48 protein-coding genes (2 of these 48 cut by a window edge) are annotated in these 57,671 nt (G+C 62.8%); 15 read left to right on the top strand and 33 right to left on the bottom strand.

The features are described from left to right. The 3 genes in view from Q0799_RS02065 to Q0799_RS02075 are tightly spaced (each overlapping or abutting the next) and all read left to right on the top strand, a layout consistent with a single transcriptional unit that may run on beyond the window. A protein-coding gene (locus Q0799_RS02065) for a two-component system response regulator (protein ID WP_298393764.1) crosses the window boundary here: on the top strand, positions 1-381 show its final stretch. 702 nt of this gene lie to the left of the window's left edge; only the last 381 of its 1,083 coding nucleotides appear in the window; the start codon falls outside the window, past its left edge; it ends in the stop codon at positions 379-381. Then, positions 378-2,738 carry a PAS domain-containing hybrid sensor histidine kinase/response regulator gene (locus Q0799_RS02070; RefSeq protein ID WP_298393669.1) on the top strand — a complete coding sequence of 787 codons (2,361 nt, stop codon included), beginning with the start codon at positions 378-380 and terminating at the stop codon, positions 2,736-2,738. Before Q0799_RS02065 ends, Q0799_RS02070 begins: the two co-directional genes overlap by 4 nt. Next, the gene (locus Q0799_RS02075) at positions 2,735-5,752 is read left to right on the top strand and encodes a CBS domain-containing protein (protein WP_298393671.1); all 3,018 of its coding nucleotides are present in this window, start codon (positions 2,735-2,737) and stop codon (positions 5,750-5,752) included. Before Q0799_RS02070 ends, Q0799_RS02075 begins: the two co-directional genes overlap by 4 nt. Here Q0799_RS02075 and Q0799_RS02080 read toward each other — a convergent pair whose 3' ends face one another. The 5 genes from Q0799_RS02080 to Q0799_RS02100 all read right to left on the bottom strand — a co-directional run bounded on the left by Q0799_RS02080 (position 5,753) and on the right by Q0799_RS02100 (position 17,018). Beyond that, positions 5,753-6,973 carry a TIGR03862 family flavoprotein gene (locus Q0799_RS02080; RefSeq protein WP_298393673.1) on the bottom strand — a complete coding sequence of 407 codons (1,221 nt, stop codon included), beginning with the start codon at positions 6,971-6,973 and terminating at the stop codon, positions 5,753-5,755. It abuts the gene before it with no gap. Next, a complete protein-coding gene (locus Q0799_RS02085; protein WP_298393675.1) occupies positions 6,973-7,914 on the bottom strand; it encodes a transglutaminase family protein in 942 nt (313 codons plus the stop codon). Before Q0799_RS02085 ends, Q0799_RS02080 begins: the two co-directional genes overlap by 1 nt. Before the next feature lie 2 nt (positions 7,915-7,916). Beyond that, positions 7,917-10,439, bottom strand: a complete 2,523-nt coding sequence (locus Q0799_RS02090; protein ID WP_298393677.1) for a circularly permuted type 2 ATP-grasp protein — start codon at positions 10,437-10,439, stop codon at positions 7,917-7,919. A gap of 69 nt (positions 10,440-10,508) precedes the next feature. Then, a complete protein-coding gene (locus Q0799_RS02095) occupies positions 10,509-13,865 on the bottom strand; it encodes a DUF2126 domain-containing protein (RefSeq protein WP_298393679.1) in 3,357 nt (1,118 codons plus the stop codon). Between the two features lie 171 nt (positions 13,866-14,036). Then, complete coding sequence (locus Q0799_RS02100; RefSeq protein WP_298393681.1) at positions 14,037-17,018, bottom strand: CHASE domain-containing protein; 2,982 nt, start codon at positions 17,016-17,018, stop codon at positions 14,037-14,039. 245 nt (positions 17,019-17,263) lie between these two features. On the opposite strand from Q0799_RS02100, the gene Q0799_RS02105 reads away from it, so the two are divergent. From Q0799_RS02105 to Q0799_RS02115, 3 genes are all read left to right on the top strand, one after another. Beyond that, a complete protein-coding gene (locus tag Q0799_RS02105; protein WP_298393683.1) occupies positions 17,264-20,644 on the top strand; it encodes an ATP-binding protein in 3,381 nt (1,126 codons plus the stop codon). Beyond that, positions 20,631-21,557, top strand: coding sequence for a response regulator transcription factor (locus tag Q0799_RS02110; RefSeq protein ID WP_298393685.1), 927 nt, complete (start codon positions 20,631-20,633; stop codon positions 21,555-21,557). The genes Q0799_RS02105 and Q0799_RS02110 overlap by 14 nt, the downstream gene beginning before the upstream one ends. Before the next feature lie 96 nt (positions 21,558-21,653). Continuing rightward, a complete protein-coding gene (locus Q0799_RS02115; protein WP_028994692.1) occupies positions 21,654-21,956 on the top strand; it encodes a DUF3579 domain-containing protein in 303 nt (100 codons plus the stop codon). Positions 21,957-22,021: 65 nt separating this feature from the next. Here Q0799_RS02115 and rpsT read toward each other — a convergent pair whose 3' ends face one another. From rpsT to Q0799_RS02170, 12 genes are all read right to left on the bottom strand, one after another. Beyond that, positions 22,022-22,297 carry a 30S ribosomal protein S20 gene (gene rpsT, locus Q0799_RS02120; RefSeq protein WP_028994691.1) on the bottom strand — a complete coding sequence of 92 codons (276 nt, stop codon included), beginning with the start codon at positions 22,295-22,297 and terminating at the stop codon, positions 22,022-22,024. A gap of 109 nt (positions 22,298-22,406) precedes the next feature. Next, complete coding sequence (locus Q0799_RS02125) at positions 22,407-22,793, bottom strand: type IV pilin protein (RefSeq protein ID WP_298393690.1); 387 nt, start codon at positions 22,791-22,793, stop codon at positions 22,407-22,409. 20 nt (positions 22,794-22,813) lie between these two features. Continuing rightward, positions 22,814-23,317: a PilX N-terminal domain-containing pilus assembly protein gene (locus tag Q0799_RS15165; RefSeq protein ID WP_366940761.1), complete on the bottom strand. Its 504-nt coding sequence runs from the start codon at positions 23,315-23,317 to the stop codon at positions 22,814-22,816. A 10-nt stretch (positions 23,318-23,327) separates the two neighbouring features. Further along, positions 23,328-24,128 carry a PilW family protein gene (locus Q0799_RS02130; RefSeq protein ID WP_298393692.1) on the bottom strand — a complete coding sequence of 267 codons (801 nt, stop codon included), beginning with the start codon at positions 24,126-24,128 and terminating at the stop codon, positions 23,328-23,330. Beyond that, positions 24,125-24,649, bottom strand: a complete 525-nt coding sequence (gene pilV, locus Q0799_RS02135) for a type IV pilus modification protein PilV (RefSeq protein WP_298393694.1) — start codon at positions 24,647-24,649, stop codon at positions 24,125-24,127. The genes Q0799_RS02130 and pilV overlap by 4 nt, the downstream gene beginning before the upstream one ends. 11 nt (positions 24,650-24,660) lie before the next feature. Then, the gene (locus Q0799_RS02140) at positions 24,661-25,164 is read right to left on the bottom strand and encodes a GspH/FimT family pseudopilin (RefSeq protein WP_298393696.1); all 504 of its coding nucleotides are present in this window, start codon (positions 25,162-25,164) and stop codon (positions 24,661-24,663) included. Between the two features lie 9 nt (positions 25,165-25,173). After that, positions 25,174-28,494, bottom strand: coding sequence for a PilC/PilY family type IV pilus protein (locus Q0799_RS02145; protein ID WP_298393698.1), 3,321 nt, complete (start codon positions 28,492-28,494; stop codon positions 25,174-25,176). Between the two features lie 107 nt (positions 28,495-28,601). Then, the gene (gene ispH, locus Q0799_RS02150) at positions 28,602-29,522 is read right to left on the bottom strand and encodes a 4-hydroxy-3-methylbut-2-enyl diphosphate reductase (protein WP_298393700.1); all 921 of its coding nucleotides are present in this window, start codon (positions 29,520-29,522) and stop codon (positions 28,602-28,604) included. After that, positions 29,522-29,953, bottom strand: coding sequence for an FKBP-type peptidyl-prolyl cis-trans isomerase (locus tag Q0799_RS02155; protein ID WP_028994685.1), 432 nt, complete (start codon positions 29,951-29,953; stop codon positions 29,522-29,524). The genes ispH and Q0799_RS02155 overlap by 1 nt, the downstream gene beginning before the upstream one ends. Next, complete coding sequence (gene lspA, locus Q0799_RS02160; RefSeq protein WP_298393703.1) at positions 29,950-30,429, bottom strand: signal peptidase II; 480 nt, start codon at positions 30,427-30,429, stop codon at positions 29,950-29,952. Before lspA ends, Q0799_RS02155 begins: the two co-directional genes overlap by 4 nt. Continuing rightward, complete coding sequence (gene ileS, locus Q0799_RS02165; RefSeq protein WP_298393705.1) at positions 30,422-33,235, bottom strand: isoleucine--tRNA ligase; 2,814 nt, start codon at positions 33,233-33,235, stop codon at positions 30,422-30,424. Before ileS ends, lspA begins: the two co-directional genes overlap by 8 nt. Positions 33,236-33,244: 9 nt before the next feature. Continuing rightward, complete coding sequence (locus Q0799_RS02170) at positions 33,245-34,165, bottom strand: bifunctional riboflavin kinase/FAD synthetase (protein ID WP_298393707.1); 921 nt, start codon at positions 34,163-34,165, stop codon at positions 33,245-33,247. A gap of 129 nt (positions 34,166-34,294) precedes the next feature. Between Q0799_RS02170 and Q0799_RS02175 the strand changes: the two genes are divergently transcribed. Beyond that, positions 34,295-35,338, top strand: a complete 1,044-nt coding sequence (locus Q0799_RS02175; protein ID WP_298393709.1) for a GGDEF domain-containing protein — start codon at positions 34,295-34,297, stop codon at positions 35,336-35,338. A gap of 16 nt (positions 35,339-35,354) precedes the next feature. On the opposite strand, the gene Q0799_RS02180 is transcribed toward Q0799_RS02175, so the two are convergent. Both Q0799_RS02180 and tsaE read right to left on the bottom strand, forming a co-directional pair. Continuing rightward, entirely contained in the window at positions 35,355-36,662 is a 1,308-nt protein-coding gene (locus Q0799_RS02180; RefSeq protein ID WP_298393711.1) for an N-acetylmuramoyl-L-alanine amidase, read from the bottom strand. Continuing rightward, a complete protein-coding gene (gene tsaE / locus Q0799_RS02185; RefSeq protein WP_298393713.1) occupies positions 36,596-37,111 on the bottom strand; it encodes a tRNA (adenosine(37)-N6)-threonylcarbamoyltransferase complex ATPase subunit type 1 TsaE in 516 nt (171 codons plus the stop codon). Before tsaE ends, Q0799_RS02180 begins: the two co-directional genes overlap by 67 nt. Between tsaE and queG the strand changes: the two genes are divergently transcribed. After that, positions 37,106-38,152, top strand: a complete 1,047-nt coding sequence (queG, locus tag Q0799_RS02190; protein ID WP_298393714.1) for a tRNA epoxyqueuosine(34) reductase QueG — start codon at positions 37,106-37,108, stop codon at positions 38,150-38,152. The two genes, tsaE and queG, sit on opposite strands and share 6 nt — an antisense overlap. A gap of 3 nt (positions 38,153-38,155) precedes the next feature. Here queG and Q0799_RS02195 read toward each other — a convergent pair whose 3' ends face one another. From Q0799_RS02195 to Q0799_RS02215, 5 genes are all read right to left on the bottom strand, one after another. Beyond that, complete coding sequence (locus tag Q0799_RS02195; protein ID WP_298393716.1) at positions 38,156-41,497, bottom strand: EAL domain-containing protein; 3,342 nt, start codon at positions 41,495-41,497, stop codon at positions 38,156-38,158. Between the two features lie 150 nt (positions 41,498-41,647). After that, complete coding sequence (locus Q0799_RS02200; protein WP_298393718.1) at positions 41,648-42,487, bottom strand: sulfurtransferase; 840 nt, start codon at positions 42,485-42,487, stop codon at positions 41,648-41,650. Further along, on the bottom strand, positions 42,484-42,834 hold the full coding sequence (locus Q0799_RS02205; protein WP_298393720.1) for an STAS/SEC14 domain-containing protein: 351 nt from the start codon (positions 42,832-42,834) through the stop codon (positions 42,484-42,486). The genes Q0799_RS02200 and Q0799_RS02205 overlap by 4 nt, the downstream gene beginning before the upstream one ends. Before the next feature lie 31 nt (positions 42,835-42,865). Then, positions 42,866-43,717 carry a DMT family transporter gene (locus Q0799_RS02210; protein WP_298393722.1) on the bottom strand — a complete coding sequence of 284 codons (852 nt, stop codon included), beginning with the start codon at positions 43,715-43,717 and terminating at the stop codon, positions 42,866-42,868. 75 nt (positions 43,718-43,792) lie between these two features. After that, positions 43,793-44,929, bottom strand: a complete 1,137-nt coding sequence (locus Q0799_RS02215; protein ID WP_298393724.1) for an aromatic ring-hydroxylating dioxygenase subunit alpha — start codon at positions 44,927-44,929, stop codon at positions 43,793-43,795. A 102-nt stretch (positions 44,930-45,031) separates the two neighbouring features. Here Q0799_RS02215 and xseB point away from each other — a divergent pair, with 102 nt between their 5' ends. From xseB to folE2, 4 genes are read left to right on the top strand one after another with little or no spacing between them, the layout of a single operon-like run. Continuing rightward, positions 45,032-45,271 carry an exodeoxyribonuclease VII small subunit gene (gene xseB / locus Q0799_RS02220; protein ID WP_028994676.1) on the top strand — a complete coding sequence of 80 codons (240 nt, stop codon included), beginning with the start codon at positions 45,032-45,034 and terminating at the stop codon, positions 45,269-45,271. Between the two features lie 20 nt (positions 45,272-45,291). Further along, a complete protein-coding gene (locus Q0799_RS02225) occupies positions 45,292-46,152 on the top strand; it encodes a farnesyl diphosphate synthase (RefSeq protein WP_298393766.1) in 861 nt (286 codons plus the stop codon). Positions 46,153-46,154: 2 nt separating this feature from the next. Then, positions 46,155-48,029 (top strand): 1-deoxy-D-xylulose-5-phosphate synthase, encoded by a 1,875-nt coding sequence (gene dxs, locus Q0799_RS02230; protein ID WP_298393727.1) that lies wholly within the window; start codon positions 46,155-46,157, stop codon positions 48,027-48,029. After that, entirely contained in the window at positions 48,026-48,820 is a 795-nt protein-coding gene (folE2, locus tag Q0799_RS02235) for a GTP cyclohydrolase FolE2 (RefSeq protein WP_298393729.1), read from the top strand. Before dxs ends, folE2 begins: the two co-directional genes overlap by 4 nt. Before the next feature lie 124 nt (positions 48,821-48,944). Here folE2 and rplS read toward each other — a convergent pair whose 3' ends face one another. From rplS to rpsP, 4 genes are read right to left on the bottom strand one after another with little or no spacing between them, the layout of a single operon-like run. After that, a complete protein-coding gene (gene rplS, locus Q0799_RS02240) occupies positions 48,945-49,316 on the bottom strand; it encodes a 50S ribosomal protein L19 (protein WP_298393730.1) in 372 nt (123 codons plus the stop codon). Positions 49,317-49,338: 22 nt separating this feature from the next. Beyond that, positions 49,339-50,103, bottom strand: coding sequence for a tRNA (guanosine(37)-N1)-methyltransferase TrmD (gene trmD, locus Q0799_RS02245; protein WP_211226394.1), 765 nt, complete (start codon positions 50,101-50,103; stop codon positions 49,339-49,341). Further along, positions 50,100-50,612: a ribosome maturation factor RimM gene (gene rimM, locus Q0799_RS02250; protein WP_298393735.1), complete on the bottom strand. Its 513-nt coding sequence runs from the start codon at positions 50,610-50,612 to the stop codon at positions 50,100-50,102. Before rimM ends, trmD begins: the two co-directional genes overlap by 4 nt. A 12-nt stretch (positions 50,613-50,624) precedes the next feature. Beyond that, the gene (gene rpsP / locus Q0799_RS02255) at positions 50,625-50,879 is read right to left on the bottom strand and encodes a 30S ribosomal protein S16 (protein ID WP_028994670.1); all 255 of its coding nucleotides are present in this window, start codon (positions 50,877-50,879) and stop codon (positions 50,625-50,627) included. 148 nt (positions 50,880-51,027) lie between these two features. On the opposite strand from rpsP, the gene Q0799_RS02260 reads away from it, so the two are divergent. From Q0799_RS02260 to Q0799_RS02270, 3 genes are read left to right on the top strand one after another with little or no spacing between them, the layout of a single operon-like run. Beyond that, on the top strand, positions 51,028-52,539 hold the full coding sequence (locus Q0799_RS02260; protein ID WP_298393737.1) for a hypothetical protein: 1,512 nt from the start codon (positions 51,028-51,030) through the stop codon (positions 52,537-52,539). Positions 52,540-52,567: 28 nt separating this feature from the next. Continuing rightward, a complete protein-coding gene (gene wrbA, locus Q0799_RS02265) occupies positions 52,568-53,164 on the top strand; it encodes an NAD(P)H:quinone oxidoreductase (protein WP_298393739.1) in 597 nt (198 codons plus the stop codon). Next, the gene (locus tag Q0799_RS02270) at positions 53,161-53,526 is read left to right on the top strand and encodes a DUF2069 domain-containing protein (protein WP_298393741.1); all 366 of its coding nucleotides are present in this window, start codon (positions 53,161-53,163) and stop codon (positions 53,524-53,526) included. Before wrbA ends, Q0799_RS02270 begins: the two co-directional genes overlap by 4 nt. Before the next feature lie 27 nt (positions 53,527-53,553). Here the strand turns inward: Q0799_RS02270 and Q0799_RS02275 are convergent, their stop codons facing one another. The 5 genes from Q0799_RS02275 to ilvB form a co-directional block, all read right to left on the bottom strand. Beyond that, positions 53,554-55,098, bottom strand: a complete 1,545-nt coding sequence (locus Q0799_RS02275; protein WP_298393743.1) for a 2-isopropylmalate synthase — start codon at positions 55,096-55,098, stop codon at positions 53,554-53,556. Between the two features lie 16 nt (positions 55,099-55,114). After that, a complete protein-coding gene (gene pssA, locus Q0799_RS02280) occupies positions 55,115-55,867 on the bottom strand; it encodes a CDP-diacylglycerol--serine O-phosphatidyltransferase (protein ID WP_298393768.1) in 753 nt (250 codons plus the stop codon). Between the two features lie 180 nt (positions 55,868-56,047). Continuing rightward, on the bottom strand, positions 56,048-57,064 hold the full coding sequence (gene ilvC, locus Q0799_RS02285) for a ketol-acid reductoisomerase (protein WP_298393745.1): 1,017 nt from the start codon (positions 57,062-57,064) through the stop codon (positions 56,048-56,050). A gap of 25 nt (positions 57,065-57,089) precedes the next feature. Further along, positions 57,090-57,581, bottom strand: a complete 492-nt coding sequence (ilvN, locus tag Q0799_RS02290; RefSeq protein WP_028994663.1) for an acetolactate synthase small subunit — start codon at positions 57,579-57,581, stop codon at positions 57,090-57,092. Positions 57,582-57,599: 18 nt separating this feature from the next. After that, on the bottom strand, positions 57,600-57,671 hold the final stretch of the coding sequence (gene ilvB, locus Q0799_RS02295) for a biosynthetic-type acetolactate synthase large subunit (protein WP_298393748.1). The gene runs 1,629 nt beyond the window's last position; the window shows 72 of its 1,701 coding nt (coding positions 1,630-1,701); its start codon lies off the right edge, out of view; the stop codon is at positions 57,600-57,602.

The following is a 57,671-nucleotide window of genomic DNA, read 5'->3' on the forward strand; positions in this document are numbered from 1 at the left end:
GAAGAATGGGAAATCATGAAAACCCACGCCGAAATCGGCGCCCAGGCCATCGCCCAGGCCGAAGCCGACTCGGCGCGACCGGTGGAATTCCTGCGCATCGCCCAGGAAATCGCCCGCTGCCATCACGAAAAATGGGATGGCAGCGGCTATCCCGGCGCCCTGGCCGGCGATGAAATCCCCATCTCCGCGCGCCTGATGGCGCTCGCCGACGTCTTCGATGCGCTGATCTGCGCCCGCGTCTACAAGCCGGCAATGCCGATGGAAGAAGCCTACCGGATCATTGTCGCCGGCAGCGGCACTCACTTCGACCCCGATGTGGTCACCGCCTTCGTCAGCGAATTCGAAACCTTCAAACGCATCGCCGCCGCCTACGCCGAATGAGTCCTGTCCAGGCGACACAGGCCACGAAAGACCCCGGATACGCCCGGGCGACCCAGAAGGTGGTCCTGTGGTACATGGCCTTCGGCGCGTGCTGGATATTGTTCAGTGATCTCGCCGTCAACTGGCTGATCGCCGGCGAACAGGAACGCGCACTGGTCAACCTGCTCAAGGGCTGGTTCTACATCGCAATCACCGCCGGCCTGCTCTACTACCTGATGCGCCGCAAGTTCGGCGAACTCGCCGCTGCCCACCAGGCACTGCAGGCAGCCCGCGAAAACGAGCACAACATGTTGCTGGCGCTCAAGGAAGAGAGCGAGACCCTGGCCCGCTATGCCGTGGCCTTCCAGGCCGCACCGGTCGCCGCCTGCATCACTCGCCTGGAAGACGGCCGCCTGGTCGATGTCAACGAGCGCATGCTGCAGGAATACCACTGGACCCGTGAAGACCTCCTCGGCAAGACGACGCTCGAAGCCGGGTTGTGGGGCCAACCGGAAGACCGGGAACGGATGCTCGCCATCCTCGAGCGCGACGGCCACATCATCGACTACGAAAGCATCGGCGTCGGCACCAACGGCCAGCGACGCGACATCAGCCTGTCGGCCGAAATCATCCGCGTCGACGGCAAGCGCTACCTGATCGTCTTCATCACCGACATTTCCCGCCGCCTGGCCGATGCCCGCGCCCTGATCGAGCGCGAGGAAAAACAGCGCCAGGCCAACCGGGAACTGGAACGTTACCGTCTGCACCTCGAAGAGCTGGTCGCCGAACGCACCCGCGAACTGGCCAGCGCCCGCGATGCGGCCGAGGAAGCGAACCGCGCCAAGAGCGCCTTCCTGGCCAACATGAGCCACGAAATTCGCACGCCGATGAACGCCATCATCGGCCTCACCCACCTGGCCACCCGGCAGACCGGCGACCCGGGAATGCTCGATCGCCTGGCCAAGGTCCAGGACGCCGCCCACCACCTGCTGGCGATCATCAACCAGATTCTCGACATCTCGAAAATCGAAGCCGGCAAACTGGTCCTGGCGCCCAGCGATTTCCGCCTGCAGCAGATCATCGACAACACCTCGACCCTGATCGTCGACCGGGTCCGCTCGCGCGGCCTGCAATTCTCCTGCCACATCGATCCGGCGCTGCCCGAGGTACTGCACGGCGACCCCTTGCGGCTCGGGCAGATCCTGCTCAATTTCCTCACCAATGCGGCCAAATTCACCGAGCACGGCAGCATCCGCGTCGAGGTCGACCTGGTCGACCGGGACAACAGCGGCCTGCTGGTCCGCTTCGCGGTCCGCGACACCGGCATCGGCATCACGCCGGAACAGCAGGCGCGCCTGTTCCAGGCCTTCGAACAGGCCGACGACTCGACGACCCGGCGCTATGGCGGCACCGGCCTCGGCCTGGCCATCGCCCGTCACCTGGCTCAGTTGATGGGCGGCGACACCGGGGTGGACAGCACGCCCGGCGTCGGCAGCAACTTCTGGTTCACCGCCCGCCTGCAGCCCGGCCAGGGCGACGCTGGCGACACCGCCGCCAGCGATGCCGGCGCCGCAATCCAGCTCCGCCAGTTCCAGGCATCGCCGCACATCCTGCTGGTCGAGGACAACCCGATCAACCAGGAAGTCGCCCGCGAACTGCTCGAAGATGTCGGTTTCACCATCGACGTCGCCACCAACGGCGCGGAAGCAATCGAACTCTGCCTGGGCAACACCTACGACCTGATCCTGATGGACATGCAGATGCCGGTCATGGACGGTCTCGAAGCGACCCGCAAGCTGCGCGCCGACGGTTGCCTCACGCCGATCCTGGCGATGACCGCCAACGCCTTCGGCGAAGACCGCAAACGTTGTCTGGAAGCCGGCATGAACGACCACATCGCCAAGCCGGTCAACCCCGACAACCTGTACGCCTCGATCGCCAAATGGATGCCGCTGCATGCCGCCCGGCAACCCGTGACACATGCCCCGCCGGCGGACGACGAAAAGGCCGCGCTCGCTGCCCAGCACTGGGTGGACATGGAGCAAGCCATGCGTGCCGTACGCAACCGGATCGACAACTACCGGCGTCTGCTCGACAGCTTCATCGCCGGCCACGGTCACGACGACGAAATCCTCGAAGCCGCACGCCGGGAGAACCGACTGCAGGATGCCCGACAACTGGCCCACAATCTCAAGGGGGTGGCCGGCACGCTCGGCCTCTGGCGCATCCACGCCGCCGCCTGCGCCCTCAACGACGCCCTGCTGCCCGGCAGTCCGGCCGGAGATCCCGAACCATTGTTTGCCGATCTGGTCGACGCCTTGAAGCAGACCTGCGCCGGTATCCAGCACTACCAACAGGAACATCCGAGACACTCATGACCCCGCGTTTTCCCATGACCCTGGCGGACATCATGACGACCGACGTCCGTATCGTCGAACCGTCCACCCCGCTTGCCGAAACTGCCCGGATCATGAGCGAGGCCGGCATTTCCAGCCTGCTGGTCGGCAGCCGGGAAGGCGCCAGCGGCATCGTCACCGAAAGCAACCTGCTGCGCGCCCTGCACTGGCGCCTGCCCGGAAACACGCCGATCAGCGAACTGATGTCCAGCCCGCTGATCACTGCGCCCCCGGGACTTGACCTGCTGGCTGCCCGCAAACTGCTCGACACGCATCGCATCCGCCATCTGGTGGTGCTGGCTGCCGACGGCCGGACGACGGGCATCGTCAGCGAAACCGACTTCCGCCGCCATCTCGGCGCGCTGGCTTTCAGGCACCTGCAAAGCCTGACCAGCGCGATGGACAGGGAGATGCCCCAGCTTCCGCCCGATACGCCGCTGAGCGAAGCGCTGGCCCGCATGCTGACCAATACGACGGACTACGTGCTGTGCTCCGCCAACGGCGTTCCGCAAGGCATCCTGACCGAACGCGACATTCCCCGCCTGCTCAACCGCGGGCAGGCGGCCAGCGACATTGCGCTGGCCGAGGCAATGACCACCCCCTTGCTTAGCGTCGACATCGACAGCTCGGTCAGCGACGCCCTGGCCGCGATGGCCACGCACCGGGTCAGACACATGCTGGTTCTCGACAAGGGCGGCCGGCTCGCCGGCATGGTCAGCCAGCAGCGACTGTTCGAGCAACTGGCCCTGCACGAGATGGAAGCCGCCCTGATCCGTCTCTGCGAGGAACGCGACCGGCAGCGCCTGCAGACCCAGCTCGACTTTGCCCTGGCCGCCGCCGGTGCCGGCGCCTGGGAGTATCGTCCGGGCAACGACCACTTTCACTGCAGCGACAGCCTGTACAACCTGTTCGGCGAGGCCGCGACCACCCAGCCGAAGTCCATGCTCCAATGGCGCGAACGCATCCATCCCGACGACCGGGCCGCCTACGACCGCTCGTTCGCTGCCCTGCTCGACGGCAGCAGTGCCCAGCACCGCCTGGAATACCGGGTTCGCCATGCCGCCAAAGGCTGGTTGTGGGTCGAGGACCGCGGCAGCATCACCGAGCGCAACGGCGACGAGCGGGTGACGATGGCCAGCGGCATCCTTGCCGACATCAGCCAGCGCCGCGCCATGGCCGCCAACGAAGCCAGCCTGCGCCAGTTGTCCCTGGCCATCGAGCAAAGCCCGCACAGCGTGGTCATTGCCAACGCCGAAGGCAACATCGAATACGTGAACCGCGCCTTCGTCACCTGCACCGGCTACCAGCCGGAAGAAGCCATCGGTCGCAATCCGCGTTTCCTGAAATCCGAGCAGACGCCGCCGGAAACGCCGCAGGCCCTGTGGCAATCCTTGCGCGGCGGCGACCTGTGGCGGGGCGAATTCATCAACCGGCGCAAGGACGGCACCCTGTACAACGCCTACGCGATCATTTCCCCGGTTCGCCAGGCCGACGGCCAGGTCACTCATTACCTGGCCATCGAGGAGGACATCACCGAGCGCAAGCGCGACCAGCAGGAACTGGCGCGTTACCGTGCCGAACTCGAAAGCCTGGTCGAACAACGGACCCAGCAACTGCAGCATGCCAAGGAAGAAGCCGAGTCGGCCAGCCGGGCGAAAAGCAGTTTCCTGGCCAACATGAGCCATGAAATCCGCACCCCGATGAACGCCATCCTCGGGCTGACCCACCTGCTCCAGCGCGATCACGACGACGAGCGCCTGGGCCGGATTGCCGACGCTGCCAACCAGCTGATGCAGCTGCTCAACGACATTCTCGATCTGTCGCGCCTGGAATCGGGCACCCAGAAACCGGCGAACGCCGATTTCTCGCTGGCCGACCTGCTGACCGAAACCTGCCAGCCGTTCGCCGAACAGGCGCACAGCAAGGGGCTGGATTTCGTGCACCACCTTGCCCCGGAGGTTCCGGCGCGCCTTTGTGGCGATCCCGGTTACCTGAGGCAGATCCTGCAGCAACTGCTGTCCAACGCCGTCAAGTTCACCGACCAAGGCAGCATCGCCCTGTCGGTCGATGCGCAGGCCAGCGAGTCCCGCTCGATCACGCTGCGTTTCTCGATCCGCGACACCGGCATCGGCATTCCGGCCGATCTCGTGCCGCGCCTGTTCAATCCCTTCGAGCAGGGCGACAGTTCGACCACCCGCCGGCACGGCGGCGTCGGCCTCGGGCTGGTGATCAGCCGCCGCCTGGCCGAAATGATGGACGGCAGGATAGGCGTGAACAGTCACCTGGGCGAAGGCAGCGAATTCTGGTTCTCGGTGACCCTAAAACGCGCCGACCTGGAAGCCGGCAAGACGCTCCCGGCCGGCTCGCCGCCGCCCGCCGCCGACGATGAGGCGGCGCAGCTCGAACAACTCTCGCGCATCCCCGGCCTCGATCTCAAGGCCGGCCTGCACGCCGTGCGCGGCAAACTGTCGACCTATCGCCGTTTGCTGAGCAGCCTGGCCGACAATCACACCGGCGACTTCGCGCGCATGCGCGAATTGCTGGCCCGGGGGGAAAACGAGGAAGCCCGGCGGCTGGCGCATTCGCTCAAGGGCGCGGCGGCGACGCTTGGCGCCAGTGCGGTGTTCCAGAGTGCGGCCGACGTCGACCACGCCATCCGCCAGACACGGCCAAACGATGAAATCCTCCGCCTCATCGCCGACTGCGAGCAGCAGTACCGGCAACTGCACGCTGCGCTCGAACTGGCGCCGCCGTCCGTCCAGCCCAGCCAGCCGAAGTTGAACATGGCCGCCAGCGAAGTGCGCCAGCAATTGGCCAGTCTGACCCGGCAACTCCAGGATTGCGATTTCTCGGCCCAGGCCCGCCTGCAAACCGATGGTGCCGTCCTGCGCCAACTGCTGGGCGAGGACTTTCCCCGCTTCGAGCGGCAGATCGCCGATTTCGACTTTGGCGCCGCAGCCGAGCTGCTGGCGCAGGCCCTGGCCCGACTCGATTGATCAGGCCGGCTGGCGCGACAACCAGGCAACGGCGCCGTTGCCGGCGCGGTAACCGCTGGCCAGGCAGGCGGTCAGCAGATAACCGCCGGTCGGCGCCTCCCAGTCCAGCATTTCGCCGGCCAGGAAAAGCCCGGGGCAGGTCAGCGACATCAGGGCCGCGTCCAGCCCCTCGAAACGGACGCCGCCGGCACTGCTGATCGCCTCGTCGAGCGGTCGGGTAGCCCTGACCGGCAGCGGCAGCGCCTTGATCGCCGCGGCCAGGGCAACGGGATCGCCGAGCACCGGCGGCGGACAGAATTCGTGCAGCAGCCCGGCCTTGACCCCCTCGATACCGGCACAACGGCGCAGATGCTTCGCCAGCGAATCGCGCCCGCGCGGCCGGGCCAGGTCGGACTGCAGGCGCTCCCGGCTGCGCCCCGGTGCCAGGTCGAGCACCAGGTGTGCGGACGCACCGGCATCGAGCGCATCGCGCAGCGGTGCCGACAATGCATAGACCAGCCCGCCCTCGATCCCCTGCTCGGTGATGTTGAATTCGCCTTGCTGACGCAGACCGCCGCATTCGCCGACCACCGGTTTGACCGGATGGCCGGCGAAACGCTGGCGGAAATGTTCGCTCCAGGCCACATCGAAACCGCAATTGGCCGGACGCAGAGGCGCCACCGGAATATCCCGCCCGGCCAGCACCTCGACCCAGCGTCCGTCGGAACCGAGCTTGGCCCAGCTGCCGCCGCCCAGTGCCAGGAGCGTGACGTCGGCGGCGCACATGACCTCACCGGCCGGGGTCAAGAAGCGTAAGTGCCCGGCCGCATCCCAGCCCTGCCAGCGATGCCGGACGTGGAAACGCACGCCCTGCCCGCGCAGACGGTGCAGCCAGGCACGCAGCAGCGGCGCGGCCTTCATTTCCCGGGGAAAAACCCGCCCGGAACTACCGACGAAGGTTTCAATGCCCAGACCGTGAATCCAGTCGCGCACCGCCTGCGGCCCGAAATCGTCGAGCAGCGGCGCGATCTGGGCAGCCCGTGCGCCATAACGGGCAATGAAATCGGGCATGGCTTCGGCATGGGTGATGTTCATGCCGCCGACGCCGGCAATCAGGAATTTCCGCCCCAGCGAGGGCATGGCGTCGAAGACATCGACTTCGATCCCCGGCTGGGCTGCCAGGCGCTCGGCGGCCATCAGGCCGGCCGGCCCGCCGCCGACGATGACGGCCCGCCGGCGCATCAGTCGACGACCCGCAGGGCTTCCGGAATTTCCTCTTCGTCGAGCGGGACCACGGTCACGGCGACTTCCGGCTCGGCACTGCCACCGCCGAGGATGATGCCGCGCAGCGGCGAAATGTCTGAAAAATCACGGCCGATGGCCAGCGTGATGTGCTCGGTATCGGGCAGGAGATTGTTGGTCGGATCGAAATCGACCCAGTTGTCCGCGGTGCCCGGCGCATATACCGACACCCAGGCATGCGAGGCATCGGCACCGATCAGGCGCGGCTTGCCGGGGGGCGGCCGGGTCAGCAGGTAACCGCTGACATAGCGCGCCGACAGGCCGAGGGCGCGCAGGCAGGCAATCATCAGGTGGGCGAAGTCCTGACAGACGCCACGCTTGTTCTCCAGCACCTCGAGTACCGGTGTCGATACCGTCGTTGCCTCCGGGTCGAACTCGAATTCCTCGAAAATCTTTGTCATCAGATTGTGCGCCCCGACCAGCACCGGCGTGCCCGCCGGGAAACAGTCGGCTGCGTATTGCGCCAGTTCATGCTTGACGCGGACGTGCGGGCTCTCGAACAGGAAACGCACGGCTTCGAGATCTTCCGGCTGCGGCGGCTGGGCATCGTAGGCCAGGCGCTCGCGCAGTTCCTCCCAGGGCATCGAGGCCTCAAGCTGGGCGGCGTCGGGCATGTGCGACAGGATCGCAATGTTCATCGTCGACCGGATGCGCAGGCTTTCGTGCGGCGCATGGAAGGAAATCCAGCTTACCGGATTGCCGAAGGCATCCAGGCCGTCGCGGCGCCAGGTCGGCGGCGGCTCGATGTCGATACGCTGTTCATGCACCAGCTGCCAGGGCAGGAAACGCGGCGACAGGTGCAGTTGCTGCTGCGACAGCGAAATCGGGCTGCCATAGTCGTAGCTGGTTTCGTGCAGGACGTGGTAGCGGACCGGTTCCATGCTTACAGCGCCATGGTCTGCCGGCTGATGTCGCCGACGTGGGTGAAGTAGCGCATGCCAAGGCCGTCCGACAGGTAGGCTGCCGCCGCATCGAGGTCGAGCAGCAGCGTGGCCAGCTCCTCGCACGGCGCGCAGCTGCGGCACTGGTTGAACTGCAGGTGCTCCAGCTTGCCCAGGTCGAAGGCACGCAGGCGCTCGACGGCCTGACTCAGGCGCTGGTCGTAATCGGCGCCGAGTTCGCTGGCCATGCGTTCGAGGTAACGGCCGAGCACGTTGGTCTGGAAGCTGACCCCATGCGGATTGCTCTCGTCGAAGACAAGCAGGTCGATGACCGGCAACAGTTCGGCTTGGCGCGAGTAACGCGAGCGGTAGGTAATGATCGAATCGGCCATTTCCAGCAGCCATTCGAGGCAGCCCTGGCCGCGCGCCGATTCCATGCGCAGGAAGTCGGCGACACCGCGTGCCAGGAAGGACAAGCGCTCCAGGCGACGGCCGATGATCAGGAAACGCCAGCCGTCGTCGCGGGTCATGTTGTCCATGGCAAAGCCGTTGAGCGAGGACGAAACCAGCAACACGCTATCGAGGAAGGCAATCGCCTCGGTCAGCGTCGGGTGCTTTTTCTGCGCCCCCTGCTGTTCGCGCAACAGCCGGTTCAGCGACTGCCAGTGGTCGAGCGACAGGCGTTCGCGCACATGCGAGGCCGACCACATCAGGCTGCGGATGTTGCCGGCCAGGCTACCCGGCTGCTCCGGGTCGTAGATGGCTTCGAGCAGCGCGTGCTCGCTGCCCTCGCCGATTTCGTTGTCTTCCTCGGGCGTCGGCAGGACGCCGAGTCGTTCGGCCAGTTCGAGTACCGACGCAACGGCCTGGGTTTTCTCGCCGCCGACATCGACCAGACGCGCCAGGGCCACGCGCAGCAGGCGGGCGCTGTCGTCGAAGCGCTCGGAATAACGGCCGAGCCAGAACAGGTTCTCGACCACGCGCGACGTCAGGTTGGCGCCGGCACGAACCAGATCGCGGACGCCGAACGAGGGCTTGAGCAGCGTGAATTCGCTGACCGGGCCGTTGGTCAGCACCCAGGTGTCCTTCGAGGCGCCGCCGCGCTGCATCGAGATGATGCGCGCGCCGGCCCCCTGGGCGACGCGGGTCAGGCCGCCGGGCATGACCGAATACTCGCCGTCGCCATTGACCGCGGCGTAGGCGCGCAGACCGACCGGCCGGGCGATCAGGCGGCGCTCGTGGGCGCGGCTCCAGGTCGGCGCCTGCGCCAGATTGACCATTTCCTGAGCGACATAGGCATGCGGCCGGGCTTCGATCCGGCGCAGCATTTCCTCGCGCGCCTCGCCCTCCAGTTCATGACCGAATACCGGCTCCATGCGCTGGGTCGGGTAGGCCGGCTTGATCACCAGATCGTCGAAGTTTTCCTTGACGAACTCCAGCGCCGGTTTCTCGCCGCACCACCAGGTCGCCACCGACGGCATGGCCAGCTTTTCGCCGAGCAGTTCGCGACAGATCGCCGGCAGGAAGCCCATCAATGCGCCGGACGCCAGCAAGCCGCTGCCGAGCGCGTTGGCAATCGTCACCCGGCCGGCCCGGGCGACGTTGATCAGGCCGGGGATGCCGAGTGCCGAATCGCCGCGCAGTTCGAGCGGGTCGCAGTAATCGTCGTCCTGACGGCGCAGGATCACATGCACCCGCTTGAGGCCGCGCAGGGTTTTCAGGAACACGGTATCGCCGCGCACCGTCAGATCCTGGCCCTCGACCAGCGGAAAACCGAGGTAACGGGCGAGGTAGGCGTGTTCGAAATAGGTTTCGTTGTACGGCCCCGGCGTCAGCAGCACGATGTGCGGCTGCTCGCCCGGATCGAGCGGCGCCAGCGCGGTCAGGCCTTCCTGCTGGTCGCGGAAGAAATCGGCCAGATGCTGCACGTGCAGGTCGCGGAACATTTCCGGGAAGACGCGCGAGACCACCAGCCGGTTTTCCAGCGCGTAGCCGGCCCCCGACGGCGCTTGCGTACGGTCGGCGATGACCCACCAGCGCCCGTTCGGCGAGCGCGCCAGGTCGACGGCGTAATGATGGAGCCAGACGCCGCCCGGCGGCTGGATGCCCTGGCACGGCCACAGGTAGCCGTGCTGGCCATAGACCAGCGCCGGCGGCAGCAGGCCCTTGGCGAGCAAGGTCTGGGGGCCGTACAAATCGGCCAGGATGGCGTTGAGCAGGGCCGCGCGCTGGGCCACGGCAGCGGAAATCTCGGCCCATTCGTCGGGCGGGATGATCAGCGGCACCGGATCGAGCACCCACGGCCGGTCGGCGCCGTTCGGGTCGGCATAGACGTTGTAGGTGACGCCGTTTTCCAGGATGCGCCGGTCGGCGAAATCCAGCCGCTGGTGCATGTCTTCCGGCGACACCGCGTCCAGGTGGTTGAAGAATCGCCGCCAGTGCGGGCGCACGTCTCCATCCGCCATCAACATTTCGTCGTAGCGGCGGGCACTATGCGGATAGATGGCGAGCAGTGTACGGGCCATGGCAGGAAAAGAAACAGGCCGCTACCGGCCTGTCGTTCGGCTGGCGACGGAAATCCGTCGCCCAACCGGTTAGAAACGGCGCAAGTCTAGCGTAAACGGGTGCTCGGCGCTGACCTGCGGTGCCTTGACCTCGATCCGCCCCGGCGTGTGGCCGAAGCGGAAGAAACGGGCAAGACGACGGCTCTCCGCCTCGAAGGCATTGACCGGGAAGGTGTCGAAACTGCGTCCGCCCGGGTGCGCGACGTGGTACTGGCAACCGCCGAGCGAGCGCTGCATCCAGGTATCGACGATGTCGAACACCAGCGGCGCATGCACGCCGATGGTCGGATGCAGGCAGGACGCCGGCTGCCAGGCCCGATAGCGGACCCCGGCGACGAACTCGCCGTTGCGGCCGGTATCGGTCAGCGGCACCGGCTCGCCGTTGCAGGTCAGGATGTAGCGGTCCGGCGCCATGCCGGTGACCTTGACCTGGACCCGCTCGACCGAGGAATCGACGTAACGGACGGCTCCGCCGGCCGAGCCCTCCTCGCCCATGACGTGCCAGGGTTCGAGCGCGTGGCGCAGTTCGAAGGCGATGCCCTTGACCGCGAAATCGCCGTATTTCGGGAAGCGGAACTCGAAATGCGGGGCGAACCACTCGTGCTTGAACGGATAGCCGGCGGCGCTCATTTCTTCCATCACGTCGCTGAAATCCTGCTCGACGAAATGCGGCAGCATGAACCGGTCGTGCAGTTCGGTGCCCCAGCGGGCCAGGCGTTGCGGGCTGTAGGGTTCGTTCCAGAAGCGGGCAATCAGCGCCCGCAGCAGCAGTTGCTGGGCCAGCGACATGCGTGCGTGCGGCGGCATTTCGAAGGCGCGCAGTTCGAGCAGGCCGAGGCGGCCGGTCGGGCCGTCGGGCGAGTACAGCTTGTCGATGCAGAACTCGGAACGGTGCGTGTTGCCGGTGACATCGGTGAGCAGGTTGCGCAGGATGCGGTCGATCAGCCAGGGCGGCACGTTCTGGCCGGCCGGCGGAATCTGCTTGAAGGCGATTTCCAGCTCGTAGAGGCTGTCGTTGCGCGCTTCGTCCACCCGCGGCGCCTGGCTGGTCGGGCCGATGAACAGGCCGGAGAACAGGTAGGAGAGGCTGGGATGGTTGTGCCAGTAGGCGACCAGGCTCTTCAACAGGTCCGGCCGACGAAGGAAGGGCGAATCGTTGGGCGTCGCCCCGCCGAGCACGAAGTGGTTGCCGCCGCCGGTACCGGTATGGCGCCCGTCGACCATGAATTTTTCTGTGGCCAGGCGGGTGACGTGGGCGGCGTCGTAGAGGTGGGTGGTCTGGTCGACCAGCTGGTCCCAGCTCCGCGCCGGATGGATGTTCACCTCGATCACGCCGGGGTCGGGGGTGACGCGAAAATGGGTCAGGCGCGGGTCGGACGGCGGCTCGTAGCCTTCCATGATCACCGGCAGCTGCATCTCTTCGGCCGTGGCCTCGACGGCGGCGACGATCTCCAGGTAGTCGTCGAGCGTCTGCGTCGGCGGCATGAAGATGTAGAGCTTGCCGTCGCGCGGCTCGGCACACATCGCCAGACGGGTGATCCAGCCGGCGGATTCCTTGAAGCCCGGGCGGGTGTCGGTCGGCTTTTCCCAGGCCCGGCCCTTGCCTTCAGCGGCGAAGCCGGCAGCAGCACTACGTCGATCCTGCATCTGCGGCGTGCGGGCGCCGACCTCGCCGCTGACACGGGCGCGCAGGGCGGCGTAAGAAGCCAGCGGGTCGGTTGCCGTTTCGGCATCCGGAACATTGACGTAGGGATAGTCGCTCTGCGCCGTCCACGGTTGCGAGTCGATCGGCAGGCGGTAGCCCATCGCCGAATCACCGGGGAACAGGTAACAGCGCTCGGCACGCAGGAACCACGGCCCGGTCTGCCACTCGTTGTAGACGTTCTTCATGATCGGCAGCGTATGACCGACCACGTAGGTCATGCCCTGGGTGAACACCTTCATCAGGCGTTCGCGCTCCATGGCATCGTCCACGCGCGAATCGAAGGGGTCGACGTTGCCGGGCAGGCGCCGTTCGCGCCACATGTAGTAATAGACATCCTCGTAGCCGGGGAAGACGTAGTCCGGGGTCACCCCCAGGCGCTTGGCGACGCGCTTGAGGAAATGCCCGGCCTGGTCGGCGGTGACGCCGTAATCCTTGCGCTCGTCGGCGTACAGCGCCGGGTTGTTCCAGATCGGTTCGCCGTCCTTGCGCCAGAAGCAGTTCAGCGACCAGCGCGGCAGTTGCTCGCCGGGGTACCACTTGCCCTGGCCGAAGTGCATCAGGCCGTTCGGGGCGTACTTGTCGCGCAGGCGATGGAACAGCTCGGCGGCGAAGAAACGCTTGGTCGGCCCGAGCGCGGCAGTATTCCATTCGGCACCGTCGGGGTCGTCGACGGCGACGAAGGTCGGCTCGCCACCCTGGGTCAGGCGCACGTCCATGCGCACCAACTCGTCGTCGATGTGATGGCCGAGATTCTCGATCTCCAGCCATTGCTCGTCGGTATACGGCTTGGTCACGCGTGGCGCTTCCCAGATGCGGGTGACGCCCATCGAATGCGAGAACTCGGTTTCGCACTTGTCGATGGCGCCGCTGACCGGTGCCGCCGACGAGGGTTCCGGCGTACACGCCAGCGGAATGTGGCCTTCGCCGGCAAACAGGCCGGAGGTCGGGTCGAGCCCGATCCAGCCGGCGCCCGGCAGGTACACCTCGGTCCAGGCGTGCAGGTCGGTGAAGTCGGCTTCCGGACCCGACGGACCGTCGAGCGATTTGACGTCAGCGGTCAGCTGGATCAGGTAGCCGGACACAAAACGCGCGGCCAGACCAAGATGGCGCAGCAACTGCACCAGCAGCCAGGCCGAGTCGCGGCAGGAGCCGGAGCGCTTTTCCAGGGTTTCCTCCGGCGTCTGCACGCCGGGTTCGAGACGGATCGTATAGCTGATGTCGCGCTGCACCTTGGCATTGAGGGCAACCAGGAAATCGACGCTACGCGTCGCCTCGCGCGGGATGCCGGCCAGGTACTTGTCGAACAGCGGGCCATAATTGACCTTGTAGAGATAAGGCGCCAGTTCGTGGCGTTCCTCGGCGACATAGGCAAAGGGAATTTTCTCGGCGTGCGGTTCGAGGAAGAAGTCGAAGGGATTGATCACCGACATTTCGGCGACCAGGTCGACCTCGACGCGGAATTCGCGGGCCTTTTCCGGGAACACCAGGCGCGCCAGGTAATTGCCCTGCGGGTCCTGCTGCCAGTTGATGAAATGCTTCGCCGGTCCGATCTTCAGCGAATAGGACAGGATGCGCGTGCGCGAATGCGGACAGGGGCGCAGGCGGACGATCTGCGGCCCGAGGTTGATCAGGCGGTCGTAGCTGTAATGGGTGACGTGATTCAGTGCGACATGGATGGACACGGGCTGGCTCCGGATGGATTGTTGACAAGCTCAGAAGCAAGACATGAACCAGCTTGCAAGACATTGATTCTTAAGGCCAGCAATTGTGCGACGCACATGATGAAGGCTTGATGCCGTAATGCGCGCACCTGAACGGTGCATGCATCGTCGCCTGAGCCGGCTGAACCGCGGTCAGCTATCGTCTTTGCCAGCCAGACCGGACGTCCTGTCAAACCATCGCTTGATCATCAGGAACAGGACATCCGGATTGACCGGCTTGGCGATGAAATCGTCCATGCCGACGGCCAGACAACGCTGCCTGTCATCGACGAAGGCATTGGCGGTCATCGCCAGGATCGGCGTTGTCGCATTCAGGGCAAGCTGACGGATCGCCTGCGTCGCCGCCAGGCCGTCCATGACCGGCATCTGGATATCCATCAGGATCAGGTCATAGTGGACCTGAGCGGCCTTTTCGACTGCCTCGCGACCGTCGGAAACGACGTCGACGGCGAGGCCGAGCGATGTCTCCAGCAATTCCCGGGCAACTTCCTGGTTGATCGGATCGTCCTCGACGACGAGGATGCGTCGATCATGATAGCGCTGCCGGATGAGCGCCTCGGCCTCACTGCCGGCAATCGCCATCGACGAGGCGTCGGCGGCCGGCTTGGCGGCCTTGTTGAAGCGCAGCACGAAACTGAAGCGACTGCCGACGCCCGGCGTACTGGCCACCTCGATCGAACCGCCCATCAGTTCGACCAGCCGCTTGCAGATGGCGAGGCCGAGCCCGGTGCCGCCATGGCGACGGGTGGTCGAACTGTCGGCCTGCTCGAAGGGAGAGAAAATGCGCCCCAGCGCCTCGGCCGGAATGCCAATACCGGTGTCCTCGACACTCAGGCGCAGTTTGATGTCATCCGGGGTTTCCGCTTCGACCCCGAGGTCTATCGTCACCCCACCCCGTTCGGTGAACTTCACGGCGTTGGTCACCAGATTCAGCAGCACCTGCTGCAGGCGCAGCGGGTCACCGAGAAGCTCCAGACCGGCCAGACGCGGATCGATCTGGCGCTTGAGGGTCAGATGACGAGCTTCCAGACGGTCGTGGATCAGGCTGTCGATATCGGCAAGCAGGCTGCCGAAACGGAAGGGAACGTTCTCCAGCACGAGGTGCTCGGCATCGATCTTGGACAGGTCGAGGATGTCGTTGACCAGGTGCAGGAGGTGATTGGCCGCGCCGGAAATCTTGCCCAACTTGTCGCACAGCGCCGGATCTTCGTAGCGGCGCAGGAGGATTTCGCTCAGCCCGATGATGGCATTCATCGGCGTGCGCAACTCGTGGCTCATGTTGGCGAGGAAGCTGCTCTTCGCCCGGTTGGCGGCTTCGGCGGCATCCTTGGCGACCCGCAGTTCGTTAGTACGGGCGGCGACGAGGTCTTCCAGATGCAGGCGGTTCTGCTCGAGTTCGGCCTCCACCCGCTTGCGTTCGGAAACATCGAGCAGGACGCCGATGACGGCCGGGCGCCCTTCATGTTCCATGATCCGCCCATAAACCTCGACATCCAGCCGGCTACCGTCCTGGCGCAAGCCGACAAAGGAATAATTGACCGCCTCGACTTCGCCGCTCATCCGCCGCCGCAGGTTTTCGGCGACGGTTTCCCGCGCTTCCGGCGCCACCAGATTGCTGACCGGAACCCGCCCGATCACCTCGTCCGCGCTGGCAAAACCGAACATCTGGGCGAAACGCGGATTGACGTAAGGAAAGTAGCCATCCTGGATGATGTACACCCCGACCAGGGATTGCTCGATCAGGCCGCGGAACTTGCGCTCGGCGGCAAGCAAAGCCTGCTCCGCCTGCCGGCGCCGGGCGATGTCGCGGCACAGACCGAGCACATTGCCGCTGGGCAGGAGGACGGCGCTCATTTCGGCATGGGCGATCGAACCGTCCTTGCGGCGCAATTCGATTTCGCTGAAGCAACGCCCTTCGGCAACAACCCGCTTGAAGAGCTGCTGGTGCGCCTCGTCCAAGCCGCCGATGCCCATGCTCAGGAGTTCCTGCGGCGCGTAGCCGAGCAGTTCGCCGGCCGTCTGATTGACGTACTCGTAACAGCCATCCGGACGGGCAATGAAAACCGCATCCGGCGTGTTGTCGAGGATGCTGCGCAACGACTGCTCGCTGTCCCGCAACCGATGCGCGATCGCTTCGATCCGTCGGTTGTGGCGGGAATTGCCGTAAAGCAGGCCGAAAATCATCAGCGCGAGCAGCAATCCGTAACCCGCGATGCTCTGCGGCAGGCGGCTGGTCGACGCCATGTCGAACTCGGGGCTGCTGCGGAAACGGACAACCCAGCGGTGACCGGCAAGTTCCATCGGCAGGTCGACGACATGACGACCTGCCGCCGACTCGCCTGCCAGCGAATCGTAGAGCAGGTTTTCCGGGGCGACCGCCGTGTCGAACAGGGCAAAATCGACGTCCATCTCGCGGCTCGCCTTGATCTTGCCGAGCAGGTCGCCCGCCCGGAAGGGGCTGAAAACAAAACCGAGCAGCGCACGCCGGCGTTGTTCGACGGTATCGCGCGGCAAATCGGTTCGATAGACCGGCAGATAGATCAGGAAACCCGGTTGCTGCTCCGGCCCCGTCGGTTCCTGCCTGAGAATCAACTTGCCGGTCATCGCCGGCAGCCCGCTGTCGCGGGCACGCTCCATCGCTTCGCGACGCGCGGTATCGGCCAGCATGTCGTAGCCGATTGCCCGCCGGTTGCGTTCGTTCTGCGGCTCAAGGTAGATGACGCTGCTGTATTGCTCGCGCTGGCCGGGCGGCCGGATTTCGTGCGGCAAGATGCCGTCGGCGCGCAAGCGCTCCTCATGGGCAGCCTTCGCCTCGGGAGCAATCACCAGTGCCAGACCCAGCCCCTGCGTGCCATGCAGTTCTCCGCCAAGTTGCAGGCGGGCGACATAGCGCCGCCATTCATCGCGGCTGACCTCGTCGCTGGCTTCGAAAAAGGCGGCCGCCCCGCGCAATATCTGCTCATGCGCCGACATCCGCTGGTGGATGTAATCACGCTCCTTTTCGGCACGGTAGAGAAAGCGTTCGTTGGCGCGGTGGGTCGCGGTTTCGCTGGCCAGATACCAGGCGGCGAGGATCAGCGACAGCAACAGCCCGAGCACGACCCAGGGCAACACATCGGGACTCAGGATACCCCGGCGGCGCGACCCCAGCGGCGATGATGCTCCGGTGCAGGACAAGGGAACGGGCAATTGTGCTCCAATCTCGAAATTGTCGTTTGCGGACAAGACGCCTTGGCGACCGCCACGCTTACGACAAATGTATTTCGTCCTGCGCCAGAATACAAACTAATCCTGCACCAACAAGTCGCCAAGTGCACGAGCGGATTTCCCACGGCACAAAACCTGCTTCAATCTGGTGCATGAATTCCAGCTCCCCCGCCCAACGCATCATCAAGATCCGCCGCGACTACAACACCTGGGTCGCCAACGAGACGCTCGAAGACTACGCGCTGCGTTTCACCCCGCGCAGCTTCCGCAAGTGGTCGGAGCTACGCGTCGCCAACACCGCCTTCGGCGCGGCCTCCTTCTTGGTGCTCGAAGCGGTCGGCGCGACCATGCTGGTCAATGCCGGCTTCATCAACGCCTTCTGGGCGATCCTGGCAACCGGGCTGATCATTTTCCTGATCGGCCTGCCAATCTCGCATACCGCCGCCAAACACGGACTGGACATGGATCTGCTGACGCGCGGCGCCGGTTTCGGCTACATCGGCTCGACCATCACCTCGCTGATCTACGCCTCGTTCACCTTCATCTTCTTCGCCTTAGAAGCGGCGATCATGGCCTACGCGCTGGAACTCGCCTTCGGCCTGCCGCCGGCCTGGGGCTACCTGGTCTGCGCGCTGGTGGTGATCCCCATGGTCACCCACGGGGTCACGGCGATCAGTCGCTTCCAGGCGTGGACGCAACCCGTGTGGATCTTCCTGCTGGTCCTGCCCTATGTCTTCGTGTTGATGGAAGAACCCGACGCCTTCGCCGGGCTGCTCGCCTACGCCGGCGAAAAGGGCAACGGCAGCAGCTTCAACCCGCACCTCTTTGGTGCAGCACTGACCGTCGGCATCGCCATGGTGACCCAGATGGGGGAACAGGTCGATTACCTGCGCTTCATGCCCGAGAAGACCGCCGCCAACCGCGGCCGCTGGTGGTTCGGCGTGATCGTCGGCGGCCCGGGCTGGGTCGTCCCCGGCATCCTCAAGATGCTCGGCGGCGCCCTGCTCGCCTGGCTGGCGCTGCGCAACCTGGTGCCGGCCGACAAGGCGGTCGATCCCAACCAGATGTACCTGATCGGTTTCTCCCACGTCTTCGACAACACCGTGCTGGCCATCGCCGCGACCACGGTTTTCGTCATCGTCTCGCAGCTGAAGATCAACGTCACCAACGCCTACGCCGGCTCGCTGGCCTGGTCCAATTTTTTCGCCCGGCTGACGCACAGCCATCCCGGTCGCGTCGTCTGGGTCGTGTTCAACACGCTGATCGCACTGCTGCTGATGGAGCTCAATGTCTTCCAGGCGCTCGGCCAGGTGCTCGGGCTGTACTCCAACATCGCCATCTCGTGGATGGCGGCGGTGGTCGCCGATCTGGTGATCAACAAGCCGCTCGGCCTGTCGCCCAAGGGCATCGAATTCAAGCGCAGCCACCTGTACGACATCAACCCGGTCGGCGTCGGCGCCATGGCCATCGCCTCGGCGCTGTCGGTGGCCACCTTCACCGGACTGCTCGGCGCCGCCGTCCAGCCCTACGCGCCCTTCGTCGCGCTGGCCGCGGCCTTCGTCGCCGCGCCTCTGATCGCCTGGGCGACCGGCGGCCGCTACTACCTCGCCCGGCCGGCCGCCCGGGCGCAGCCGGGCAGCCAGCAATGCGTGATCTGCGAACGCGCGTACGAAAGCGAGGACATGGCCCACTGCCCGGCCTACCAGGGCGCCATCTGCTCGCTGTGCTGCTCGCTCGATGCCCGCTGCCACGATTTGTGCAAGCCGCAGGCCAGCCTTTCGGCGCAGTGGCACGCCCTGCTCCGCCGCCTGCTGCCGGCGCCGATCCTGCCCTATCTGGAAACCGGCCTCGGCCATTACCTGCTGCTGATGGCCGGCGTCGTGCCGGTGCTGGCGCTGGTCCTCGGCGTGCTGTACACGCATGAGCTGCTGAGTCTCGGCGGCGGCCATCCCGAACTGGCCGCCGCCCTGCAGGACAGCTTCATCAAGACCTTCGCCGCGCTGCTGCTGCTTTCCGGCGTCGGCGCCTGGTGGATGGTGCTGACCCAGGAAAGCCGGCGCGTCGCCCAGGAGGAATCGAACCGCCAGACGCAGTTGCTGCTGCAGGAAATCGAATCGCACCAGCGCACCGACGAGGCGCTGCAGAAGGCCAAGCAGGTGGCCGATGCCGCCAACCAGGCGAAGAGCCGCTACATCACGGCGATCAGCCACGAACTGCGGACGCCCTTGAACAGCATCCTCGGCTACGCGCAGATCCTCGATGCCGACGAGAGCGTGCCGCCGCACCGCCGGCAAGCGGTCAGCGTCATCCGCAAGTCGGGCGACCACCTGCTGTCGGTGATCGAGGGGACACTCGACATCGCCCGCATCGAGGGCGGCAAGCTGACGCTGGAGGTCAAGGCGATGGACTTCCCCGACTTCATGCAGCAGATCGTCGGCATGTTCGAACTGCAGGCGCGCAACAAGGGGCTGAGCTTCAACTACCGGCCGGCCGGCGAACTGCCCGCCGTGGTCCGCGCCGACGAGAAGCGGCTGCGCCAGATCCTGATCAACATCCTCGGCAACGCGGTGAAATTCACCGTGCGCGGCGGCGTCGAGTTCTCGGTCGAATGCCGGCGCGAAATGGCTGTTTTCGAAATCCGTGACAGTGGCCCGGGCATCCCGGCCGCCGACATGGAGCGCATTTTCGAGCCCTTCGTCCGCGGCAGCACGGTGCAGGCCGGCGGCAGCGGCGTCGGCCTGACCATCGCCCGCATGCTGACCGACCTGATGGGCGGCGAGCTGCAGGTGTCGAGCACGCCCGGCGAGGGCACGCTGTTCCGCATCCGACTGTTCCTGCCGCAGGTGCATTCGGCGCAGGCGGCGCGCGAACTGCCCAAGCTCAACCGCATCGGCTACGTCGGCGTGCGCCGGCGCATCCTGGTCGTCGACAACGAGAAGGTCGACCGCGACATGCTGCAGAGCGTGCTCGAACCGCTCGGCTTCATCGTCGAGCAGGCGGCCAGCGGCTACGAGGCGCTGCAGGTCATCCCGCGTTTTGCGCCGCACTTGGTGTTCATGGACCTCGGCATGCCCGGCATCGACGGCTGGGAAACGATCCGCCGCCTCCGCCAGCAGCGCCTGACCGAAGCGCAGATCGCCATCCTCTCGGCCAACGCCTTCGACAAGGGGCTGGACAACGATGTCGGCATCGCCCCCGAGGACTTCATCGTCAAGCCGCTCAAGGTCAATCAACTGCTCGACTGGCTGGGCCGAAAGCTCGACCTCGAATGGGTCACCGCCGACACGCCGCCGCCCGCCCCGGTACCGGCCGAACCGCTGCCGCTGGTCGCCCCGGGCGCCGGGCACGTCAGCGCGCTGGAAGAAGCGATCAACCTCGGCTACCTGCGCGGCATCCTCAACCAGCTCGCCGAGATCGAAAAGCTCGACACCCGCCACGGCGAATTCGTCCGCGTCCTGCGCGAACTGGCGCGCCAGTTCCAGTTCGACGCGATGAAGGAAATCCTGCGAAAATCGGCCCATGAACTCCGTTGACCGCGCCATCTCCGACATCGTCCTGATCGTCGACGACATCCCCGAGAACCTCTCGCTGCTGCACGACGCGCTCGACGAGGCCGGCTACACCGTGCTCGTCGCCACCAACGGCGAATCGGCGCTGCAGCGGGCGCGCCAGAGCCTGCCCGACGTCATCCTGCTCGACGCGCTGATGCCCGGCATCGACGGCTTCGAAGTCGCCCGCCGGCTGAAGGCCGACTTCGCGACGCAACAAATTCCCATCGTCTTCATGACCGGCCTCACCGAAACCGAGCACGTCGTCGCCGCCTTCGCCGCCGGCGGCGCCGACTACGTGACCAAGCCGATCCGCCCGGCCGAAGTCCTGGCGCGCATCGCCGCGCACATGCAGAACGCCCGCCAGATGAAGCAGGCACGCAGCGCGCTCGACGCCTTCGGCCAGGCCACCGTCGCCGTGCGCGCCGCCGACAGCAAGATCGTCTGGCAGACGCCGCTGGCCCGCGACCTGCTCAACGCCTACTTCGCCAACCCGGAAACCGTCGCCCCGGAAGAACTCCTCGCCTGGATTGCCGCCGCCAACGCCGCCCGCCGCGACCAGCGCGAACCGGCGCCGCTGCTCATCGCCGAGGGCAACAAGCGCCTGCTCGCTTCCTTCCACGACCAGACCGGCGACGACGAATGGCTGGTCGTCCTGCGCGAGGAAAACGATGCTTCCGCCGTCGAATCCCTGATCGCCGCCTTCCGCCTCACCCAGCGCGAAGCCGAAGTGCTCTACTGGGTGGTCCAGGGCAAGACCAGCAAGGACATCGGCGACATCCTCGGCAGCAGCCCGCGCACCGTCAACAAACACCTGGAGCACATTTACGAAAAACTCGGAGTGGAAACGCGGACGGCGGCAGCCAACCTGGCATTGGGGAAAATGCGCGGCCAATAAGCCCGAACAGACACGCGGCGATGATGGTAAGACCAAGCGCTTCTGCTAGAATGCAGCGAAACGCAAGGTCGCATACCCATAAGCGCAGAGTACATAATGACAACACAAGAATCGACCACATTCATCATTGTCGGCGTCACCAAGGAAGGAAAGAAATTCCGCCCCAGCGACTGGGCCGAACGCCTCTGTGGCGTGATGTCCGCTTTTGGCGCGGAACGCAAGATGAAGTACTCCCCCTATGTCGGCCCCGGCGATTTCAACGGCGACAAGGCGGTCTTCGTCGATGGCAGGCTGGGCGAAGTCGAACCGATGGCCTACCGTTTCATGCTCAATTTCGCCCAGGACAACGACCTGCAGATCATTGACGGCGTCTGCTCGCTGGAAGACAAGAAAAAGTAACTACCCGGCAATACGGACAAAAAAAAGGCGCCAGACGGCGCCAATTTTTATGGAGTGCTGTGCGTTCAGGCAGCAGCAACACCCAGCGCCTTGATCTGCGAAGACAGGCGGCTCTTGGTACGGGAAGCGGCGTTCTTATGAACGATCTTCTTGTCGGCGATGCGGTCGATCACTGCGACGGACTGCTGGAAAACCAGCTGTGCGGCGGCTTTGTCGCCGGCGACGATCGCCTTGCGCACACGCTTGATCGCGGTGCGCAGGGTCGAACGCAGGCTTGCGTTGTGGGCGCGCTGCTTGTCAGCTTGACGTGCGCGCTTGCGGGCTTGTGCGCTGTTGGCCATGAATAAATCCAGATGGGTGATGAAATAAGCCGAAGATTATAACGCACCATCAGCCAATTGCAACACAAAAATCATTGTTTTCAGGGGGAAGTGCAGCTTTGCGCAGCCATCACCACTTAGAAGTGGGAGTTCTTGCCCCTGTGCTATTGAGCGTCATATTGCCATCGGCTGCTTGAGCCCCGCTTGGCGTCGCTGTGATGGTGTACACATTTCCAACAACCGCACAACTGAGAGCGTACAACTGAGGATTTGCCGGCGCTGTACCTCCGCAAGTTCCACCACCAGCGGTGGTCGCATAACGACCACTTGCCGTATAAAACCGTTCAAGAACATGTGAATACTCAACCATCGCCCGCTGAGCATCCGTTCGCCTAGCCTTGGTAATATAGCTATTGTAAGCAGGCAAGGCAACAGACATCAGAATACCGATAATGGCTACCACCACCATCAACTCAACAAGGCTGAAACCTTGATTGGAAAAGCACTTATTTCTCATGTCGATTACCCGAATATTCTTCACACTGGACATAACCAGACCACAGTCTGCAACAAAACCACACCTCCCGCCATACCAACGCCCCGCCCCATAACGCTGTAAGGGCGACAATCAGAACGAGAGACACCCGATGCAGGGCTAGCCAACGCGCTAGGGGAAAGCTGCAGAATCTCATATTCAGCGCCCCCCTGCTGTCCTGAGGATAGCAGTGCTGTGATTTTATTTGCTCCCGACCAAGCACCAGCACTACCAAAATTCGTTTGAGTTGTGGATGCTGTCACTGCCCCACTGGAAGCAAACGAACACCCGCCAAGGCATATATCTGCATTTTCCATCAATCTTGTCTTACCTTGGGACAAGGCTTGCTCGGCTGCCTGAAACGCCATTGTGCGATCCATATAGGCACCAGCTGCTCGCTCCACTGAGGTGGTAGTCTTTACCGATCCCACGACAATCGCCGTCAAAATCACCAACACTATCATCGAGAAAACTAGTGCGAACCCTCTTTGCCGATTCATTTCCATAGTGGTTACCTCAGAAATTCCTCAGCAATGCCGTAGTCCGGAATGTACGGTAAAGCCTTTGATCGGTGGCTGAATTAGCAATTAAGGCTCCAGCGCAATTTGTCACAGCTGGCTTATTGCTCAAAGAAGCTTCGGTATTTTCCGAACGCAAAACCAGGCAGATCTGTAGCGCAACAACTTGGTCTACCGAAACACCGGACGGTAGACTCGCAACATATCTATCTGCCACACAGTCCCTAACACCACCGCCACAACTTACCTCCTGCAATGTAGGGTTCGGCCCTTCATCGATTCCATACAAAACTTGAAAATCGACAACTTCACTGCCCATACCCCCATTTGCCGCAAAAGGCCCAACCCAATCCACCGTATTGTTATTGTTTGTTGGCGCAGGACAAGTCGCAGCACTACCAGACGACCGGCACTGAAGACAAGCGCCATTCAAAGATATGACAATGGATTGATTCCCAGAGTTCGCTAAAGCCCCCGCACATCCAATCATACTGCTTCCATCAGCCTTGAACCCCACAGTGAAGGATGATGAAGAGGTTGCCGCAAAATGCGGATTACCCAAACCTCGCGCCTCCCCTGGATTATCCCGGTACCCAGCCTGAGCCGCCATCCGCTGCAGCATCTGGATGGCAAACCGCCCATCCTCGGTTAGCCTGTTCTGCATCTGCAACAATCGATTGGACTGACTCGAACTCAGGTAGAGGGTACCCCCAGCCCCAAGAGCCACTAAAGCTATCAGCATCGACACCATGAGTTCGATCAGAGTGAAGCCCGCCTGCCGGTTATCACCAAAAATCATTCGATCACCGCCACATAACTAAAATCAGGACTGGTGGAATTACGATTGTCAGCCCAGGTAATGGTCAATGAATAGCGAAACATTGCCGCACCAGGCGTGCCAGCGACGTTAGAAGCAGGCTCCGACAGAAGGGTGAAGCGCCCCTCTGGAAGCTGTGCACGCAACGCCGCATTCCATTCATTCATTTCAGCTTGCACTCTGTAAGTCTGCCGCCCAGAGGCTTGAGCAGAACAAGTAACACTAGTCTTGTCTGAACTCTGGGAGCAATTTGCAAAATTTGGCGGAAGAAGCGAATTGGCATGCAAACCTCCTCCCTCAACAACCATAAACGGCGATCGATTAGCCCGAATGCGGTCAGCAAGATCATGAGCAAGATCTGCGGCCACACTACGATACTGAGCACTTTGAGCCATCGATAAAGCTCGCGCCTGCAGAGCACCCAGCCCCAGCAAACCAGTACCGAGAACTGCAACAGCTACCATCACCTCCACCAAGGACATGCCATTCTGATACTGTCTCATGCTCCCTCCCATTAAGTACAAGTAACCGAAGCGTTCACACGCTTGGCCACTCTTCCAGAAAGAGCTACACCGATCTGTTGCTGCCGACGCCCCTGAGCACAAATGGTCATGGTGACCGCAGCGGTGCTACTCCCCAAAGTACCAGTAAAGCGAACCTCGGTTACGGCCGAATTTATCGTTATGCCCGCCGGAATAGAAAGTCTGCGGAAAACCGTCGTGCCATCCATCACTAGAATGCCGTTAGACCAGTCATTAGCACTAGCTGAACAAGCCGTTGCGGTATCTGGGGTCGTTGCTGGACATAGACGAAAATCTCTGCGTTCCTTAATTGCTTCCATGCGAGCCAAACCAAGCAACCCGAGAATCTGATCCGCTTGAGCCGACATACGGGCATCCCGATTAAGTTCAAGCATACTGGGCACGCCAACGAGAAGGATGATCGCAAGCACTGCGCTCGCGACCATGACTTCCACCAGAGAAAATCCTTGCATTCGCAACTGGCCGGAAAATTTCATTTTTTTTCCTTACTTAATTTCCCGCCAAAGCGTGGTTTCCGCTCTAACCCCGGACGAAGCGGGCAAACCAGTATCCTGAGTACAGCCTGCCTGACCTTGAACACAGTGGATGACCTGCCCTTTGCCACTTTGCTCAGGACGAGCGATCGGATTCCCTGTAACGGTACCATCCGCTCCATTCCCGGTATAAACAGCCATTGAGTTAGCTTCCTGCATAGCGATTGTTGAACCTGAATCACCCAGTCCCGTATCACTCGTTCCTGGCACCACAGTTCTCGCTGATTCAGAAACGTAACTTAATTCAGTGGGAATCCCATCCGTCGCATAACCACTAACAAAGGCCCGCCCACCAGAAAAAGCAAGTTTATCTTCCTCGGTTGAGGCGCCATCAAGTTTGATATCGATGAAACTATACTCACGACCTGTGCTACTGGCAGTAACAGAGCCCGTGAGAGGATTAAGCCCCATCACCCACCCCTTGCCACCAGGAACACATTTCTCGTCCGCTTCGGGAACCCCCGTTCCAAAAAGAAGTTTGTCAGTGAGCAGTAAGGGAGAGCTAACCAAACGCTCTGTGCTATCCGGAAAATCGAGATACCAACCCTTCGTCGTATTGGTATCAGATCTCAAATCCAGTGCCTCGGTTGAAATTTTTCGATACGTTCCTGAGCGCATTCCTTGCCCTGAAGCAGTGGCTGTCGCCACGATGGTGCGCTGTAGAAGCTGATTTTTTTGTATCGTTCCAGGTGTAACCGCCATATTGTCGAGAACTGCGTAAAAACTCTGAGTCCTCGTATCGTTACGATCCGAATCCACCAACAGTTTACCTGTACCAAACATCACCAAATTGCCGAGCGATGTTCCATCAGATTTTTTATTCACGCCGAGAACAGCAGGACGTAGCGTAATCGGTTGAGGATTATTGTCCGCATCTTTTGCCACAAAGATCGGAGATGGTGTGTGATTAAACCCAGCGGGAGTACTGGAGGTAAGATCAAATCGCCATAAATTCCCGTTTATATCCCCAGCGTAAACATAATCGAGCACACCATCCTGCCCAAAGTCAACGCCCGCTGGCGCTGACAACCCTTGACTTCCCGTCGGAAGAGTAATCTTTCGAATCAGCGCCCCAGTATCCGCGCGGACGATATACAAAGCTGAACTCTTAGCGTCATTTTTTTGCCCACCCGTTGCAGAATCATCAAAGTCATTGTCGTAACCGTTGGCAAAAATCACCGCTGGCACAGATGTAGTCCCACTCGCACGCACGTTGTAGATCAGAGGAGCACCAAAGGTGTAGCCTAATTCTTTGCCTTGGGTAATAACATCCGTCCACTCCCATTTGACCGCGGTGGTTTGTTTTGCCTGGGTTTCGCTCGTAACGTCAAGGGCAAAATACCCCTGCCCACCCTGTGCGAGCCCACCAACGAGCAAAGTCATCCAACCACCAGAGGTCTTGATATCGGCCTGGCGCAACTGACCATTCACGTGAAATGTGTGCTGTGCTGCCGCGGATTGTCCGTAATCCGCTTCTTTCAGCACCTTCAGACGTGGATAGACCGCAGAGGGGATATAGCCAACAAACTCAGTCATGTTGGCCACACTAAAACCGTGCAGCATGCCATCATTAGCACCGACGAATACCATATGCCGATTGGCATTTGAAGACTTGAAGGTGCCGTATGATGCATCGTTTGAATAACCAGACGGCGCAGAAACGGTGACAGGCTTTCCTCCGATGATGTCACCCAAGAGGCCATTTGGGCGACGCCGGAAACCAGTTATGGTTTCATCACCTCTCAAAAAATTGATGACGTTATTTCTTTCCGTATTGGTACTCCCCAGTGCATTTTTCTGTGCTGTGGAAAGAGAATCCCTGGCCGCGGTATTAAACAACAAAACAGTATTCGAACCAGCAGAAGTTAACGTGTTAGTCAATATAATACGCTGACTAGGCGCAGGAATCACCGCCTTTGGATTAGGCGAGCAGGGCGTCCCTAAAGACGATGAGCCACCCAGACTTGTCGGAAGATTAAAACAACGCAACTCCCCAAACCAACCTTTAGGGTTGAATACCGGCTGAAATACCTTGTTACCCGATGCAAGCACATCACCGCTGGTCGCCACCCCTCCAGCATTCGAAGTCATGTCGCCAATGCTGGCAATTGCGCTGTTCAGGGAAGTCGCCAATTGCTCCTCATTCGAAGCATTGTAGTATTTCCCCCCACCGACCAATGCCGCAGAGGGGAGCACTTCATTAGCCACGGCAAAACCAACTGTGTAAGTAATAATGTTTTGCAGTGAAAACATCGAATCATCAAAGCTCTTGCCATCTAGATCGGTACCACCCACACGAAAATCTGCACGATTCGAATACATTGCGACATCGCGTAAAGCGCTAGGCCGGTTACTGTTATCCCCAAAAACACGGGCACTCCCATTAGACTCAAAAGTCGATGGGCAAGTTACGTTATAACCATCATCGGCAGTTGCACTAGACGAAGTGCATACAGAAAATGAACGATTCACAGCCCCACCCGTACTATTACGAGCAGTGTAGGAAATAGAACTAATCGCAGGATTATTATCCCCACCGGCTCTCCCCGTCCCGGGAAGATTCTGATCATCAGTTGCATCACCGTCAGTAATAACAATTGCAAAATTCTTTTGACAGCGATACTGTATCGGACTGATGTATCGACTAGTAGAATTATTCCAGCCAGGATTGCTGGATCCATAACTCAACCCATAGAGAGACGGCCCGCCTCTATAGTACTGACTAATCTCAAGCAAGCCCTCGGCTAGTGGCGTGGCAGTCCGCCCTCGCAGCACATTGACAGCATCAATCAATGCCTGCCTTTCAGTGGCGATTGATGCGTCTCTAACGGGGCTACGCATGATCGCAGCCTGCCCCCGCTCAGAACCGCCAATGGTTGTAAGATTATCCCGGAAGGAAAAAACCCCGAACCGAAGGTGGCTATTGTTATTAATCAGGTTACGCGCCACCCTTTTTGCGATATTCATCTTTGTATTAGGCGACGACACTTCGCTATCGATCGCTGTTCGATAACCGTTGGTATTATTATCAACGCACGAATTCCAAGCAGTTGTATTCGAATTACAGAGATTCGTCTGCATCCAGTTATTATTTTGATCTTGGAGCATACTGCCCGACGTGTCGATATACAGGACGATATTGGGCGTAACCTGAGTAGACATCGCAGGCGGCAGTGCTGGATAAGGACTAGAGGCAACCGCAGACACTGAAATAGCGGGGAAAGCCATGAGCAAGGCTACCCGGAGAGTCTTGAGACGAAAATTTGCTTGCATCGCTATACTCCAAGAAGTCCTGAGAGTACTTTAGCTTCACAAGATGATAAATTCCCCGCTAAACCGACGAGCGGATTAATGAAACGCACCAACGGTACGTATTCACGTCAAGCAAGTTGCCTCGGCAACGCAAACGACACCCCCTCCTCAACCCCCGCCAGTTGCGCCACTTCGGCGCCAGAGAGTTGGCGGATACGGGCAACGACTTCCTGAACCAGCACCTCGGGCGCGGATGCACCGGCGGTAACGCCGACGCGTTGCTTGCCGGCCAGCCAGGATTCGTCGATTTCGGCAGCACCGTCAATCAGGTAGGACTCGATCCCTCGACCCGCGGCAACTTCCTTCAGGCGGCGTGAGTTGGAACTGTTGGGACTGCCGACGACCAGCACCAGATCACATTGCCCGGCCAGCACCTTGACCGCGTCCTGCCGGTTCTGGGTGGCATAGCAGATATCGTCCTTCTTCGGCCCCTGGATCAGGGGAAATCGCTGTTTCAGGGCATTGATGACGATCTGGGCATCGTCCATCGACAGCGTGGTCTGAGTCACGTAGGAAAGCTGTTCGGGCGATTCGACCGTCAGCTTTGCCACGTCGTCGACGGTTTCGACCAGGTACATGCCGGCTTCGCTCTGGCCCATCGTGCCTTCGACCTCGGGATGCCCCTTATGGCCGATCATGACGACTTCGCGCGTCTGGCCGCGCATCTTGCCGACCTCGACATGGACCTTGGTGACCAGCGGACAGGTGGCGTCGAACACTTTCAGGCCGCGCGCCTCGGCTTCGGCGCGAACCGCTTTCGAAACACCGTGGGCGCTGAAAATCACCGTGCTGCCGGCCGGCGCCTCGTCGAGTTCCTCGATGAACACAGCCCCCTTGGCGCGCAGGTCGTCACAGACGAACTTGTTGTGCACGACCTCGTGGCGGACGTAGATCGGCGCGCCGAATTTTTCCAGCGCACGCTCGACGATGGTGATGGCGCGTTCGACACCGGCGCAGAAGCCGCGGGGATTGGCAAGGATGACCTGCATTACATGATTCCGATGATTTTCACCTCGAAACGGATCGTCTTGCCCGCCATCGGGTGATTGAAGTCGAACAGGGCGCTGGTTTCATCGAGCTCGCGCAGGAAACCAGCGAAGGTCGCGCCGTTGGGCGCGGTGAATTCGACGACGGAATTCTCCTTGAGTTCCATGCCGGCAGGCAGACCGCTACGGGCGATGCGCTCGACCAGGCGTTCGTTATGCACGCCGAAGGCCTGTTCCGGTTCCAGTTCGAACACGTAATGCTCGCCGGCATTCAGGCCAAGCAGCACGCTTTCGAGGTTTTCGGCAAGCTGGCCGCTACCCATCTGCAGCGTCGCCGGGCTCATGTCGAAGGTCGACAGGAATTCCTCACCATCGAGGGCGGTGACGCGGTAATGCAGGGTCAGGTAGCTGTCGGGGCGGACGGTGGTGCTCATGCGTTTTCTTTCTGTTCTTTATGGGTCAGCGAGGCGATGATCAACAGCACCGCGCCAACACTGATCGCCGAATCGGCGACGTTGAACGCCGGCCAGTAGAAACCGGCGGCGTGCCACTGGATGAAATCGACGACGGCGCCGAAACGCACGCGGTCGATGACGTTGCCGAGCGCGCCGCCCATGACCAGGGTCAGCGCCAGCGCCATCAGCTTCTGTTCCGGGTGTTTCTTCAGTTCAAAGGCGATCCAGCCGGAAACGCCGAGCGCCAGGATGGTGAAGAACCAGCGCTGCCAGCCCGGCTGGTCGGCGAGGAAGCTGAATGCCGCGCCCGGGTTGAAGGTCAGCACCCAGTTCCAGAACGGCGCGACGTAGATCACCTCGCCCGGCGCGATGGTCCCGAGCACGACCCACTTGCTGATCTGGTCGAGGACGACGATCAGGCCGGCCAGCGCATACCAGTGCTGCGTCTTAGGCATGCGTGCGCGCCTCGCCGTCGCCGTGCAGGTTGCTGACGCAGCGCCCGCACAGGCCGGGATGCGCCGGATCGGCGCCGACATCCTCGCGCACGTGCCAGCAGCGCTCGCACTTGGCGTGGGCCAGCGGCGTGGCGGTGACGGATTCCTCGGCGGATTCGATCAGCGCAGTGGCCGAGCAGATGAAGATGAACTTCAGGTCGTCGCCGAGCGAAGACAGCGCGGCAAACTTGTCGCCGGCGCAGCGGATTTCGACGGCTGCCTGCAGCGCAGCACCGATCTCGCCGGCTTCGCGGCGGGCCTCCAGTGCCTTGGTCACGTCGTTGCGGACTTCGCGGACGATGGCCCACTTCCCCAGCAATTCGATTTCATTGGCCTGTTCCGGCAGTTGGTGCCACTGCTGGAACATCACCGAGTCGTCGGCGTTGCCGGTCAGCACCGCCCAGACTTCCTCGGCGGTGAAGGCGGTGATCGGTGCCAGCAGACGGACGAAGGCCTGGGTGATGTGCCACAGCGCCGACTGCGCCGAACGGCGGGCGACCGATTTCGGCGCCGTCGTGTACAGGCGGTCCTTGAGGATGTCGAGGTAGAAACCGCCGAGATCTTCCGAGCAGAAACCTTGCAGCGCCTGGACCACGCGGTGGAACTCGAAGCGCTCGTATTCGCCCTGGCAAGTCTCCTGCAACTGGCGGGTCAGCGCCAACGCGTAGCGGTCGATCTCCAGCCACTGGTCGGCCGGCAGCATGTCGGCCGCGGCGTCGAAGTCGGAGACGTTGGCCAGCAGGAAGCGCAGCGTGTTGCGGATGCGGCGATAGCCTTCGACGACGCGCTTGAGGATTTCGTCCGAAATGGTCAGCTCACCGGAATAATCGGTGGAAGCGACCCACAGGCGCAGGATGTCGGCGCCCATCTTGTCCGACACCTGCTGCGGGGCGATGACGTTGCCCTTGGATTTGGACATCTTGTGGCCCTTGCCGTCGACGACGAAGCCATGCGTCAGCAGTGCCTTGTACGGGGCACGGCCGTCGATCGCGGCACCGGTCAGCAGCGAGGAATGGAACCAGCCGCGGTGCTGGTCGGAGCCTTCCAGGTAAAGGTCGGCCGGCCAGCCCAGCTCGCCGTGCGAGCCCCGCATGACGCTCATGTGCGTGGTGCCGGAATCGAACCAGACGTCGAGGATATCGGTGGTCTTGACGTAGTCGGCGGCGTCAGCGCCGAGCAGTTCGGCGGCATCCAGTTGCGTCCACGCTTCGATGCCGCCCTGCTCCACACGCTTCGCCACGGCTTCCATCAGCTCGAGCGTGTTCGGATGCAGTTCGCCGGTCGCCTTGTGGGTGAAGAAGGGCAGCGGTACGCCCCAATTGCGCTGGCGCGAGATGCACCAGTCCGGGCGGTTGGCGATCATCGCGTGCAGGCGGTTCTTGCCCCAGGCGGGATAGAAGGCGGTGTCCTCGACGCCCTGCAGCGCGGCTTCGCGCAGCGTGTGGCCGGCCGGTTCGGTGGCGGCGACGCCCTGGCTATCGACATCCGGCGTATCCATGCGCACGAACCACTGGCTGGTGGCGCGGTAGATCAGCGGCGTCTTGTGGCGCCAGCAGTGCATGTAGCTGTGCTCGATGGTCGCGTGCTTGAGCAGCGCGCCGACTTCGGCCAGCTTGTCGACGATGACCGGGTTGGCCTTCCACACGTTCAGGCCGCCGAAAAACGGCAGGTCGGCGGCAAAGGTGCCGTCGCCCTGCACCGGCGTCAGGATCTGCTCGTTGTGCATGCCGTAGTTCTTGCACGACTGGAAGTCTTCCAGACCATAGGCCGGCGCCGAATGGACGATGCCGGTACCGGCGTCGAGCGTCACGTAGTCGCCGAGGAAGACCGGCGACAGGCGGTCGTAGAGCGGATGGCGGAAGGCGATGCGCTCGAGCGCCGCGCCCTTGCAGGCGGCGACGGTGGTGCCGGTCAGGCCGTAGCGGGCGAGGCAGGCTTCCTGCAGGTCGGCGGCGAGGATCAGGCAGCCCTTCTCGGTCTGCACCAGGTGATAGGTGATTTCCGGGTGGGCGTTGAGCGCCTGGTTGCCGGGGATGGTCCACGGCGTCGTCGTCCAGATCAGCGCGTAGGCCTCACCGGCCGGCAATTCCTTGAGGCCGAAGGCGGCCGCCAGCTTGTCGCGCTCGGCGGCGGCGAAGGCGACGTCGATGGCCGGCGACTTCTTGTCCTGGTATTCGACTTCCGCCTCGGCCAGCGCCGAACCGCAGTCGAAGCACCAGTTCACCGGCTTCAGGCCGCGATAGACGAAGCCGCGCTTGACCATCTGGGCGAGTGCCCGGATCTCGTCGGCCTCGGTCTTGAAGTTCATCGTCTTGTACGGGTTGTCCCATTCGCCGAGCACGCCCAGGCGGATGAAGTCCTTCTTCTGGCGTTCGATCTGCTCGCCGGCGTAGGCGCGCGCCAGTTTCTGCACCTGTTCGCGCGGGATGTTCTTGCCGTGCGTCTTCTCGATCTGGATCTCGATCGGCATGCCGTGGCAGTCCCAGCCGGGCACATAGGGCGCATCGAAGCCAGCCAGGGTCTTCGAACGGACGATGATGTCCTTCAGCACCTTGTTGACCGCGTGGCCGATGTGGATATCGCCGTTGGCATACGGCGGGCCGTCGTGCAGGATGAATTTCGGCCGGCCGGCGCAGATTTCGCGGATCTTCCGGTAGAGCTGCTTCTCCTGCCACTGGGCGACCCATTGCGGCTCGCGCTTGGGCAGGTCGCCGCGCATCGGGAACGGGGTGTCGGGAAGGTTCAGCGTATCTTTGTAATCAGCCATTTTGCTTGCTCACCGCTTGAAGAAAGCCCGCGCCGCCGCGGCATCGGCCGCGATCTGCGCCTTGAGGGCGTCGAAATTGGGAAAACGTTGCTCGTCGCGCAGCTTGTGCACGAAACGCACCGAAATGTGGGCGCCGTAGATGTCGCGGTCGAAGTCGAACAGATGCACTTCGAGCAAGGGCCGCGTGCCGCCGACGGTCGGCCGGATGCCGAGATTGGCGACACCGGGCAAGGCTTGGTCGCCGAGACCGGCAACCTCGACCGCGAAAACACCGGTCATCGGCAACGGGTTGTGCTTGATGCGCAGGTTGGCCGTGGCGAAACCGAGCTGACGGCCGAGCTTCTGGCCGTGCACGACCTGGCCGTCCATCATGTACGGGCGCCCGAGCAGTTTCGCCGCATGCGCCATGTCGCCGTCGGCCAGCGCCCGGCGCACGCCGGAACTGGAAACCCGCTCGCCATCGACGACGACGCTGCCCATCGCCTCGACGGTGAAGCCGTGACGCGCGCCGGCCGCCTGCAGCATGGCAAAATCGCCACCCCGCCCCTTGCCGAAGCGGAAATCGTCACCGATCACCAGATGCCTGACCTGCAGCCCGCGAACCAGCACCGCCTCAATGAACTGTTCGGCGCTCAGGGCGGCGAAAGCGCGATTGAAGGGGCAGATCATCGCCTGAGCAATGCCGCTGTCGGCCAGCAGTTCGAGTTTCTCGCGGAAGGTGCTGAGCCGGGCCGGGGCCGATTCGGGTGCGAAGAACTCACGCGGATGCGGCTCGAAGCTGAGCACCGTCGGCACCACCCCGCGCTGCCCGGCAACGTCGACCAGCCGGCCGATCAGCGCGGCATGACCGAGATGCACGCCATCGAAATTGCCGATAGCCAGTGCAACGGGGGCCGGAACAGGACGGGAATAACCGCGAAAAACGCGCATCGGATGCTGCTGCAAAAAACCGCGATTATACCGGGACACCCCGGTTTTCCGGGCAAATCCACGAAAAAACAGCCCCTTGGCAAGCAGGCTGTGGCTATAATCAAGCGATCGTTTTGTCTGCCATCAACCATGCTGGGACTGATCAACCATGTCGTAAGGATTTCTGCGCGGCGCGACCGCACCGAAATCAATTCCGCCATGGTCGATGCGCTGATGGATTTGTTTGCGCCCGAGCGCCTGACCATTTATCGCTGCTACACCGGCAAGCGCAAGACCATCGTCTTCGCCTGCGCCGGTTATGGCCCGCAAGGCCAGTTCCTGCGCAACGCCTACCTGCCCGATCATCACTTCTGCCAGCCGATCGATCGCGATCCGCTGCTCCGGCAATGCCGCAAGGAGTTGTCGGCGGTGCTCGACTACCAGGAAGACGGCTCGCACCGGGTGATCTTCCCGGTACTGCGCCTGGACGAGCCGATCTATTTCATCGATCTGGTCCTCTCGGACGAGTTCTCGGCCGACCGCCGCGTCACGCTGATGGGGCTGATCGAGTATTTCGGCAACCATATCGCCCTGCTCGACTACGGCGAAGCCGATACCCTCACCGGACTGGCCAGTCGCAAGACCTTCGACAAGCACCTGTTCGAACTGCTCGGCCAAGCGGCTTCCGACGAACTGCTCGGCAATGACCACCAATTCGCCCGTCGCGCGCTGGCGCCGGACAGCAACCACTGGCTGGCCGTCTGCGACATCGACCATTTCAAGCGCATCAACGACAACTTCGGCCACCTGATCGGCGATGAAGTGCTGATCATGCTGTCGCAGGTGATGCGCCAGAGCTTCCGTTTCGACGACCAGCTGTTCCGCTTCGGCGGCGAGGAATTCGTTGCGCTACTGCAGCCGACCGACCGCGCTTCGGCGCAGGCAACGCTGGACCGCTTCCGCAGCGACGTGGAAAAAACCGTTTTCAGCCGGGTCGGGCACGTCACCGTCAGCATCGGCTTCAGCCAGTTGCTCAGCTGCGACACGCCGACCGACGTCATCGAACGCGCCGACGAAGCGCTCTACTACGCCAAGCGCAACGGTCGCAACCAGGTGGCCTGCTACGAACAGCTGATTACCGACGGTCGGCTCGCCGCCCGCGAAATCGCCAAGGGCGAAGTCGAACTGTTCTGACGTTGCGTGTCGGCGATCAGCTGGCGCGGCCGCTGCCGGCCTTCGGCCCCGGGGGATGCTTGACGAAGTACTCGCGGATGCCACGCATCAGGGCGTCGGCCATCTGTTCCTGGTAAGCCTCGTCCTTCAGCCGTAGTTCCTCTTCCGGATTGGAAATGAACGCCGTCTCGATCAGCGCCGACGGAATATCCGGTGCCTTGAGCACGGCAAAGCCGGCCTGCTCGACATGCGCCTTGTGCAGGCGATTGATCGAACCCAGTTCGCCGAGCAGGTATTTGCCCAGTTTCAGACTGTCGTTGATCGTTGCCGTCTGCGACAGATCGAGCAGCGTGCGGGCCAGGAACACGTCCTTGGTCTTGGCCAGATTGACCCCGCCGATCAGGTCGGCGTTGTTTTCCTTCTGCGCCAGCAAGCGGGCCTGCGTACTCGTCGCCCCCTGCTCGGACAGCACATAAACCGACGACCCGCGGGCATCCGGCTTGATCCAGGCATCGGCGTGAATCGACAGGAACAGGTCGGCCTGAATGCGACGCGCCTTCTGCACACGGACATGCAGCGGGACGAAGAAATCGCCGTCGCGGGTCAGCACCGCGCGCATGTTCGGCTCGGCATCGATGCGCTTTTTCAGGCGCTGCGCAATCGCCAGCGTCACGTTCTTTTCATAGGTCCCGCGCTTGCCGACCGCACCGGGATCTTCGCCGCCATGACCGGGGTCGAGCATGATGGTGACCAGCCGGTTGACCGCCGGCTTGCCGGAGCGCCCCGCCGACTGCGGCTTCGCCGGCTCTGGCTGGCGACTGACCAACTCTTCGTCCAGGCGCAGCGGCTCGACCGCATCCTGCCTGCCCTGCAACAGCGCCATCAAGGGATCGGCCGGATTTTCCGGGTAAACATCGAGCACCAGACGGTGACCGTATTCGGCAACCGGCGCCAGTGAAAAGACCTGCGGCTTGACCTTGGTCTTCAGCTCCATGACCAGACGGACGACGCCGGGCTTGAAACGCCCCGCGCGTAGCAGCTTGATGTAGGGATCGTGCTCGGCGACCTTGCCGGCCAGGCTTTCGAGCACACTGTTGAATTCCACGCCTTCGATATCGACAACCAGGCGATCCGGATTTTCAATGGCGAAATGGGTGAACTTGAGCGGTGCGTCGTGTTCCAGCGTGACCCGCGTGTAATCCTCGGCCGGCCAGATACGCACGGCGATGATGCTGGGACGGTTGGCGGCAATCCCCGCCAGCGGCGTAACCGAGAGAACTAGGGCTGATCCGGCGTAGCGCAGGAGTTGCCGGCGGCGCGGATCGAGGCGAGTGTCCTTATGCATGACGCCCCCCTTTCGGACGAAGCTGCGAGTTCTGCGACACGCACGGACCCGGCGTGCCGCAAGTGTATGCGCAGGTCCGGCGATGGCACGCAGCCCGCTGCCTTGTCAGGCCATTCGACCAGACAGACGGAAGCTTCGTTGAAGTATTCGCCAAACCCCGCATCGAGGAACTCCTCTGGTGACTCGAAGCGATAAAAATCAAAGTGATACAAGTATAAACTCGAAACTACGTAAACTTCAACCAAAGCGTAGGTCGGACTCTTCACCGGACCGGTGTGTCCGAGGGCGCGGATCATGGCGCGCGCCAGCGTGGTTTTGCCAGCACCGAGGTCGCCTTCGAGGAAGATCACCAGGCCGGGCACCAGCGTCTGCGCGAGATTTTTGCCGAGTTCCTGCGTTGCCGCTTCGTCGGGCAAATCGAAAAGGGCGGTAACATCCGTGCCATGCATGATCAGGACTCCAAACTGGACCACGCCGCCATCAAGGCGCGCATCCGCGAACTCGGCCGGGAACTGGGTTTTGCCGACATCGGCGTGGCCCGCGCCGAACCGGGCGCGGCCGTCGACCGGCTGCGTGCATGGCTGGCCGCCGGCATGCACGGGGAGATGGATTATATGGCGCGCCACCTCGAACTGCGCGCCCAGCCACAGCAACTGCAGGCCGGCACGATCACGGTGATTTCCGCCGCCATCGACTACCTGCCGCACGATCGGACGGCCGACGCCCCCGGCCAGGCGGCCATTTCCCGCTACGCCCAGGGACGCGATTACCACAAGGTGGTGCGCAGCCGGCTGCAGAAACTGGCCGACGCCATCGCCGAACTGGCCGGCCCCTTCGGCTACCGGGTGTTCTCCGACTCGGCACCGGTGATGGAGGTCGAATACGCCAGCCAGGCCGGCCTCGGCTGGCGCGGCAAGCACACGCTACTCTTGTCGAAACAGGGTTCGTGGCGCTTTCTCGGCGAAATCTACTGCGACCTGCCGCTACCGCCCGATGCGCCGGTCGACGAGCACTGCGGCACCTGTCGTGCCTGCCTCGACGCCTGCCCGACCGGCGCCATCGTCCAGCCCTACGTCGTCGATGCCCGGCGCTGCATTTCCTACCTGACCATCGAACTGGCCGGCGCCATTCCGCTGGAACTCCGGCCGCTGATCGGCAACCGCATCTACGGCTGCGACGACTGCCAGACCTGCTGCCCGTGGAACCGCTTCGCCCGGCTCGGCGACCCGGAATTCGCCCCACGCCACGGCCTCGACTCGGCCACGCTGATCGAGCTGTTTGCCTGGAACGAACAGCAATTCGACACGCGACTGGCCGGCAACCCGATCCGCCGCATCGGTCACCCGCGCTGGCTGCGCAACATTGCCGTGGCGCTGGGCAACGGTCCGGCTACGGCGGCCGCGATCCAGGCGCTGGAAACCCGGGCCGACCATCCGTCGGCACTGGTTCGCGAACATGTTGCCTGGGCACTGGCGCAGATCGCCGGGTAAAAGCTATTCAGCGGTGTCCCACAAATCCGTCGTCCCCAGGCCGGTCATCGGCGGATTGTCGCGAATGAACTGCTCCACGTCATCAGCCGGCAGGGGCTTGCTGATCAGGTAGCCCTGGATTTTCTCGCAACCGATGGACAGCAGGTATTTCAGCTGCGCCTCGGTTTCGACACCTTCGGCAACGACATCGAGCCCGAGCTTGTGCGCGAGCAGCACGGTCACGTCGCAGATATCGGCGTCGTTCTGGTCGCTTTCGATATCCTTGACGAAGGAGCGGTCGATCTTCAGCGTGCTGACCGGGAACAGCTTCAGATAGGCGAGCGAGGAATAACCGGTGCCGAAATCGTCGATGGCCAGCGACAGGCCGCAACCGGTCAGTTCGTTCATGGAGGCGATGGTCTGGTCCGGATCGGCCATCGACATCGACTCGGTGACTTCGAGGGTCATCATTTCGGATTCCAGCCCGTACTGGCGCAACAAGGCCTGGATACGATCCGGCAGCGCACGATTGAGAAACTGGCTGGCGGTCAGGTTGACCGACATCCGCACATGCGCGATCCCATGGCTTTGCCAGATGGCCAGTTGCCGGCAGGCATGCTCCAGGACCCAGTCGCCGATCGGCAGGATCAGACCGGTCTCCTCGGCAATCGGAATGAACTCCATCGGCGAGACCAGGCCGCGTTCCGGATGCTGCCAGCGGATCAGGGCCTCGACCCCGACCACGCGACCGCTGCGCAGATCGAGTTGCGGCTGGTAGTGCAGCAGGAACTGGCGCTGCTCGATGGCCTTGCGCAGATCGGATTCGATGGCCAGCCGCTTGACCGCGGCCAGCTGGATCTCGGCCTTGAAGAACTGGTAGTTGCCGCGACCGCTGGCCTTGGCGTGATACATCGCGGCATCGGCCTTCTGCATCAAGTCCGCACTTTCTTCCGCGTCATCGGGATAGAGGCAGATGCCGATGCTGGCACTGCTGCGCAACTCGTTGCCATCCAGCGTATAGGGCTTGGCGACGACCGACAGTATCTTGTCGGCGACGTGGGCGGCGTCGGCCGGCGAATCGAGGTCGGACAGCACGACGACGAATTCGTCGCCGCCCAGCCGGGCCACCAGGTCGCTCTGGCGAACGGTTTTGCCCAGGCGCTGCGCCAACTTGATCAACAGCAGGTCGCCGATCTGATGGCCGAGCGTGTCGTTGATCGTTTTGAAATTGTCGAGATCGATCATCAGCAAGGCCACCTGCTTGCCATTGCGGGCCGCCAGCCCGAGTACCTGCGACAGCCTTTCGTTCAGGCTGAAGCGGTTGGCCAGCCCGGTCAGCTGGTCGTTGAAGGCCAGCGCCTCGATCTTTTCCTCGGCCTTCTTGCGTTCGGTGATGTCGAAATGCGTGCCGATGTAATGAGTGACCACGCCGGCATCGTCCTTCACCGCCGAGATGGTCAGCCATTTCGGATAGATCTCGCCATTCTTCCGCCGATCCCAGACCTCGCCCTGCCAGCTGCCATTTTCGATGATCGCCGCCCACATGTCGCGGTAGAAGGCAGCATCATGGCGCCCCGACTTGAACATTCGCGGCGTCTGGCCAACGACCTCATCGGCCCGGTAACCGGTACTTTCGACGAAGGCCTGATTGACCCGCAGAATGATGCCACGCGCATCGGTGATCACCATGCCTTCCTGCGACTCGAACGCCGCCGCGGCGATGCGCAGATCGACCTCGACCCGCTTGCGTTCGGTGATGTCGGTATAAACCCAGATCGAGGGCGCCTCCAGCACGGCATCACGATCCAGCGGCCGTCCGGTCTGCATGACCCACATCGCCGTGCCGTCGCGATGGTGCATTTCCGTTTCGAAGTTGGCAAAGCCATTGGCCGCCAGCAGCGGATAACCCGCCCGCCCGGCGGCCTCGAAATGTTCCCGCGAACCGTAGAGCACCTCGGTGGTCTGGCCTTCCAGCTCTTGCGGGCCGGCAAAACCGAACATCTCGGCGATACGCTGATTGCACTTGATGATCCGCCGATTGCGCAACAGCAGGATGCCGACGTGTGCGTTGTCGAAAATCAGGCGCTGCTCGTCGAGCAATTCGCGGATACGGATATCCTTCTGCTTGCGTTCGGTGACATCGCGGACGATCGCCTGCAAGCATGCCTCACCGGCGTAATCGATGCGGTTGAGGCTGACCTCGACATCCAGCGGTGAACCGTCCTCGTACAGGTTTCGCCACTCGAAAACGACCGACTCGCCGTCATGGGCCTTCTGCAGCATTTCCCGCAGCACTTCCTGCGACGGACGGCCATTCGGCTGGAATTCGGGTGAGGCGACCATCGGCGTCATGCCGACCAGCTTTTCCCGCGGCATATGGTACAGGCTCTCCGCCCGCCGGTTGCAGTCGAGCACCACGTCCCCCTGCATGATGAATATCGCGTCGTTGGCCTGTTCGAACAGCGTATGGAAACGCTCCTCGGTCTGACGCAGGGAAAGCAGCGTCCGACTCAACTCGCCGGTCCGTTCAGCGACCTGGCGGCGCAGTATCCGGGTCCAGGCAAACAGGGCAACGATCAGCAGGCAAAGCCCGATTACCGCATACGCCAGGGGTCGGGCATAGCGAACCCAAAGGCTGTCAGTCAGAGGCTCACCCAGCCAGCGACGTTCGATGGCCGCCCGTTCGACAGCGTCGATCCCGGCAAATCCCGATTCGACGATTTCCAGAAGATCCGTACGCCCCTTGGCCACCGCCCGGTGAAATTCACCCGTATACAGCGCAGGCGAATGCAAAAACTCTTCGTGCGCACCATCGCGCAGGAAAAAATAATGGGCGGGCGGCTGATCGATGCACAGGACACGGACACCGTGCTGCACCGCCACCTTGACCATCGACTCGTAACTGGGATAGCGCTTGAAGTCGCTGATGCCCTTTGTCTTCAGGTAATCGATGCAGGCATCGCCATCCTTGACGCCAATGGTGAAACCCCGGGCCGACTCGGCATCGGCGATGCCGCTGATGCTTTTGTGGAAGAAAAGCGAGACCTCGATGGCGGCGTAGGGCTTGGAAAAGTCGTACAACTTCTCGCGCGCCTCGGTGCGGAAGATGGTATCGATGATGTCGGCGTGGCCGCCGGCCATCGTCTCGAGCGCCCTGGCCCAGTCCATGGCCTGCAGTTCCACGGCAATCCCGGTGTGCCTTGCCCAGAGCTGCCAGAGTTCGGGGAGGATCCCCTGCACCGAACCATCCGCCCCCCGGAACACGTAGGGCGGGTAGTTGTCGTCCAGCACCACGCGCACCGATTTCGGCGGCGCTTCGGCCAATGCCGGCGCAACAGACAGGAGGCACGCGAGCAGGAGAAGCACGCGCCGGAAAAAAGGTAACACTGGCATGAGTTGCGGTGAGTTGCCGGGAAAGGCCACATTCTTCATGGGCTCATACAAAAACTCCAGCACTCTTTTTCTCCACCACGGCGGCAAACATGCCATTACCCCGATCGGCACGACGCCGTCGGGTCAGCGCGCCACCGGCCGCGCCGGATCGGCGCACCATTCGCTCCACGAGCCGCCATACAACCGGGCCCCGGACAGGCCGGCAATTTCCATGGCCAGCAGGTTGTGACAGGCGGAGACGCCGGAACCGCAGTAATGCACCAACTGCTCGGGAGCAAGCCCGCCAAGGATGGACTGCCACTCGGCGGCCAGTTCGCCGGCCGGCTTGAAGTGACCGTCGGCGGCAAGGTTGTCGCGGAAGAAACGATTGACCGCGCCGGGAATATGACCGCCGACCGGGTCGATGGTCTCGTTCTCGCCACGGAAGCGGTCACTGGCCCGGCCATCGACCAGTCGCATCGAGGGCGAATCCAGCATGCGGCGGACGAACTGCGCGTCGACGGCAAAATTGCGCGTCACCGGGGTGAATTCGCGGGGCTTAGCCACGGGCGGCACGGCATCGACCGCCGCGCCGGCCGCCAGCCAGTCCTGCCAGCCACCGTCGAGTACGGCCACGGCGTCGTGACCGAGCCAGCGCAACAACCACCACAGCCGGCCGGCAATCATGCCCTGGGCGTCGTCATACACCACCACCTGGGTCTGTCGGCCGACGCCGATGCTGCCCAGACGGTCGGCCAGCAACTGCGGATCGGGCAGCGGGTGGCGACCGTTACCGCCGGTCGTCGGCCCGGACAGATCGCGGTCGCAATGCAGGAAGTGGGCGCCCGGAATGTGGGCTTCGGCATAAGCCCGCTCGCCGTAGGCAACGTCGGCCAGTTGATGGCGGACATCGATGACGCACCAGTCGGGATTGCCCAGTTGCGCCTGCAACTGGGCGACGGAAACCAGCGTGCCGAAACTCAAGCCTCGCTCTCCAGCCACTCGTCGGCGGCTGCCGCATCGTCGAAGACCTGCACGTCGGCATTGACGAAGGTCTGCGAAATCCAGGCGCTCCAGGTCACCCACTCGCTGTCGGTAACGACCGCCACGCGGTTGAAATCGTTGGCGTGGGCGCGCGAGAACTTGACCTCTTCCCAGGCCACGTCGAGCGTCAGCGTACCCATCTTGGTCAGGTCGAAGAACAGGTCGACGGGCCCCTCGAACTTGATCTTGTAATTGACGACTTCCTCGAACTCCCGGTAATCCGCCAGCGTGAACTCGCCGAAGACGGAAACATTGACGCGGTGGCCTTTATGGTCGATGACGATCATGGTCTTGCTCCTTTGTTGTTCTGGGTCCAGTTTAATCCTGCTCCACCGGGCTGGCACGCGAAAAATGCGTCGCCGCAATGCCCGACAGGATGATCAGGCCGATCGCCGCCCATGCCGATGCCGGCAGGACTTCGCCCCAGAACAGCATGCCGGCGAGGCTGGAGAAGATCACCGTGGAGTAGGCCAGCGCCGCCGACATCAGCGTCTTGCCGCGCGAATAGGCGCGGGTCATGGCCAGTTGGGCGAGCGTGGCAAAAGCGGCGACGCCGAACAGGATCAGGCCGCTGTCGGCATCGACCGGGTTGATTTCGCCGAAAGCCAGCCAGATCGCGGAACAGACGGTGGCCACCAGCGAGAAGTAGAAGACGGTGCGCGTTTCCGGTTCGCCGCGTGCGCCAAGTTCGCGCACGCTGAAGTAGGCCATGCCGGCCAGGACGCCCGAACCGAGGCCGATCAAGCCGCCGACCAGTTGATCTTCGTGCAAGGTCGGCTTGAGCAGCAGGACGACCCCGGCCAGGCCGATCGCCAGCGCACCGAGCATGCCGGTACGCATGCGCCAGCCGGCCAGTACCAGATAGAGCGCCAGGAAGATGGCCGAGGTGTAGTTGAGCGTCACCGCCGTCGCCAGCGGCAGCAGCGTGATCGCATAAAAATAGGAGAACAGCGCCGAGAAGCCGACCACCCCGCGCGTGATCTGCCAGCGCCAGTGCGGCGTGCGCAGCGACACGCCGCGCAGGCGGACCAGGCCATACATCAGCAGCAGGGCGATGGCACTGCGCCAGAAGGTGATTTCGACCGCATTGTGGGTTTCGGCCGCGAGCTTGACGCAGACGCCCATGCAGGCGAACAGGAAGCTGGCGGCGATCATCCACAGGGATTGCATGCGGGAACTCGAAAATACGAAGGGCGCCGGATTTTACCCCGGCGCCCTCATCGGCAGCGTGAATTCAACGGGAACTCAACGTGCTTCAATGTCCTTCTGCATGATCCGGCGGTAAAACTCGTGGAAGTGCTGCATGCCGTCTTCCATCGGGCTCTGGTACGGGCCGACCTCGTTCTTGCCTGCGGCCAGCAGCGCCTTGCGGCCACGGTCCATGCGCTCGCCGATGTCGTCGTCCTCGATCGCGGTTTCCATGTAGGCGGCACGTTCGGCCTCGATGAACTCGCGTTCGAAATCGACGATTTCCTCGGGGTAGTAGAACTCGACGACGTTCATCGTCTTGTCCACGCCCATCGGGATCAGCGTCGACACGACCAGCACGTGCGGATACCACTCGACCATGATGTTCGGGTAGTAGGTCAGCCAGATCGCGCCTTGCGGCGGCGTCTGCCCGCGGTCGCCGTAGTACTCGCGAACGACCTTCTGCCAGCGGTTGTACACGGCCGACGAGGATTCCTTGAGCAGCGAGGTGATGCCGACCTTCTGCACCGAATACCAGTCGCCGAACTGCCAGGTCAGATCGTCGCAGGTGACGAAATTGCCCAGACCCGGATGGTAGGGGACGACGTGGTAGTCCTCCAGATAGACCTCGATGAAGGTCTTCCAGTTGTAATTGCACTCGTGCATCTCGACGTGGTCGAGCTTGTAACCGGAGAAGTCGAGGTCGCGCGCGGTGGTCATGCCGGCCAGATCGGCGTTGGCCGAACGCGGGCCCTTGAACAGCAGGCCGTTCCAGTTTTCCAGCTTGACCTTGTCGAGGTTCAGGCAGGGATTCTGCGGGAAGTGCGGCGCCCCGATCAGTTCGCCGGATTGCTCGTAGGTCCACCGGTGGATCGGGCAGACCACCGGCCCTTCAAGCTTGCCGGCGCCCTGCAGCATGATCGCCTGACGATGGCGGCAGACGTTGGACATCTGCCAGATGCCGGCATTCGGTCCGACCGCGCCGCCGTTGAGCAGCATCTGGCCATGGTCCTTCCATTCCTGGGTACGGTAATCCCCCGCTTCGGGCACCATCAACTGGTGGCCGACGTAGCCCGGACCGGCATCGAAGATGAGTTTCTTCTCCAGCGCGTAAATCCGTTCATCGAAGTACCAGTCCACCGGCAGTTGGGAAACTGCAGGGGCCAACCGGGACGAAGTCGCCATGTCGGACATTCCAAGCCTCCAGCGGGTTAAAAGGATATTGATTTTATCCTGAAATTTGACCGAAATACCCCGGATGGAGTATTTTCACGCGTTTCCCCAAGACTGTGTGACATGGATCCGACGTCGATCGCCGACCTGAAATTCGAGACCGCACTGGCTGAACTTGAGGCCATCGTCTCCGGCATGGAAGGCGGCCAGCTCGAACTCGAAGCCTCGATCGCCGCCCACCAGCGCGGCATGGCGCTGATCCGTCACTGTCAGGCGCAACTCGAGCGCGCCGAGGAACAGATTCGCATCATCGAGAACGGTGAAGCGCGGGAAATCGACCGCAAAACCCTGGAGGCGCAGTGAGCATTCCTTTTGCTGACTGGATGGCCGCCACCCAGGCCCGCACCGAATCCGCCCTGAGCCGCCTCCTGCCGGCCGGCGAGATGATCCCGCAACGCCTGCACGAGGCCATGCGCTACGCCACACTCGGCGGCGGCAAGCGTGTGCGGCCGCTGCTCGCCTTCGCCGCCGGCGAACTGACCGGCGCCACCCCGGACAAACTCGATGTCGTCGCCTGCGCGGTCGAGCTGATCCACGCCTACTCGCTGGTGCACGACGACCTGCCGTGCATGGACGACGACGTGCTGCGCCGCGGCCGGCCGACCTGCCACGTTGAATACGACGAACCGACCGCGCTGCTGGTCGGCGACAGCCTGCAGACACTGGCCTTCGAACTGCTGGCCAGCCAGCCGCTCGGTGAGCGCCAGCTCGAAATGATCGCCCTGCTCGCCCACGCCAGCGGCTCGCGCGGCATGGCCGGCGGTCAGGCCATCGACCTGGCTTCGGTCGGCAAACCGCTCGAACAGGCCGAACTCGAACTGATGCACGCGCTCAAGACCGGCGCCCTGATCCGCGCCGCAGTCATGCTCGGCGCCTTGGCCGGCCAGCCGCTGTCGGCCGACGAACGCGCCGGTCTCGACCGTTTCGCCAAACGCGCCGGCCTGCTCTTCCAGGTTGTCGACGACATCCTTGACTGCACCGCCAGCACCGCCACGCTCGGCAAGACCGCCGGCAAGGACGAAGCTGCCGACAAACCGACCTACGTCGCCCTGCTCGGCCTGGAGCGCGCCCGCGCCTACGCCGAGGAATTGCGAACCGAAGCCCTGTCGGCGCTGTCCATTTTCGGCGAGCGTGCCAGCCGCCTGACCCAACTGGCCGATTTCATCTGCCACCGCCAATTCTGACCATGAGCTACCCGCTGCTGGAAACCATCGACAGCCCGGCCGACCTGCGTCGGCTGGAACGCAAGCAACTGCCCCAGCTTGCCGGCGAACTGCGCGAATTCCTGATCGAATCGGTGTCGCAGACCGGCGGCCACCTGTCGTCCAACCTCGGCACCGTCGAACTGACCATCGCGCTGCATGCCGTCTTCGACACACCGGCCGACCGCCTGGTCTGGGACGTCGGCCACCAGTGCTACCCGCACAAGATTCTGACCGGCCGCCGCCAGGGCATGGACAAGCTGCGCATGCGCCACGGCATCGCCGGTTTCCCCAAACGTTGCGAGAGCGAATACGACACCTTCGGCGTCGGTCACTCGTCGACCTCGATCTCGGCCGCGCTGGGCATGGCCCACGCCGCCCGCCTTAAGGGCGAGGCGCGCAAGGTCGTCGCCATCATCGGCGACGGCGCGATGTCGGCCGGCATGGCCTTCGAGGCCATGAACAACGCCGGCGTCGGCGAGACCGACATGCTGGTCATCCTCAACGACAACGAGATGTCGATCTCGCCGCCGGTCGGCGCGCTGAACAACATCCTGACCCGTCTGACCTCGAGCAAGACTTACAACGCCGCCCGCGAGGCCGGCCGGCACATGCTCGGCTTCGCCCCGCCGCTGCTCGAACTGGCGCGCCGCGCCGAGGAGCACGTCAAGGGCATGATCGCCCCGGGCACGCTGTTCGAGGAATTCGGTTTCCATTACTACGGCCCCATCGACGGCCACGACCTCGACGCGCTGATCCCGACGCTGGAGAACCTCAAGCAACTCAAGGGCCCGAAGTTCCTGCACGTGATCACCAAGAAGGGCCAGGGCTACAAGCTGGCCGAGAGCGACCCCATCCTCTACCACGGCGTCGGCAAGTTCTCCGCCGACCAGGGCATCGCCAGCGGCAAGGGCGGCGGCAAGCTGACCTATACCCAGGTCTTCGGTGACTGGCTGTGCGACATGGCGCGCGCCGATTCGCGCCTGGTGGCGATCACCCCGGCGATGCGCGAAGGTTCCGGCATGGTCCGCTTCGCCAGCGAATTCGCCGACCGTTACCACGATGTCGGCATCGCCGAGCAGCACGCCGTGACCTTCGCCGCCGGACTGGCCTGCGAAGGACTGAAGCCGGTCGTCGCCATCTACTCGACCTTCCTGCAGCGCGCCTACGACCAGTTGATCCACGACGTCGCCCTGCAGAACCTGCCGGTCGTCTTCGCCGTCGACCGTGGCGGCCTGGTTGGTGCCGACGGCCCGACCCATCACGGCACCTTCGACCTGTCCTTCGCCGCCTGCATCCCGAACATGGTGGTGATGACCCCCGCCGACGAAGCCGAATGCCGGCGTCTGCTATCCACCGCCTTCGCCCATGACGGCCCCAGCCTGGTTCGCTACCCGCGCGGCGGCGGCACCGGTACGCTGCCGTCGGGCGAACTCGACACGCTGCCACTGGGCAAGGGTGAAATCCGCCGTCGCGGCCAGGGCGTCGCCCTGCTTGCCTTCGGCAGCCTGGTCGCCGCCGCCGAAGCCGCCGGCAAGGTGCTCGACGCGACGGTCGCCAACATGCGCTTCGTCAAGCCGCTCGACATCGAACTGATTGTCGAGCTGGCGGGGAACCATTCGCTGCTCGTCAGCATCGAAGAGAATGCCGTGATTGGCGGTGCCGGCTCGGAAATCGAGCGGGTGCTGGCCGAACGCGGGTTGAACGTGGCCGTGCTGCGTCTCGGCCTGCCGGATCGTTTCATCGATCATGGCGAACAGGGTCAGCTCCTCGCCGAGCTCGGCCTCGACAAGGACGGCATCGTGCGCAGTGTGCGCGAACGCCTGGCCAATCAATCACCCGACAGAACAGCACAATGACCACTACCAGCATCCCTGACGTCCAGAACTCCGCCGACACCCGCCAGATCGCCATCAACAAGGTTGGCATCAAGTCGATCCGCCACCCGGTCAAAGTCGGCGACAAGGCCGCCGGCGTCCAGCACACCATCGCCGTCTTCAACATGTACGTCGGCCTGCCGCACAACTTCAAGGGCACGCACATGTCGCGCTTCGTGGAAATCCTGAACAGCCACGAACGCGAGATCTCGGTCGAGAACTTCCCGGCCATGCTCCAGGACATGATCGTCAAGCTCGAAGCCGAAACCGGCCACATCGAGATGAACTTCCCCTACTTCATCAACAAGACGGCGCCGATCTCCGGCGTGCAGAGCCTGATGGACTACGACGTCACCTTCATCGGCGACATCAAGAACGGTGAGATCGTCACCTCGACCAAGGTCGTCGTCCCGGTCACCAGCCTGTGCCCGTGCTCGAAGAAGATTTCCGAACGCGGCGCCCACAACCAGCGCTCGCACGTCACCGTCACCGCCCGCACCAACGATTTCGTCTGGATCGAGGAGCTGGTGCAACTGGTCGAGTCCGAGGCCTCCTGCGAACTGTTCGGTCTGCTGAAGCGCCCGGACGAAAAATACGTCACCGAACGTGCCTACGACAACCCCAAGTTCGTCGAGGACATGGTCCGCGACGTCGCCGCCCGCCTCAACGCCGAGCCGCGCATCGACGCCTACGTCGTCGAATCGGAAAATTTCGAATCGATCCACAACCACTCGGCGTATGCGCTGATCGAGCGGGACAAGAAAAACGGCTGACTGCCGCGGTCTGCCCCGGATTCATCCCAAAGAGGCTACGGCCTCTTTTTTTGTTGCCCGGCATTTTCCGTAGACGAAAAAAAGGGGCCGAAGCCCCTTTTCATGTCCTGCAGCAAACCGTCGATCAGGCGGAAGCCTTCTTCGCCGGCAGCTTTTCCTTGATGCGTGCGGACTTGCCCGAACGGTCGCGGAGGTAGTACAGCTTGGCGCGACGGACGTCACCGCGACGCTTGAGTTCGATCGACGCAACCAGCGGCGAATAGGTCTGGAAGGTACGCTCGACGCCTTCGCCCGAAGAAATCTTGCGGACGATGAAGTTCGAGTTCAGGCCACGGTTACGCTTGGCGATGACGACGCCTTCGTAAGCCTGCAGACGCTCGCGGTTGCCTTCCTTGACCTTCACTTGAACGACAACGGTGTCGCCCGGTGCGAAGTCGGGAATGGTCTTGCCCAGGCGGGCGATTTCTTCTTGTTCCAGCTGTTGAATCAGGTTCATGTGAGATCCTTTTTATAAAACATTACTCACCGCATTGCTCCTCTCCGGATATTTCCGTGAGGAGTTGCGTTTCCTCCGCAGTCAGACTGCGGTGCGCCAGCAAATCCGGGCGACGCTTCCGGGTCCGCGCCAGCGACTGCTTGAGCCGCCAACGACGAATTTTCTTGTGATCGCCGGAGATCAGCACTTCAGGCACCGCCATTCCCTCGTAAACCTCGGGACGGGTGTAGTGCGGACAATCCAGCAGACCACCGACAAACGAATCTTCCACCGCCGAAGCGGCATCGCCGAGCACCCCGGGCAACTGGCGGACAATGGCATCGATCAGCACCATCGCCGGCAATTCGCCCCCGGAGAGCACGAAATCCCCGATCGAAATTTCCTCATCGACACAGCGCTCGATCAGACGCTCGTCGATTCCTTCATAGCGGCCGCACAGCAGGATCAGCCCCGCTTCGCCGCTCGCCAGCTGCATGACCCGTTCGTGGGTCAGCGGCGCGCCCTGCGGCGACAGGTAGATGACCCGGCTGCTCGCCAGGCCCGCTGCCTGCTGCTGCGCCTTTGCTGCAGCAATCGCCTTCTCCAGCGGCCCCGGCTGCATCAGCATGCCCGGTCCGCCGCCGAAGGGACGATCATCGACGCGACGCCAGGCGTTTTCGGCGAAATCCCTGGGATTCCAGCCTTGCCAGGCCCAGCGCCCTTCTTCCAGCGCCCGTCGGGTAATACCGCTTTGCGTCACGGCGGCGAACATCTCCGGAAAGATGGTCACGCAGTCGAACCGGATCACCAGTCGCTGCCCCACGCAACGCGAATGCGCCCTGCTTCCTTCTCCACCGCCAGCACCACTGCCTCGACAAAAGGCAGCAGTCGTTCGGTGCCATCCCCGGCGACCACGCGCAACACATCGTTGGCGCCGGTTTCGATCAGCCCGGCAACCGTGCCGAGCGTTTCGTCTGCTTCATTGACGACCACCAGACCGAGCAAATCGCCCCAGTAGAACTCGTCATCGGCGGGCGGCGGCAACATGTCGCGCGGCGCGCCCACCAGTGTTCCCTTCAGCGCCTCGGCGGCCGTCCGGTCGGGGACTTCGTCCAGCAGGACGACAATCCCGTCGCCATGCGCTTTCAGACCCTTGAGCCCGACTTCGCGCCACGGTCCGCCTTCGCGACCGATCCACCAGACCGGCATGTCTGCCCAGGCCAGCGGATCATCCCCGAAAGGATGCAGTCTCAGCCAGCCGCGAATCCCGTAAGGATCGGCCAGCCGACCCAGGACGACGATTTCGCTGCCGGACAAGGGCAAAGCCGCTTAGGCAGCCTGCTGGGCAGCGTGCTGCTTGACCAGACGGGCAACCGTCGGCGACAGCTGGGCGCCGTTGTTCTGCCAGTAGGCCAGACGATCGGCGGAAATACGCAGGGCTTCGGCATTGCCGGAGGCAACCGGGTTGTAGAAGCCGATGCGCTCAACGAAACGGCCGTCACGACGGTTACGGGAATCGGTAACAACCATGTTGTAGAACGGGCGCTTCTTGGCGCCGCCACGGGCAAGACGGATAACAACCATTGGAATACTTTCGTTAGCTGGGAAAAAGACGCAAGATTATATCTGCAAATCGATAAAAAACAAGCCACTTAAGCGCAACGCAATCGCCGACGACCGCCGCTTGGCAAGATAGGGAGAAATGCCCTTTTTTGCTATCCTTGCAGAAATCATGGCAAAAACACCACAAAACGACACAGCGGTGGCCGGCGAAGGCGGCATCAAGGGCATTCTTGAATGGCTGGCGCTGGCCCACGGTCGCTCGAGCGCGGAGGATACCGAGGAACTGCTGCGTCAGGTGCTCTATCTTCGCGAAGCACCGATTGCCACACCGCAACGCATCAAATTGCTTGACCTCCTCTATGCCCACACCGAGGAGGTCGTGCGCAACGAGTTGCCGCGCTTGAACGAGTTATCGCTACCGATCTCGCGCAAGATTCGCCAGCGTGTCCGCCTGATCCTTGAACTGCTGGAGACGCTGACCCAGGATTATTTCAACACCCTGGCGGCCCTGTTCGACCCGCAGGGCAACACCCTGGGCAACGGCGCGCAGACCTCGCTGCGCCGGGCCATGCTGTCGATTGCCTGGCAGATCCGCATCCACCACCTGGTCGCCGCGCCGCCCCGCCCCGGGCTCTGGCAGCAACTGCACGCCGCCTTCCGGACCGCCCGCCGCCTCGGCGTCGAACATCACCCGGGCCCGAGGGAATCGGCCAGCATCCAGCGCCTGTACACCAACATCCTGCTCACCGCGATTGCCCAGCCGGCTTCTTTTTCCTCAGACGAACTGGAATTCATCAACGCTCTCGTCGAGCAGAGCGGACAGCCGCCGGCGCTCAGCGAAAAAATCAGCGAACCGCTCGACAGCTGCTTCTGGATCGACCTCGACCGCGACTTCCCCGCCCACGCACTGAGCCGGCGCACGCCGGGCAGCGACATCCAGCCGCTGTATTTTTCCTGCGCCGAACTCGCCCGGGAAATCGGCGAAATCCGCCACCAGCTCGATACTGGCACCCCGCCCCGGCAACTCGGGCTGCCCGAGTTTGCCGGCACCCACAGCGGCCAGGGTGTTCTCAGGCGCCTGGAAAAGCTATGGGGACTGCCCGCCAAGCGCAAGTTCCCGCGCCGTCGGCAGTCCTACCGCGCCCGACTGTGCTCGGGCCTGGAGAGCCTCCACCGGCTGCTGGAGAATCCGGACCAGGACGTTGAACTCAGTGAATGGATGGTGACCAACGAAAGCCCCGACGGCTTTGCCCTGATGCACATGATGGGCAGCACCACCCAGCTGCGGGTCGGCGACATCGTTGCCATCCAGACCCAGAAGGAAGCCGGCAACGGCGACGCCTGGCACGTCTGCATCATCCGCTGGGCCATCTCGGAAAACCCGGAGCATGTCGAGGTCGGCCTGCAGTTGCTGGCGCCCCGAGCCATCGCCGCCCGCATTGCCCAGCCGTGGAACCTCCAGGCCACCCAGATCAACGCGCTGATTCTTCCCGAGACCCCGCCACTGCGCAAGAACCAGTCGCTGGTGGTCAGCCCCGGACTGCTCAACGAGGACAGCCGCCAGATCGTGCTGCTGATCGAGCAGGACAATTTTGCCGTCCGCGAAGTCCGCACCACGGGCATCGACGAGCAGACCAGTTCGGTCGAGATCTTCCCGATCCTTCCCGAAGACATGGAGTGATGGCCGCCCGGACGTATAATCCGGGCCCATGCAAGACATACTCGTCCTTTACTACAGCCATCGCGGCTCGGTCCGTGCCCTGGCCGAACGCCTGGCCCGCGGCATCGATTCGGTCCCCGGCGCCCAGGCCCGCCTGCGCACCGTCCCCCGGGTGTCCACCGTCTGCGAAGCGAGTGCCCCCGGCGTTCCCGACACAGGGGCGCCCTACGTCGAAATCAGCGATCTTGAGGAATGCGCCGGCCTGGCCCTGGGCAGCCCGGTCCGTTTCGGCAACATGGCAGCGCCGATGAAGTATTTCTGGGACGGCACCATCGCCACCTGGCAGAACGGCAGCCTGGCCGGCAAACCGGCCTGCGTGTTCACCTCCAGCGCCAGCCAGCACGGCGGCAACGAAGCGACGCTGCTGAGCATGATGCTGCCGCTACTGCACCACGGCATGCTGCTGATGGGGCTACCCTACACCGAAGCCGAATTATCGACCACACGCAGCGGCGGCACACCCTACGGGGCCAGCCATGTCGCCGGTGGTAACGGTGATCCGACACTGACCGAAGCGGAAAGCCAGCTGGCTTTCGCCCAGGGCCAGCGCCTGGCCCGACTGGTCGTCCAACTGGGGAAATCATGAACGCCCGCCTTTACCAGAACCTGACCAGCGCCGCGCTGATCGCCCTGATCTTCCTCTGCCTGGCCTGGGAAGGCTGGCTGGCGCCCTTGCGCCCAGGCGGCTCGTGGCTGACGCTCAAGGCCATCGTCCTGCTGGCGCCGCTGTTCGGCATCCTGCGCGGCAAGCGGTACACCTACAAGTGGCTGTCACTGCTGATCCAGCTCTACCTGCTCGAAGGCCTGACCCGGGCAACCAGCGACCAGGGACTGTCACAATGGCTGGCTGTCGGCGAAACCGTGCTCGCCGTGCTCATCTTCTACTCAGCGGTGATGTTCATCCGGGCGACAAGAAATACCGAGATAAAAAAAACCGCGTCGTCGTGACGCGGTTTTTTGCCAGGGCGCGCTGACTCAGATGTCGTCGCCCTGGGCGCGCACCTTGTCGAGCGTCGATTCGAGCTTGTTCAGCGCATTCAGGTAGGAACGCGCCGAAGCGATGACGATGTCGGTATCGGCGCCGTTGCCGTTGACGATGCGGCCGCCCTTGGCCAGGCGCGTGGTCACCTCGCCCTGGGCATCGGTACCGGTGGTGATCGCATTGACCGAGTAAAGCAGCAACTCGGCACCGCTGCCGGCAATGCTTTCGATCGCCTTGAACGTCGCATCGACCGGCCCGCCGCCGCTGGCTTCGGCCTTGTGTTCGACGCCGCCGACACTGAGGATAACGGTCGCCTGCGGCATCTCGCCGGTTTCCGAGGTCACCCGGGAATAGACCAGCTTGTAGTGTTCCTGCTCCGGCGTCACGACTTCGTCCGAGACCAGCGCGTGCAGGTCCTCGTCGAAAATCTCGTGCTTTTTGTCGGCCAGTTCCTTGAAGCGGGCGAAGGCGGCATTGAGCGCCTCGTCGCTGTCCAGTTCGATCCCCAGTTCCTGCAGCCGCGATTTGAAGGCGTTGCGCCCGGAGTGCTTGCCGAGTACCAGCTTGTTCTGCGTCCAGCCGACATCCTGGGCACGCATGATCTCGTAGGTCTCGCGGTGCTTGAGCACGCCGTCCTGATGGATACCGGACTCGTGCGCGAAGGCGTTGGCGCCGACGACGGCCTTGTTCGGCTGCACCGGGTAGCCGGTGATCTGCGAGACGAGCTTGGAAGCGGCGACGATCTGCGTCGTGTCGATGCGCGTCTCGACCGGGAAGACATCGGCGCGCGTGCGCACGGCCATGACGATTTCTTCCAGCGCGGCGTTGCCGGCGCGTTCACCGAGACCGTTGATCGTGCATTCGACCTGACGGGCACCGGCCAGCACGGCGGCCAGCGAGTTGGACACGGCCAGGCCGAGGTCATTGTGACAATGCACCGACCACACCACCTTATCGGAATTGGGCACGCGCTCGATCAACTGGCGCATGGTTTCGGCGTACTGCGAGGGGATGTTGTAGCCAACCGTGTCGGGCACGTTGATCGTCTTCGCCCCGGCCTTGATCACCGCCTCGAAGATGCGGCACAGGAAGTCGATTTCCGAACGCCCGGCGTCCTCGGCCGAGAACTCGACGTCGTCGGTGTATTGCCGCGCCCAGCCGATCGCCTTGACCGCCTGCTCGACCACCTGATCGGGACTCATGCGCAGCTTCTTCTCCATGTGGATCGGACTGGTCGCGATGAAGGTATGGATGCGGCCCGACTTGGCCGGGCGGATCGCCTCGCCGGAACGGGCGATGTCGTTCTCGCTGGCGCGCGCCAGCGAGCAGACCGTCGAATCCTTGATCGCCTGGGCGATCGCCTGGATCGATTCGAAATCGCCGGGCGAAGCGGCGGCGAAGCCGGCCTCGATGACGTCGACGCGCATCTTCTCCAGCTGGCGGGCGACGCGGATCTTCTCCTCGCGCGTCATCGACGCGCCGGGACTCTGCTCACCGTCGCGCAGCGTGGTATCGAAAATGACCAAGTGTTGTTTCATGATGACTCCGTCGAACTCAGACCGGCTTGCGCTTGAACAGGCCGATCAGGGCCAGGACATAACCGGACAGGCAGTAGACCACGAAGAAACCGAACAGTGCGATTTCCGGGCTGTAGGCGATCAGCGCGAAGACCAGCGCGACCGCGGCAATGGCAAAGAAAGGCACGCTCTTCTTCAGGTTGATGTCCTTGAAGCTGTAATAGCGGATGTTGGACACCATGGTCACGCCGGCGAGCACGGTGACGCCGCAGGCCAGCCAGCGGATGTCGTGCCCGGAAACCTCGGCGACGATGCTGACCCACACCAGACCGGCAACCAGCGCCGCTGCCGCCGGCGACGGCAGCCCCTGGAAGAAGCGTTTGTCCATGACTTCCAGCGTGGTGTTGAAGCGCGCCAGCCGCAAGGCCGCACCGGCGCAGTAGATGAAGGCGGCAATCCAGCCGATGCGCCCCAGATCGTTGAGCGCCCACATGTAGATGACCAGCGCCGGCGCCGCACCGAAGCTGACCATGTCGGACAGCGAATCGTATTCGGCACCAAAGGCCGACTGCGTATTGGTCAGCCGCGCCACGCGGCCGTCGAGGCCGTCGAGGACCATGGCGATAAAGATCGCCATCGCCGCCTTCTCGAAATCGCCCTGCATGGCCTGGACGATGGCAAAGAAGCCGGCAAACAGCGCCGCAGTCGTGAACATGTTCGGCAACAGGTAGATGCCGCGACGTTTGACTTCCGGATTGAACAGAGCTTTGCGGGGTTTGAGTTCGGTCATGGGCAGCAAGGGAAAGCTGGAACGGTGCAAGGATACACCCTTCCCACAAACAATTTGGGCGGTGCAGTCTCCCACACCGCCCAAAGCGTCAAAGCGAACACGGAGCTAGGCGCGCGGGCGAAGACAGTACGTTAGTACGGCAAGCCCAAGCAACGACGCTCCGTGGAGCCGGCACCAACCTTAGTTCTTGGATTGGTCGACCAGCTTGTTCTTCTTGATCCACGGCATCATGTCGCGCAGCTGGCCGCCGACCGTCTCGATCGGATGCACGGCGTTCAGGCGACGACGGGCCGTCATGCTCGGGTAGTTGGTACGACCTTCGAGGATGAACATCTTGGCGTACTCGCCGGTCTGGATGCGCTTCAGGGCGTTGCGCATGGCTTCACGCGACTGCTCGTTGATGACTTCCGGACCGGTCACGTACTCGCCGTACTCGGCGTTGTTCGAGATCGAGTAGTTCATGTTGGCGATGCCGCCTTCGTACATCAGGTCGACGATCAGCTTCAGTTCGTGCAGGCACTCGAAGTAGGCCATTTCCGGCGCGTAGCCGGCTTCGACCAGGGTTTCGAAGCCCATCTTGACCAGCTCGACGGCGCCGCCGCACAGAACAGCCTGCTCACCGAACAGGTCGGTTTCGGTTTCTTCGCGGAAGTTGGTCTCGATCACGCCGCCCTTGGTGCCGCCGTTGGCAGCTGCGTAGGACAGGGCGATGTCCTTGGCCTTGCCGGACTTGTCCTGGTAGATGGCGATCAGCGACGGCACGCCGCCGCCCTTCAGGTATTCGGAACGGACGGTGTGGCCCGGGCCCTTCGGCGCGACCATGATCACGTCGAGGTCGGCGCGCGGCACGACCTGGTTGTAATGCACGTTGAAGCCGTGGGCAAAAGCCAGGGTGGCACCCTGCTTGATGTTCGGCTCGACGTCGTTCTTGTAGACTTCCGGAATGTTCTCGTCCGGCAGCAGGATCATGACCAGGTCGGCAGCAGCGACGGCGTCCTTGACTTCGGCAACCTTAAGACCGGCGCCTTCGGCCTTGGCCCAGGAAGCACCGTTCTTGCGCAGGCCGACCGTGACGTTGACGCCGGAGTCGCGCAGGTTCTGGGCGTGGGCATGGCCTTGCGAGCCGTAGCCAACGATGGTGACGTTCTTGCCCTTGATCAGGGAGAGGTCGGCGTCCTTGTCGTAATAAACTTTCATGAATCCCTCTTGAGAAAAACAGTAATCAGACTTTGAGAATACGATCGCCACGACCGATGCCACAGACACCGGTACGGACGGTTTCGAGAATCAGGCCGGCATCGAGCCCGGCGATGAAGGAGTCGAGCTTGGTGCTGGCTCCGGTGAGTTCGATGACATAGGTCGATTCCGTGACATCGATGATGCGGCCGCGGAAGATGTCGGCCATGCGCTTCATCTCCTCGCGATCCTTGCCGGTGGCGCGAACCTTGATCAGCATCAGTTCGCGCTCGACATGGGCAGCTTCGGAGAGGTCGACCACCTTGACCACGTCAACCAGCTTGTTGAGCTGTTTGGTGATCTGTTCGAGCACGTCGTCCGAGCCCGAGGTCAGGATGGTCATCCGCGACAACGAGGGATCTTCCGTCGGTGCCACGGTCAGCGATTCGATATTGTAGCCGCGGGCCGAGAACAGGCCGGCGACGCGGGACAGGGCGCCCGCTTCGTTTTCGATCAGGATGGAAATGATGTGTCGCATGTTGTTTTCCTTACCCGCTTACAGTTCTTCGGCCAGGATCATTTCGGTCAGGCCCTTGCCGGCGGCGACCATCGGGAAGACGTTGGCACC

This window comes from uncultured Azonexus sp. (assembly GCF_937982035.1).
Classification (GTDB): Bacteria; Pseudomonadota; Gammaproteobacteria; order Burkholderiales; family Rhodocyclaceae; genus Azonexus.

Bases quoted from the DNA above. Each gene is read 5' to 3' on its own strand.
- Q0799_RS02070 (WP_298393669.1), top strand. From the start codon at position 378: ATGAGTCCTGTCCAGGCGACACAGGCCACGAAAGACCCCGGATACGCC.
- Q0799_RS02075 (WP_298393671.1), top strand. From the start codon at position 2,735: ATGACCCCGCGTTTTCCCATGACCCTGGCGGACATCATGACGACCGAC.
- Q0799_RS02080 (WP_298393673.1), bottom strand. From the start codon at position 6,973: ATGCGCCGGCGGGCCGTCATCGTCGGCGGCGGGCCGGCCGGCCTGATG.
- Q0799_RS02085 (WP_298393675.1), bottom strand. From the start codon at position 7,914: ATGGAACCGGTCCGCTACCACGTCCTGCACGAAACCAGCTACGACTAT.
- Q0799_RS02090 (WP_298393677.1), bottom strand. From the start codon at position 10,439: ATGGCCCGTACACTGCTCGCCATCTATCCGCATAGTGCCCGCCGCTAC.
- Q0799_RS02105 (WP_298393683.1), top strand. From the start codon at position 17,264: ATGAATTCCAGCTCCCCCGCCCAACGCATCATCAAGATCCGCCGCGAC.
- Q0799_RS02110 (WP_298393685.1), top strand. From the start codon at position 20,631: ATGAACTCCGTTGACCGCGCCATCTCCGACATCGTCCTGATCGTCGAC.
- Q0799_RS02115 (WP_028994692.1), top strand. From the start codon at position 21,654: ATGACAACACAAGAATCGACCACATTCATCATTGTCGGCGTCACCAAG.
- rpsT (WP_028994691.1), bottom strand. From the start codon at position 22,297: ATGGCCAACAGCGCACAAGCCCGCAAGCGCGCACGTCAAGCTGACAAG.
- Q0799_RS02125 (WP_298393690.1), bottom strand. From the start codon at position 22,793: ATGAGAAATAAGTGCTTTTCCAATCAAGGTTTCAGCCTTGTTGAGTTG.
- Q0799_RS15165 (WP_366940761.1), bottom strand. From the start codon at position 23,317: ATGGAAATGAATCGGCAAAGAGGGTTCGCACTAGTTTTCTCGATGATA.
- Q0799_RS02130 (WP_298393692.1), bottom strand. From the start codon at position 24,128: ATGATTTTTGGTGATAACCGGCAGGCGGGCTTCACTCTGATCGAACTC.
- pilV (WP_298393694.1), bottom strand. From the start codon at position 24,649: ATGAGACAGTATCAGAATGGCATGTCCTTGGTGGAGGTGATGGTAGCT.
- Q0799_RS02140 (WP_298393696.1), bottom strand. From the start codon at position 25,164: ATGAAATTTTCCGGCCAGTTGCGAATGCAAGGATTTTCTCTGGTGGAA.
- Q0799_RS02145 (WP_298393698.1), bottom strand. From the start codon at position 28,494: ATGCAAGCAAATTTTCGTCTCAAGACTCTCCGGGTAGCCTTGCTCATG.
- ispH (WP_298393700.1), bottom strand. From the start codon at position 29,522: ATGCAGGTCATCCTTGCCAATCCCCGCGGCTTCTGCGCCGGTGTCGAA.
- Q0799_RS02155 (WP_028994685.1), bottom strand. From the start codon at position 29,953: ATGAGCACCACCGTCCGCCCCGACAGCTACCTGACCCTGCATTACCGC.
- lspA (WP_298393703.1), bottom strand. From the start codon at position 30,429: ATGCCTAAGACGCAGCACTGGTATGCGCTGGCCGGCCTGATCGTCGTC.
- ileS (WP_298393705.1), bottom strand. From the start codon at position 33,235: ATGGCTGATTACAAAGATACGCTGAACCTTCCCGACACCCCGTTCCCG.
- Q0799_RS02170 (WP_298393707.1), bottom strand. From the start codon at position 34,165: ATGCGCGTTTTTCGCGGTTATTCCCGTCCTGTTCCGGCCCCCGTTGCA.
- Q0799_RS02175 (WP_298393709.1), top strand. From the start codon at position 34,295: ATGCTGGGACTGATCAACCATGTCGTAAGGATTTCTGCGCGGCGCGAC.
- Q0799_RS02180 (WP_298393711.1), bottom strand. From the start codon at position 36,662: ATGCATAAGGACACTCGCCTCGATCCGCGCCGCCGGCAACTCCTGCGC.
- queG (WP_298393714.1), top strand. From the start codon at position 37,106: ATGCATGATCAGGACTCCAAACTGGACCACGCCGCCATCAAGGCGCGC.
- tsaE (WP_298393713.1), bottom strand. From the start codon at position 37,111: ATGCATGGCACGGATGTTACCGCCCTTTTCGATTTGCCCGACGAAGCG.
- Q0799_RS02205 (WP_298393720.1), bottom strand. From the start codon at position 42,834: ATGATCGTCATCGACCATAAAGGCCACCGCGTCAATGTTTCCGTCTTC.
- Q0799_RS02210 (WP_298393722.1), bottom strand. From the start codon at position 43,717: ATGCAATCCCTGTGGATGATCGCCGCCAGCTTCCTGTTCGCCTGCATG.
- Q0799_RS02215 (WP_298393724.1), bottom strand. From the start codon at position 44,929: ATGTCCGACATGGCGACTTCGTCCCGGTTGGCCCCTGCAGTTTCCCAA.
- xseB (WP_028994676.1), top strand. From the start codon at position 45,032: ATGGATCCGACGTCGATCGCCGACCTGAAATTCGAGACCGCACTGGCT.
- Q0799_RS02225 (WP_298393766.1), top strand. From the start codon at position 45,292: ATGGCCGCCACCCAGGCCCGCACCGAATCCGCCCTGAGCCGCCTCCTG.
- dxs (WP_298393727.1), top strand. From the start codon at position 46,155: ATGAGCTACCCGCTGCTGGAAACCATCGACAGCCCGGCCGACCTGCGT.
- folE2 (WP_298393729.1), top strand. From the start codon at position 48,026: ATGACCACTACCAGCATCCCTGACGTCCAGAACTCCGCCGACACCCGC.
- rplS (WP_298393730.1), bottom strand. From the start codon at position 49,316: ATGAACCTGATTCAACAGCTGGAACAAGAAGAAATCGCCCGCCTGGGC.
- rpsP (WP_028994670.1), bottom strand. From the start codon at position 50,879: ATGGTTGTTATCCGTCTTGCCCGTGGCGGCGCCAAGAAGCGCCCGTTC.
- Q0799_RS02260 (WP_298393737.1), top strand. From the start codon at position 51,028: ATGGCAAAAACACCACAAAACGACACAGCGGTGGCCGGCGAAGGCGGC.
- wrbA (WP_298393739.1), top strand. From the start codon at position 52,568: ATGCAAGACATACTCGTCCTTTACTACAGCCATCGCGGCTCGGTCCGT.
- Q0799_RS02270 (WP_298393741.1), top strand. From the start codon at position 53,161: ATGAACGCCCGCCTTTACCAGAACCTGACCAGCGCCGCGCTGATCGCC.
- Q0799_RS02275 (WP_298393743.1), bottom strand. From the start codon at position 55,098: ATGAAACAACACTTGGTCATTTTCGATACCACGCTGCGCGACGGTGAG.
- pssA (WP_298393768.1), bottom strand. From the start codon at position 55,867: ATGACCGAACTCAAACCCCGCAAAGCTCTGTTCAATCCGGAAGTCAAA.
- ilvC (WP_298393745.1), bottom strand. From the start codon at position 57,064: ATGAAAGTTTATTACGACAAGGACGCCGACCTCTCCCTGATCAAGGGC.
- ilvN (WP_028994663.1), bottom strand. From the start codon at position 57,581: ATGCGACACATCATTTCCATCCTGATCGAAAACGAAGCGGGCGCCCTG.